Below are 57,671 nucleotides of genomic sequence, written 5' to 3' on the forward strand. Positions count from 1 at the left end.
TGAGATACCCCGTCAGGAAAACGGCACTAAAATAACCGGCTGGCATATACCAGTAAAAGAACACATCTCCGACATTGATGTAGAGAGAATAGAAAGCCACGCCTGAACAAATCAGTGGTAAAAACAAAGTGATGATTACACGATTAACGCAAGGCTTGTCATCATCGCGGGCAAACAAAAGCGCAAGGGAAGAAAACAAAAAAGGAAGAAGCCAGCAGGTCATGATAAACATATCAGCCACCAGACTCATACCTGCCCAGCCAACGGGACTCAGGTTTCCATAAAAAATGACTGCTAATATCGCCAGTCCGCCCCATTGCAAAAACGCATCCGGTCGGTAAAACGAAGACTTTTTACGCGGCAGATAAAATTTCTGCATCCGTAAAAATGCCCTGCGTAAGACTCTGTTGCGTCTCCCCGTAAGAACGACCTTATCGCCTTTACGAAATAACGCTTCCAGTAATAACTGCTCTGCGGGCAGTAGTACCTCATTATTTCTGGTCGCGCCTTCATTAACACGAATCAGGATTTGCTGGTTCTTGTCATACAGGTCTTCCAGATGAATTTTTCCTTTCACAATCAGATTTACGATATCGGCACAAAAACCTTTATCGTCGTAAACCAGCTTCGCATCGAGACGCAACATGCCAGGCGTGTAATCTGGGGGAATGATTTCAGTTTCACTCACATCTACCGGCGTAAATTGTGGCCTGCGCTTCCAGAGATATAACCATCCACACACCAGTAACAGACACGGTAACCAAATGATAAGAGACGATGTTGAGGGCAAAAAAAGATGGCTAAAAATATTCGTCGTGTGTTGTGCCGGGGCATTATCCAGCAAGGCATGAGGCCAACGGTAGAGTGCAGTGAAATCTTCACGGTAAAACGGATCGCGGGATTCAATTCTTCCGTCCTCAAGGATGCGGCCATTTCGATATGTGTCGCCCTCTTCTCCAGTAAAGAGATCGATTTCGCTAAATGGATTACCCGCAATATCAGGCAACTTGAGTGAAAATCGGGTCTTATAGATTTCAAACGGCCAGTTATTACCAGTTACGTTCCAGATAAGCAGGTCAGAATCACCCTCACGCAGTACAGCATTTTCAACCTGGTAATGAATTTGATAATGATAATCGCCTTGTGGCAAGAAACGCTGCTTATCGCCCACGACAATACTCATCAACCCGATATGCCAGTCAAGTTGCCAGGGTTCAGGAATACCATCACGAGTGACGCCAATAATGCGATAGTTTAGCAGCGCCGCATCACCATTAGGCTGCATCCATAATCGAGGCAAATCACGATAAAATCCATGCTTAATCTGCTGATTTCTCGCCTGAAAATGAATGTTCTCTTTAATGTCGAGCACCCCATCAGGTTGCATGGTGGCCTCAACATCAAAGAGCGAGATCCCTTCTTCATGATAAGGAATCTCCATGTTTTTCGCGTAACCCAGCGATGAGTAAAGCAGCCCAGCTATCAACAGCAAAATGCAGCGAAATGTCCCTGCCATAATCTTCCATCCGTGGAACGCAATTTTTTATAAGAAAGGCTTCACATCACCTACGCCTTCACGCACCACGACTGGCGTATCATCGGTGAGGTCGATGACCGTTGTCGGTTTCTGGCCGAGATAACCGCCGTGAATGATCAAATCCACCTGTTTTTCCAGACGGTCTTTAATTTCTTCCGGATCGGATTCGGTAAATTCGCTGCCCGGCAGCATCAACGAAGTGGAAAGCATCGGTTCACCCAGCACCTCAAGTAACGCCTGGGCGATGGGGTTTGACGGCACGCGCATCCCGATGGTTTTGCGTTTTTCCTGCAACAAACGGCGTGGCACTTCCTTCGTCCCCTTAAGGATGAAGGTATAGTTACCTGGCGTGTTGTTTTTCATCAGACGAAACGCGACGTTATCCACAAAGGAATAGGTCGAAAGTTCAGAAAGATCGCGACACATCAGGGTAAAGTTGTGACCGTCCGGCAGCTGGCGAATACGACAAATACGCTCCATGGCGTTTTTATCTTCAATTTTACAGCCGAGCGCATAGCCGGAATCGGTTGGATAGACAATCACCCCGCCTTTACGCACGATCTCCACCGCCTGATTGATCAGACGTTGCTGCGGGTTATCAGGATGAATATAAAAAAACTGACTCATAATTCCCTCTCTGTGGTGTTCTGCGGCTGTTCCCATAGCTGCCAGACGCCTTCAACACCTGCGGGCAGCCAGAGTTTACGACCCAGTTCGATCCACGGGCATGGCTGATGAAAATCAGATCCTTGTGATGCCCATAAATGGTGCTGACGCGCAAGTGTCGCCAGTTGGGTGCGTTCATTGGGCGATTGCTGGCACTGCGCGACTTCCATCGCGTCGCCGTGGTGTTCGGCAAAATGCGCAACCAATCTTTTCAGCCATTTAGCACTAAGATTGTACCGCCCAGGATGAGCTAGTACCGCCTTACCGCCAGAATGATGAATGACATCAATAGCTTGTTCTATTGTACACCACTGTGGCGGAACGTATCCGGTTTTCCCGCGCGCCAGATACTTTTTAAAGACATCCGCCATTGAACTGGCTTTGCCGCACTCCACAAGGAAACGAGCAAAATGACCGCGCGTCACCGCACCGCCCTGCGCCAGCCGTTGCGCGCCTTCCAGCGCACCAGGTATTTGCGCTTTTTCAAGTCTTTCGGCAATTAGCTGCGCCCGCTGATTGCGCCGTTCTGTCTGCTGCGCGAGGAACTCACACATTAGCGGATGAGTAATATCAATATTCAGCCCGACAATATGAATTTCATGATTTTCCCAGACCGTGGAAATTTCCACGCCGGGAATAAGATTCAGCGCCAACCCCGAACGTGAAATTTCCTCTCTTGCTGGCGCGATTGCGGCTGTGGTGTCATGGTCGGTGATCGCCAGGGTGCCGACGCGCATCTCGACTGCACGGTGCACCAATGCTTCTGGCGTCAGACAGCCATCGGAAGCTGTCGTATGGCTGTGCAGGTCGTAAATCACTGCGTAATTCGTGTCGCTCAAGGCGCACTCCCGTTCTGGATAATGTTTTTTGCGCCGACATCATAACGGTTCTGGCAAATATTCTGAAATGAGCTGTTGACAATTAATCATTGAACTAGTTAACTAGTACGAAAGTTCACGCAAAAAGGGTATCGACAATGAAAGCAATTTTCGTACTGAAAGGTTGGTGGCGCACTTCCTGAAACGGGCAGTGTATTCACCATGCGTAAAGCAATCAGATACCCAGCCCGCCTAATCAGCGGGCTTTTTTTTGAACAAAATTAGAGAATAACAATGCAAACACAAAAACCGAATCTCGAATTGCTAACCTGCGAAGGCGCTTATCGCGACAATCCCACCGCGCTTTTTCACCAGTTGTGTGGGGATCGTCCGGCAACGCTGCTGCTGGAATCCGCAGATATCGACAGCAAAGATGATTTAAAAAGCCTGCTGCTGGTAGACAGTGCGCTGCGCATTACAGCATTAGGTGACACTGTCACAATCCAGGCGCTTTCCGGCAATGGCGAAACCCTGCTGACACTACTGGATAACGCCCTGCCTGCGGGGGTGGAAAATGAACAATCACCAAACTGCCGTGTGCTGCGCTTCCCCGCTGTCAGTCCACTGCTGGATGAAGACGCCCGCTTATGCTCCCTTTCGGTTTTTGACGCTTTCCGCTTATTGCAGAATCTGTTGAATGTACCGAAGGAAGAACGGGAAGCGATGTTCTTTGGCGGCCTGTTCTCTTATGACCTGGTCGCGGGGTTTGAAGATTTACCGCAATTGTCAGCGGAAAATAACTGCCCTGATTTCTGTTTTTATCTCGCTGAAACGCTGATGGTGATTGACCATCAGAAAAAAAGCACCCGCATTCAGGCCAGCCTGTTTGCGCCGAATGAAGAAGAAAAACAGCGTCTCACTGCACGCCTGAACGAACTACGTCAGCAACTGACCGAAGCCGCGCCGCCGCTGCCAGTGGTTTCCGTACCGCATATGCGTTGTGAATGTAATCAGAGCGATGAAGAGTTCGGTGGCGTAGTGCGTTCGTTGCAAAAAGCGATTCGCGCCGGAGAAATTTTCCAGGTCGTCCCCTCTCGCCGTTTCTCACTGCCCTGCCCGTCACCGCTGGCAGCCTATTACGTGCTGAAAAAGAGTAACCCCAGCCCGTATATGTTTTTTATGCAGGATGATGATTTCACTCTGTTCGGTGCGTCGCCGGAAAGTTCGCTCAAGTATGACGCCACCAGCCGCCAGATTGAAATCTACCCGATTGCAGGAACACGCCCACGAGGTCGTCGCGCCGATGGTTCACTGGACAGAGACCTCGACAGCCGCATAGAACTGGAGATGCGTACCGACCATAAAGAGCTTTCGGAACATCTGATGCTGGTGGATCTCGCCCGTAATGATCTGGCACGCATTTGCACCCCCGGCAGCCGCTACGTTGCCGACCTCACCAAAGTTGACCGTTACTCTTACGTGATGCATCTCGTCTCCCGCGTTGTCGGTGAATTGCGCCACGATCTTGACGCCCTGCACGCTTATCGCGCCTGTATGAATATGGGCACATTAAGCGGTGCGCCGAAAGTGCGCGCCATGCAGTTAATTGCCGAAGCGGAAGGTCGTCGACGCGGCAGTTACGGCGGCGCGGTAGGTTATTTCACCGCACACGGCGATCTCGACACCTGCATTGTGATCCGCTCGGCACTGGTGGAAAACGGCATCGCCACCGTGCAGGCCGGTGCTGGCGTGGTTCTTGATTCTGTTCCGCAGTCGGAAGCCGACGAAACCCGTAATAAAGCCCGCGCTGTACTGCGCGCTATCGCCACCGCGCATCATGCACAGGAGACTTTCTGATGGCTGACATTCTGCTGCTCGATAATATCGACTCTTTTACTTACAACCTGGCAGATCAGTTGCGCAGCAATGGTCATAACGTGGTGATTTACCGCAACCATATTCCGGCGCAGACCTTAATTGAACGCCTGGCGACGATGAGCAATCCGGTGCTGATGCTTTCTCCTGGCCCCGGTGTGCCGAGCGAAGCGGGTTGTATGCCGGAACTGCTTACTCGTCTGCGCGGCAAGCTGCCGATTATTGGCATTTGCCTCGGTCATCAGGCGATTGTCGAAGCCTATGGGGGTTATGTCGGCCAGGCGGGCGAAATTCTGCACGGTAAAGCGTCGAGCATTGAACATGACGGTCAGGCGATGTTTGCCGGGTTAACAACCCCTCTGCCAGTGGCGCGTTATCACTCGCTGGTTGGCAGTAACATTCCGGCCGGTTTAACCATCAACGCCCATTTTAATGGCATGGTGATGGCGGTTCGTCATGATGCGGATCGCGTCTGTGGATTCCAGTTCCATCCGGAATCCATTCTCACCACCGAGGGCGCTCGCTTGCTGGAACAAACGCTGGCCTGGGCGCAGCAAAAGCTGGAACCCACCAACACGCTGCAACCGATTCTGGAAAAACTGTATCAGGCGCAGACCCTTAGTCAGCAGGAAAGCCACCAGCTTTTTTCAGCGGTGGTGCGTGGCGAACTGAAACCGGAACAACTGGCGGCGGCGCTGGTGAGCATGAAAATTCGCGGCGAGCACCCGAACGAAATCGCCGGAGCAGCAACTGCCCTTCTGGAAAATGCTGCGCCGTTCCCGCGCCCGGATTATCTGTTTGCCGATATTGTCGGCACCGGCGGTGACGGCAGCAACAGTATCAACATTTCTACCGCCAGTGCTTTTGTTGCAGCAGCCTGTGGGCTGAAAGTGGCGAAACACGGCAACCGCAGCGTCTCCAGTAAATCGGGTTCTTCGGATCTGCTGGCGGCGTTCGGTATTAATCTTGATATGAACGCCGATAAATCGCGCCAGGCGCTGGATGAGTTAGGCGTCTGTTTCCTCTTTGCACCGAAATATCACACCGGATTCCGCCACGCGATGCCGGTTCGTCAGCAACTGAAAACCCGCACTCTGTTCAACGTGCTGGGGCCATTGATTAACCCGGCGCATCCGCCGCTGGCGTTAATTGGTGTTTATAGTCCGGAGCTGGTACTGCCGATTGCCGAAACGCTGCGCGTGTTGGGGTATCAACGCGCAGCGGTTGTGCACAGCGGCGGAATGGATGAAGTTTCGTTACACGCACCAACGATTGTTGCCGAGTTGCACGATGGCGAAATTAAAAGCTATCAGTTGACCGCAGAAGATTTTGGCCTGACGCCCTACCACCAGGAACAACTGGCAGGCGGAACGCCGGAAGAAAACCGTGACATTTTAACACGTTTGTTACAAGGTAAAGGCGACGCCGCCCATGAGGCAGCCGTCGCGGCGAATGTCGCCATGTTAATGCGCCTGCATGGCCAGGAAGATCTGCAAGCCAATGCGCAAACCGTTCTTGAGGTACTGCGTAGTGGTTCCGCTTACGACAGAGTCACCGCACTGGCGGCACGAGGGTAAATGATGCAAACCGTTTTAGCGAAAATCGTCGCGGACAAGGCGATTTGGGTAGAAGCCCGTAAACAGCAGCAACCACTTGCCAGTTTTCAGAATGAAATTCAGCCGAGCACGCGACATTTTTATGATGCGCTACAGGGTGCACGTACCGCATTTATTCTGGAATGCAAGAAAGCGTCGCCATCAAAAGGCGTGATCCGTGATGATTTCGATCCGGCACGCATTGCCTCGATTTATAAGCATTACGCTTCGGCAATTTCGGTGCTGACTGATGAGAAATATTTCCAGGGAAGCTTTGATTTCCTCCCCATCGTCAGCCAAATCGCCCCGCAGCCGATTTTATGTAAAGACTTCATTATCGATCCTTACCAGATCTATCTGGCGCGCTATTACCAGGCCGATGCCTGCTTATTAATGCTTTCAGTACTGGATGACGAACAATATCGCCAGCTTGCCGCCGTCGCCCACAGTCTGGAGATGGGTGTGCTGACCGAAGTCAGTAATGAAGAGGAACTGGAGCGCGCCATTGCATTGGGGGCAAAGGTCGTTGGCATCAACAACCGCGATCTGCGTGATTTGTCGATTGATCTCAACCGCACGCGCGAGCTTGCGCCAAAACTGGGGCACAAAGTGACGGTGATCAGCGAATCCGGCATTAATACTTACGCTCAGGTGCGCGAATTAGGCCACTTCGCTAACGGCTTTTTGATTGGCTCGGCGCTGATGGCGCACGACGATCTAAACGCCGCCGTGCGCCGGGTGTTGTTGGGTGAGAATAAAGTGTGTGGCCTGACGCGTGGGCAAGATGCTAAAGCAGCTTATGACGCAGGCGCGATTTACGGTGGGTTGATTTTTGTTGCGACATCACCGCGTTGCGTCAGCGTTGAACAGGCGCAGGAAGTGATGGCTGCGGCACCGTTGCAGTATGTTGGCGTGTTCCGCAATCACGATATTGCCGATGTGGCAGGCAAAGCTAAGGTGTTATCGCTGGTGGCAGTGCAACTGCATGGCAGTGAAGATCAGCAATATATCGACGCACTGCGTGATGCTCTGCCAGCAAACGTTGCCATCTGGAAAGCATTGAGCGTTGGAGAAACCCTGCCCGCGCGCGATTTTCAGCACGTTGATAAATATGTTTTCGATAACGGCCAGGGCGGAAGCGGGCAACGTTTCGACTGGTCACTGTTAAACGGTCAATCGCTTGGCAACGTTCTGCTGGCGGGTGGCTTAGGCGCAGATAACTGCGTGGAAGCGGCACAAACCGGCTGCGCCGGGCTTGATTTTAATTCTGCTGTAGAGTCGCAACCGGGCATCAAAGACGCACGTCTTTTGGCCTCGGTTTTCCAGACACTGCGCGCATATTAAGGAAAGGAACAATGACAACATTACTTAACCCGTATTTTGGTGAGTTTGGCGGCATGTACGTGCCACAAATCCTGATGCCTGCCCTGCGCCAGCTGGAAGAAGCCTTCGTCAGCGCACAAAAAGATCCAGAATTTCAGGCGCAGTTTAATGATCTGCTAAAAAACTATGCCGGACGCCCGACCGCGCTGACTAAATGCCAGAATATTACGGCCGGCACTAACACCACGTTGTACCTGAAGCGTGAAGATTTACTGCACGGCGGCGCACATAAAACAAACCAGGTGCTGGGTCAGGCCTTACTGGCGAAGCGGATGGGTAAAACCGAAATCATCGCCGAAACCGGTGCCGGTCAGCATGGTGTGGCGTCTGCCCTTGCCAGCGCCCTGCTTGGCCTGAAATGTCGAATTTATATGGGTGCCAAAGACGTCGAACGTCAGTCGCCCAACGTTTTTCGTATGCGCTTAATGGGCGCGGAAGTGATTCCGGTACATAGCGGTTCCGCGACGCTGAAAGATGCCTGTAACGAGGCGCTGCGCGACTGGTCAGGCAGTTATGAAACCGCGCACTATATGCTGGGCACCGCAGCTGGCCCGCATCCTTACCCGACCATTGTGCGTGAGTTTCAACGGATGATTGGCGAAGAAACCAAAGCACAGATTCTGGAAAGAGAAGGTCGCCTACCGGACGCCGTTATCGCCTGTGTTGGCGGCGGTTCGAATGCCATCGGGATGTTTGCTGATTTCATCAACGAAACCGACGTTGGCCTGATTGGCGTGGAGCCAGGCGGTCACGGTATCGAAACCGGCGAGCACGGTGCACCATTGAAACATGGTCGTGTGGGCATCTATTTCGGTATGAAAGCGCCGATGATGCAGACAGAAGACGGGCAGATTGAAGAATCTTACTCCATCTCAGCCGGGCTGGATTTCCCGTCTGTCGGCCCGCAACACGCGTATCTCAACAGCACTGGACGCGCTGATTATGTCTCAATTACCGATGATGAAGCACTGGACGCCTTTAAAACGCTGTGCCTGCATGAAGGGATTATTCCGGCGCTGGAATCCTCCCATGCCCTGGCTCATGCGCTGAAAATGATGCGCGAAAACCCGGAAAAAGAGCAGCTGCTGGTGGTTAACCTTTCCGGTCGCGGCGACAAAGACATCTTCACCGTTCACGATATTTTGAAAGCACGAGGGGAAATCTGATGGAACGCTACGAATCTCTGTTTGCCCGTTTGAAGGAGCGCAAAGAAGGCGCATTCGTTCCTTTCGTCACGCTCGGTGATCCGGGCATTGAGCAGTCGCTGAAAATTATCGATACGCTAATTGAAGCCGGTGCTGACGCGCTGGAGTTAGGCATCCCCTTCTCTGACCCGCTGGCAGATGGCCCGACGATTCAAAACGCCACACTGCGTGCTTTTGCGGCGGGTGTGACCCCGGCACAATGTTTTGAAATGCTGGCACTGATTCGCCAGAAACACCCGAATATTCCCATTGGCCTTCTGATGTATGCCAACCTGGTGTTTAACAAAGGTATTGATGAGTTTTATGCCCAGTGCGAGAAAGTCGGCGTCGATTCGGTGCTGGTTGCCGATGTGCCCGTGGAAGAGTCTGCGCCCTTCCGCCAAGCTGCGTTGCGCCATAACGTCGCACCTATATTTATCTGCCCGCCGAATGCCGACGATGATTTGCTGCGTCAGATAGCCTCTTATGGTCGTGGTTACACCTATTTATTGTCGCGTGCGGGCGTGACCGGCGCAGAAAACCGCGCCGCGTTACCCCTCAATCATCTGGTTGCGAAGCTGAAAGAGTACAACGCTGCACCTCCATTGCAGGGATTTGGTATTTCCGCCCCGGATCAGGTAAAAGCAGCGATTGATGCAGGAGCTGCGGGCGCGATTTCTGGTTCGGCCATTGTTAAAATCATCGAGCAACATATTAATGAGCCAGAGAAAATGTTGGTGGCATTGAAAGCTTTTATACAACCGATGAAAGCGGCAACACGCAGTTAATCCCACAGCCGTCAGTTCTGCTGGCGGCATTTTGTATTCCTTTAACGAAGCCAGAAAAATCTTAATTTTATTTATTATTTGCCTTTTTACCGTTTCGCTTAACCCTAACATACGTCAACTTACGTCATTTTTCCGCCCAACAGTAATATAATCAAACAAATTAATCCCGCAACATAACACCAGTAAAATCAATAATTTTTCCTAAGTCACTTATTCCTCAGGCAATTATTAATATATCCAGAACCTTCCTCAAAATATATTTTCCACCCTCCCTCCTTGCCACGCTTAATTTGACTAATTCTTATTAGCGACTAATTTTAATGAGTGTCGGCACACAACACTCATATTAATCAAACAATGCAACGTAACGGGAGAAATAACATGGCCGAACATCGTGGTGGTTCAGGAAATTTCGCCGAAGATCGTGAGAAGGCATCCGACGCAGGTCGTAAAGGTGGTCAGCACAGCGGCGGTAATTTTAAAAACGATCCGCAACGCGCATCCGAAGCGGGTAAAAAAGGCGGTCAACAAAGCGGTGGTAATAAATCAGGAAAATCCTGATCCACCGTTAATTATTAATATCAGCTGATAAAGATAATTGTATCTGCGGGCCGTATGGCTCGCAGTGATTTCACTGGAGAAAAATATGAATATGAAGACCATTGAAGATGTATTTATTCACCTGCTTTCAGACACCTACAGCGCAGAAAAACAGTTAACTCGCGCGCTGGCAAAACTTTCCAGAGCGACATCAAACGAAAAACTAAGTCAGGCTTTTCATGCGCACCTTGAGGAAACTCATGGACAGATAGAACGTATTGATCAAGTCGTAGAATCCGAATCAAATCTTAAAATTAAACGCATGAAGTGCGTAGCAATGGAAGGACTCATTGAAGAAGCTAATGAGGTCATTGAGAGCACAGAAAAAAACGAAGTGCGTGACGCCGCGCTCATTGCAGCTGCACAGAAAGTCGAGCACTATGAGATCGCCAGTTACGGGACCTTAGCGACGCTGGCTGAACAATTAGGTTACCGTAAAGCAGCGAAGCTTCTGAAAGAAACTCTGGAAGAAGAAAAGGCCACTGACATCAAACTGACTGATCTGGCTCTTAATAACGTAAATAAGAAAGCCGAAAATAAAGCCTGAAATATGAACTTCAACTTTCAGTAATTTTATAAAGAGGACATTTTCATGAATCGTATTGAACATTATCATGACTGGCTACGTGACGCCCACGCAATGGAAAAGCAAGCCGAATCTATGCTTGAATCCATGGCCAGCCGTATAGATAATTATCCTGAACTACGCGCTCGTATTGAACAACATCTTAGTGAAACCAAAAACCAGATTGTTCAACTGGAAACTATTCTTGATCGTAATGACATTTCACGTTCAGTCATTAAAGATTCCATGAGTAAAATGGCTGCGCTTGGGCAGTCTATCGGTGGTATTTTTCCTTCTGATGAAATTGTGAAAGGTTCCATTAGCGGCTATGTCTTCGAGCAATTTGAAATCGCCTGCTATACCTCACTATTAGCTGCGGCAAAAAATGCCGGTGATACAGCCTCTATTCCGGTCATCGAAGCGATTTTAAATGAGGAAAAGCAAATGGCCGACTGGCTAATTCAGCATATTCCGCAAACAACTGAGAAATTTTTAATTCGTGCTGAAACTGATGGCGTAGAAGCGAAGAAATAATACCCTTTATACCATGTCCTTATTGACCCCGTAATTACGGGGTCATTTTTGCGGGGAATTAAAAACGATATCCTGCGGAGAACATAAACACCCACGGATCGAGGCGTACACTGTCGTGTTGCTGTGCACCGCCCAGTTTATAATTTGCGGTAGTATCGATATCCATGTACCAGACTGACATGTTAACCAACCAGTCACGGTTAATCAGATAATCCACCCCAACCTGCCCGGCAGCGCCCCAGGAATCTTTCAGACTGAGATCGGAAAGCCCGGCCTCTTTGCCATGATCGTTAAATCCATTATCAAAGAACGTGGTGTAGTTAATACCGGCACCAACGTAAGGACGGAATTTGCTGCTGGCATCACCAAAATACCACTGCGCCATCAGTGTTGGCGGCAGATGATGGACTGTTGCAATATCACCGGTCGCGCGAGTACCGATTTTATGGCGGAAAGGCGTCGCTGCCAGTAATTCAACACCGATATTGTCAGTCGCCATATACGTAAACGTCAGGCCCAACTGAGTGTTATTAGTCACGCTAAATCCCCCCAGACTTCCTAACGTACCACCAGCGCCTTCTGTCGGACGCACAGTCGCAGAACCTGCACGCATAAAAAACTCGCCTGCTTCATGCGCAAAGGCTGTGCCAGAGAGAAGTGTTGTTACTGCCAAAGCCGCCACTGTTAATTTTTTCATATCCGCTCCGTCGTTATGGTTATAAAAACGTGACAAATATACCTACATTGGGGTAACAAATGATCCTACACAGATCACACTACATCCTCTAAATCACCCTTTATTGATCTGGATTAATTTAGAAGTTGCATCACAAATCCTGGTTAATGTGATTTAAATCAATTTTCGAATATTTGCGCTGCGCAAATATTAACGCGCTCGCCACTTGCTCCCGTCTGCACACATAAATGCCAACAATTACCTCCGCTTTACAAAGATATGCTTTTCCATACATGACCTGATGCTGCCACTGAGAGGCTAACCAGGGTACAATTGCCCGCTAATTAACACCTGCATAAAACTCAAGGAGAGTGCATGTCTATCACGGCGCAGTCCGTATACCGTGACACCGGAAATTTCTTCCGTAATCAATTTATGACCATTCTGTTGGTATCGTTGCTTTGTGCATTTATCACAGTGGTGTTAGGACATGTTTTCTCACCCAGTGACGCTCAACTTGCGCAGCTCAATGACGGTGTACCCGTTAGTGGCGGCGGTGGGTTGTTCGACCTGGTACAAAATATGTCCCCGGAACAACAGCAGATTTTGCTGCGTGCGTCCGCTGCTTCTACCTTTTCAGGATTAATCGGTAACGCCATTCTTGCGGGCGGCGTATTATTAATGATCCAGCTAGTGTCCGCCGGTCAGCGGGTCAGCGCATTACGGGCAATTGGCGCGAGCGCTCCGGTATTACCGAAGCTATTCTTGCTAATCCTCCTGACAACATTGATTGTGCAAATAGGCATCATGCTGGTGGTCGTTCCTGGTATCATCATGGCCATCCTGCTGGCGTTGGCTCCCGTGATGCTGGTCCAGGATAAAATGGGCGTTTTCGCCTCCATGCGCAGCAGTATGCGGCTGACATGGGCGAATATGCGTCTGGTGGCACCTGCGGTATTGAGTTGGTTACTGGCAAAAACTCTGTTGTTGCTGTTTGCCTCTTCGTTTGCCGCATTAACCCCAGAAATTGGCGCTGTACTGGCGAACACCTTGAGCAACCTGATTTCAGCCGTATTGCTCATCTATCTGTTCCGTCTGTATATGTTGATTCGCCAATAACCCTAAGCATTTGATTACGGAATCGTAAAATGAAGCAGTTTCTTGATTTTCTACCGCTGGTTGTCTTCTTCGCGTTCTATAAGATTTATGACATCTATGCGGCAACTGCGGCGCTGATCGTCGCCACAGCGATTGCGCTTATTTATAGCTGGGTTCGCTTTCGTAAGGTTGAGAAGATGGCTCTGATCACCTTTGTTCTGGTGGTTGTCTTCGGTGGTCTGACGCTATTCTTCCACAATGATGAGTTTATTAAATGGAAGGTCACCGTAATTTACGCACTGTTTGCCGGTGCTCTGTTGGTTAGCCAATGGGTAATGAAAAAGCCGCTGATTCAACGTATGTTGGGTAAAGAGCTTACCCTGCCGCAGCCAGTATGGTCGAAGTTGAATCTGGCCTGGGCAGTCTTTTTTATCCTTTGCGGGCTGGCAAACATCTATATCGCTTTCTGGCTACCACAAAATATTTGGGTCAACTTCAAAGTGTTCGGTCTGACCGCCCTCACCTTAATCTTCACGCTGTTAAGCGGTATCTATATCTACCGCCACATGCCACAGGAAGATAAATCATAACCAGACTGCCAGTCCTTCGGGGCTGGCGCTGTATCTCCTCTGTTCTCCTCAGGAAAATCATAGTAGCATCGCGCCTGTGATTTTCCTTTTTAGTCGGTTTTACCATGTCAACAACACATAACGTCCCCCAGGGCGATCTGGTTTTACGAACTTTAGCCATGCCTGCCGATACCAATGCCAATGGTGACATCTTTGGTGGTTGGTTAATGTCGCAGATGGATATTGGTGGTGCCATTCTGGCAAAAGAAATTGCACACGGTCGCGTAGTAACCGTGCGGGTTGAAGGAATGACTTTCTTGCGGCCGGTTGCGGTCGGCGATGTAGTGTGCTGCTATGCACGCTGTGTCCAAAAAGGGACAACATCTGTCAGTATTAATATTGAAGTGTGGGTGAAAAAGGTGGCGTCTGAACCACTTGGGCAACGCTATAAAGCGACGGAAGCATTATTTAAGTATGTCGCTGTAGATCCTGAAGGAAAGCCTCGCGCCTTACCCGTTGAGTAATAGTCAAAAGCCTCCGGTCGGAGGCTTTTGACTTTTTACTTACTGAATTTCGGTGGTGCCGTTAATTTTAAACAGAATATTTACCACAATTCCACTTCCTGGCTTACCCGGCTCGTAACGCCATCTGCGCATCGCGTTTTTCACTTCGCGCTCAAACATGTTTGCGGGTTTGGCGGAAAGAATTTGTACGTTATCCACGCGACCATCCGGTGTAACGTCAAATTTAACTTTAACCTGCCCTTCAATGCGCAATGCCTGCGCACGCGCTGGATACTGCGGCTGATTGCGGCTTAATGCGCGTGGTCCTGAAGCCACACTAGTGACTGGTTTGCTGGTTGCAGCCGTTGCAGTGCTGGTGGTCGGGCGCGCTGGTGCCGTATTTTCAAACGGTGATGCCGGACGCGACTCCGCTGGTTTAACATCGCGCTTTGGCTGTTCCTGCACCTTTTTCACTGGCTTCGGTTTTGGCTTAGGTTTTGGCTTCGGCTTTTCAATGACCACCGGCGCTTCTTTTGGCGGTTCAGGTATCGGCTCAGGTTCCGGCTCTACCACCGGCTCCGGCGGCGGCTGAACGGCTTGTGGCGGTTCGAGATCCGCTGGCGCAACCATGGTGACAGAAATCGGCTGCGCGGGCGCAGGTAGTTCAATAACCTGATGTACCGAGGTATAGAGTAGACCCGCCACGACAGCACCGTGAATGCAGACTGAAAGTAACGTCGGCCAGGGGAAGCGGCGAGGTAAATCAAGGGTCATTGAAGTCATAATCATTTCAGTAGAAAAACCAGGCCTCAATTTTAAATGCAAATAGCAATCATATTCAATAACACAAAACGATCAGGATCAGTGAAAACGCAATTTTTGGCGTAATTGACCTGACTTTATCCAGACTCTTAACAAAGACATCATCTTTCCGTTGCAGATCTTCGCCCTTTCAAATAACGTACTTTACAACTTTTCCGAACAAGGAGTTGTGCCCGTGTTGTATGTAATTTACGCTCAAGACAAAGCCGATAGTCTCGAAAAACGTCTTTCCGTTCGTCCGGCACATTTAGCGCGTTTGCAGTTACTGCATGATGAAGGTCGTTTGCTGACTGCGGGACCAATGCCAGCAGTTGATAGCAATGATCCTGGTGCCGCAGGTTTTACAGGTTCGACGGTGATTGCTGAATTTGAATCTCTGGAAGCAGCGCAAGCATGGGCTGATGCCGATCCTTACGTGGCGGCTGGAGTGTATGAACACGTTTCAGTAAAGCCCTTTAAGAAAGTGTTCTGAATAGAGGCTCAACATCTTAGAACACGGTTTTAGCAACCGTGTTCTTGTTTGGCCTTTCCTTGTAGGTATGCCATCGCAGCCGCTATAACAAACAGATAATAACTTTATCTGTATTTCTTTATACGATGTCAGCATATTCAGGAAAAATGCCCCTCCCTGACAAGGTATTGCTCAATCAAATCCTTTGATTACTGCGGATAAAGTCATCTACTATTGTTTAACATATTCACGCGTCGCATGTATGCTCACATTATGTACGCGTAGAGATAATTAAACAAAATTGTGGTTACAGAGGTATCAGTGAGTCACTGGGCTACATTCAAGCAAACAGCAGTAAATTTATGGGTGACCCTGCGGCACGATATTATCGCGCTAGCCGTCTTTTCAAATGGATTGCTTATTTTTAAAACAATCTATGGTATGTCGGTCAATCTGCTCGATATTTTCCATATCCAGGCATTTTCGGAACTTGATCTCTCCTTGCTGGCCAATGCGCCGCTGTTTATGCTCGGCGTCTTTCTTGTTCTGAATTCGATCGGCTTGTTATTTCGAGCAAAACTGGCATGGGCAATCAGTATTATTTTGTTGTTGATTACGCTGATCTACACCTTGCATTTTTATCCCTGGCTGAAATTTAGTATTGGTTTTTGCATCTTTACGCTGGTGATTCTGCTGGTGCTGCGCAAAGACTTCTCACACAGTAGTGCCGCCGCCGGGACAATTTTTGCTTTTATTAGTTTTACGACGTTACTGTTTTACTCCACCTACGGCGCGCTGTATTTAAGTGAGGGTTTCAATCCGCGAATAGAGAGCCTGATGACTGCTTTCTATTTTTCGATAGAAACTATGTCAACCGTGGGCTATGGCGATATCGTTCCCGTGTCTGAATCGGCACGCCTGTTTACTATTTCAGTCATTATTTCCGGCATTACCGTTTTCGCCACCTCCATGACCTCTATTTTTGGTCCTCTTATCCGAGGAGGATTCAATAAACTAGTGAAAGGAAACAAGCATACGATGAATCGTAAAGATCACTTTATTGTTTGCGGTCACTCCATTCTGGCAATCAACACGATTCTGCAACTGAATCAACGCGGACAAAACGTGACTGTTATCAGCAATTTGCCAGAAGATGACATCAAACAACTTGAGCAACGATTAGGCGACAATGCTGATGTTATTCCCGGTGACAGCAATGACAGTTCGGTATTAAAAAAAGCGGGAATCGATCACTGTCGGGCTATTCTGGCGCTCAGTGATAACGATGCAGATAACGCTTTTGTCGTCCTGTCAGCCAAAGATATGAGCAAAGATGTCAAAACGGTGCTGGCCGTCAGCGATAGCAAAAACCTGAATAAAATTAAAATGGTACATCCGGACATCATTCTTTCGCCGCAGCTTTTTGGCAGCGAAATTCTGGCGCGGGTTTTAAATGGTGAAGAGATTAATAATGATATGCTCGTCTCAATGTTGCTGAACTCCGGGCATGGTATTTTCAGCGATGACGATGAAACGAAAACTGACAGTAATGAATCGGCGCAAAAATAGATTTAAAAGGCTGAAGGTAAACTTGCTGGGCACCGCAATGGTGCCCGGAACATTCAGATATTGTAGATCGCAAACAATAACGAGTTACGCTGTTTGTTTAGAATGCACTTCCTGATGCTGTGGATACGCATATTTCGGCGAGACTGCCCCTCAAGCCAACGCGATTTACGCCGGCTAGCCTGACGCTGCATACGCCAGCGTCCCACTTCCGTTCTACTCCGCTTCATGTTAACTACTCTATGCAATAACAGAATGGTCATTATACCCTCGCCCCCGACGCTGACTAGTGCTTTTCCCGCGTTTTTATTTGCCAGATGAATCCATATGCGTAAACTCATAACAATGCGCTTTCAAAAGGATTTCTAATCTATGACAACCGTTTATACGTTGGTGAGTTGGTTGGCCATTCTGGGATACTGGTTGCTCATTGCAGGCGTAACATTACGCATTCTAATGAAACGACGTGCAGTTCCCTCCGCCATGGCCTGGCTGTTAATCATTTATATTCTGCCTCTGGTCGGAATTATTGCCTATCTTGCAGTCGGCGAACTCCACTTAGGTAAACGCCGTGCCGAACGCGCCAGAGCGATGTGGCCTTCTACCGCTAAATGGCTTAACGATCTTAAAGCCTGTAAACATATCTTCGCAGAAGAAAACAGCAGTGTCGCCGGCCCGTTATTCAAGCTTTGCGAGCGTCGTCAGGGGATCGCCGGGGTCAAAGGAAATCAGCTACAACTGATGACCGAGTCTGATGATGTGATGCAGGCGTTAATCCGCGACATCCAGCTCGCCCGGCATAATATTGAGATGGTGTTTTATATCTGGCAACCCGGCGGTATGGCGGATCAGGTGGCTGAGTCACTGATGGCTGCAGCCCGACGCGGTATTCATTGCCGACTGATGCTCGATTCCGCCGGTAGCGTCGCGTTCTTCCGCAGTCCGTGGCCAGAACTGATGCGTAATGCCGGTATCGAAGTGGTCGAGTCCCTAAAAGTTAATCTGATGCGCGTATTTTTACGCCGTATGGATCTGCGCCAGCACCGCAAGATGATCATGATCGATAACTACATTGCCTATACCGGCAGTATGAATATGGTCGATCCGCGCTTCTTCAAACAGGATGCGGGCGTAGGACAATGGATTGACCTGATGGCGCGTATGGAAGGCCCCATCGCCACCGCGATGGGGATTATTTATTCCTGCGACTGGGAGATTGAAACCGGGAAACGTATTCTGCCGCCGCCACCAGATGTCAATATTATGCCATTTGAGCAGGCCAGCGGTCATACGATCCATACCATTGCTTCTGGCCCCGGCTTCCCGGAAGACCTGATTCACCAGGCATTACTGACTGCGGCTTATTCGGCGCGTGAATATTTGATCATGACGACGCCCTACTTCGTGCCCAGCGATGATTTGCTTCACGCAATTTGCACGGCAGCGCAACGTGGTGTTGATGTCAGTATTATCCTGCCACGTAAAAATGACTCAATGCTGGTTGGCTGGGCCAGCCGCGCGTTCTTTACTGAGCTGCTGGCCGCTGGGGTTAAAATTTATCAGTTTGAAGGCGGATTGCTGCATACCAAGAGCGTGCTGGTCGATGGCGAGTTAAGTCTGGTGGGCACCGTTAACCTCGATATGCGTAGTCTTTGGCTGAACTTTGAAATCACGCTGGCGATCGACGATAAAGGTTTTGGTGCTGACCTGGCCGCCGTTCAGGACGATTATATTTCGCGCTCACGTTTACTTGATGCGCGGTTGTGGGCGAAACGACCACTCTGGCAACGCGTTGCCGAGCGACTGTTTTACTTCTTCAGCCCGTTGCTGTAAAACGTGGCCAACAGATGTTAAACGGGTAGTGACTATGGATATGGATTTAAACAATCGCCTGACCGAAGATGAAACACTTGAACAGGCCTATGATATTTTTCTCGAACTGGCCGCAGATAATCTCGATCCGGCTGATGTTCTGCTGTTCAATCTTCAGTTTGAAGAGCGCGGCGGTGCGGAGTTATTCGACCCGGCAGAAGACTGGCAAGAGCATGTTGATTTCGATTTAAACCCGGACTTTTTTGCCGAAGTGGTGATTGGCCTGGCGGACAGTGAAGATGGCGAAATTAACGATATTTTCGCCCGCATTCTGTTATGTCGCGAAAAAGATCACAAACTTTGCCATATTATCTGGCGAGAATAAATAATCGCTTTTGGCGTGATAAAGGGCTGACAGTTGTCAGCCCTTTTTGTTTTAAAGCGGATCGACTTTCAGGCAAGAAACGGCATGTCTGAAACTCCCCTCCAGCACAGGTCGCGTTTTGGCACACTCAGGACCGGCAATCGGGCAGCGGGTACGGAAAACACAACCAGAAGGCGGGTTGATCGGCGACGGTAATTCCCCTTCCAGTAACTGAATAGATTTATTCTTTTCCAGATCCGGGTCAGGAATGGGCACTGCCGACATCAATGCTTTGGTATAAGGATGCAGCGGATTATGGTAGACCTCATCATACGTCCCCAGTTCTACCGCATGTCCGAGATACATCACCAGCACGCGATCGGAAATGTGTTTTACCACGGCCAGATCGTGGGCGATAAAGATTAATGACAATCCCATCTCACGTTGCAACTGCTGGAGCAGGTTGACTACCTGCGCCTGAATTGACACATCCAGCGCCGACACCGGCTCATCGCAGATAATCAGCTTCGGTTCAAGAATAAGTGCACGAGCAATCCCGATACGCTGACACTGCCCGCCGGAGAACTCATGCGGATAACGGTTAATCAGATTGGGTAGCAAGCCGACTTTCATCATCATCGCCTTCACGCGCTCACGAACTTCCTGGCGTGACATTTTCGGATGGTAGGTGCGCAGCGGTTCAGCGATGATCTCACCGATGGTCATACGCGGGTTCAGCGATGCCAGCGGATCCTGAAAAATCATCTGGATATCACTACGAACGGCACGCCATTCATCGGGCTTCATTCCCAACAACTCTTTGCCTAACCAGGCAACACGACCGTCAGTAGCCTTGACCAAACCGATGATGGCACGAGCAAAGGTGGACTTACCGCATCCCGATTCTCCTACCACACCCAATGTTTCCCCTTCATACAAGCGAAGTGTGACACCATCAACCGCTTTCAGTGTTTTTGCGGGTTGCCAGAACCACTGTTTGCCATCTTTGATTTCAAAGTGCACTTTCAGGTCAGCGATTTCGAGGAGGACTTTTCTTCCTTCAGTTACAGCATTCATAACAGTTCCTCCACCGGTTTAAAGCATGCACGCAGACGGCCAGGGGTAAACTCTTCCAGCGGCGGTGCGCTACTACAAATTTCCATCGCATGTGGACAACGTGGCTGGAACGGGCAACCTTTTGGTAATCGCAGCAGGTTTGGCGGATTACCGGGAATGGTCAACATGGTTTCACCTTCCGCATCGAGACGCGGCACCGCATTGAGCAAACCGATAGAATAAGGATGAACGGGTTGATAAAAGACATCGCGCGCATTGCCATATTCCATCGTGCGCCCGGCGTACATCACCAGAACTTTGTCACAGATCCCCGCCACCACACCCAGATCGTGGGTGATCATAATGATGGCGGTATTAAATTCCCGCTTCAGTTCATTCAATAGCGTCATGATTTGCGCCTGTACGGTCACGTCCAGCGCAGTTGTCGGCTCATCGGCAATCAGCAGTTTAGGCCGACACAGCAACGCCATCGCAATCATGACGCGCTGACGCATCCCACCAGAAAATTCATGCGGGAACATCTTCATGCGTTTACGCGCTTCCGGCATTTTTACCGCATCGAGCATCCGCACTGACTCTTCAAACGCCTCAGCCTTGCTCATGCTTTTATGCAGCATCAGCACTTCCATCAACTGCTCACCAACCCGCATATAAGGGTTTAACGAGGTCATCGGATCTTGAAAAATCATCGAGATTTGTTCAGCGCGCAGTTTATTGAGTTCTCGCTCTGGAAGATTGAGGATTTCTCGCCCATTGAAGGTTGCCGATCCGCCAATACGTCCGTTGGCAGCCAGAAGCCCCATTAAGGCAAACGCGGTTTGCGATTTACCCGAACCAGATTCACCAACGATACCCAGCGTTTCCCCGGCACGCAGGGAAAAATTCAAATCGTTAACCGCCGTGACGTCGCCATCCGGGGTACTAAAGGTGACACGCAAATCTTTCACGTTCAGTAGTGCGTCAGCCTGTTGTTGTGCGAGCGGCACAGTTGCAGTTTCAATTACGCTCATGGCTGCACTCCTTAACGATCTTTCGGGTCGAGGGCATCACGCAAGCCATCGCCGATAAAGTTGAAACAAAACAGCGTCACCACAAGGAATCCCGCAGGGAACAGCAATAACCACGGAGAGACTTCCATCGAGTTCGCGCCATCACTCAGCAATGCGCCCCAGCTGCTTAACGGCTCTTGCGTCCCCAGCCCCAGGAAACTTAAGAAGGATTCAAAGAGGATCATGCTGGGCACCAGTAGCGACGCATAGACCACTACAACACCAAGCACATTCGGCACAATGTGGCGAATAACAATGCCCGGCGTAGATACACCGCCAACTTGTGCCGCCTCAATAAACTCTTTGCGCTTCAGACTCAGGGTTTGTCCACGCACAATACGCGCCATATCCAGCCAGGAAACCATGCCAATCGCTACAAAAATCAGCAAAATGTTTTGACCGAAAAAGGTCACCAGCAAAATGACGAAGAACATGAATGGGAAGGAGTTGAGGATTTCCAGCAGACGCATCATTGCCGAATCCACTTTGCCGCCAAGATAACCAGAAAGCGAACCATAAAGTGTCCCCACAACCACTGCGACCAGTGCCGCAGCAACCCCGACCATGAGTGAGATACGTCCACCAATAGCAACGCGTACCAGCAAGTCGCGGCCAGATGAGTCAGTACCAAAGTAGTGACCGGATTCCATATCCGGGGCGCTGGACATCATCGCCCAGTCGGTATCGTCATAGGCAAACTGCGAAAGCATTGGTGCCAGGATAACAAATAACGCGATCAGTACCAGCACTATCAGACTGGCGACCGCCGCACGGTTATGCATAAAACGTCGACGTGCGTCCTGCCACAAGCTGCGCCCTTCGACCTCCAGCTTCTCACTGAAATTTTCCAGCGTCTCGCTGTTTTTCTTACTTAACATCATCGCGAGCTCCAGTATCAGTAACGGATTTTCGGGTCGATAACCGCATATAGCACATCGACAATGGCATTAAACAAAATGGTTAATGCACCAACCAGAATGGTCAGGCTTAACACCAATGAATAGTCACGGTTCAATGCGCCATTAACGAACAATTGCCCGATCCCCGGCAAACCATAAATGGTTTCGATGACCATAGAACCGGTAATAATGCCGACAAATGCGGGTCCCATATAGGAGAGCACGGGTAGCAGAGCAGGTTTTAATGCGTGGCGAAGGATGATCCTGCGCATAGGTAAACCTTTCGCGCGGGCAGTACGAATAAAGTTAGAATGCAAAACTTCAATCATCGAACCACGGGTAATACGCGCAATACTGGCGATATAAGCGAGAGACAATGCCACCATCGGCAATATCATGAATTTCAGCGCCCCGCCATTCCAGCCACCGCCTGGTAGCCAATGCAAAATGATCGCAAATATCATGACTAATAATGGCGCAACCACAAAACTGGGGATAACCACCCCGGTCATTGCCAGCCCCATCACGGTATAGTCCCATTTGGTGTTTTGTTTTAATGCGGCAATAACGCCAGCACTAACACCCAGCACTACTGCAAGTATAAACGCGGCTGCCCCCAATTTTGCAGAAACAGGAAAACTGGATGCTACCAGGTCATTGACCGAATAATCTTTATATTTAAAAGACGGACCGAAATCGCCATGCGCCAGTTGTTTCAGGTAGCTGAAATACTGTGTCATGATCGGATCATTAAGATGATATTTCGCTTCGATATTGGCCATCACTTCTGGCGGTAACGTCCGTTCACCAGTGAACGGACTTCCTGGCGCCAGACGCATCATAAAGAACGAAATAGTAATCAGAATAAATAGCGTCGGAATCGCTTCCAGACAGCGACGTAGAATAAATTTTAACATTGCCGTACCTTCTGGCCAGTGCCTTCTATAATGCGATAAAAATCAGACACCGTGGAGCAAGTTCCCCTGCCCCACGTATTGCCATTAGTGCTTCACAATGTACATATTTCTGGTGTAGGTATTATCCAGCGGATCTTTGCCGGTATACCCCCCAACCCACGGTTTCACCAGACGCGCGTTCACATAGTAATAAACCGGAACAATGGCCGAATCTTTATCCAGCTGCTGTTCTGCTTTGGTGTACAGCGCAGTGCGTTGCGCCTCGTCAGTCGCTTTCAGCGTTTCCGCCATAATGCTGTCAAAGGCCGGGCTCTTATAATGCGCGGTATTCATCGAACTGTTCGACAGCATGGTGTTCAGGAAGGATGTTGGTTCGTTATAGTCAGCACACCAGCCTGCACGAGCCACATCAAAAGTTCCCTGGTGACGGGTATCGAGGAAGGTTTTCCACTCCTGGTTAACCAGTTTGACGTTTACACCAATGTTTTTCTTCCACAGTGAAGAGGCGGCAATCGCCAGCTTTTTATGCAGATCGGACGTGTTATATAGCAGGTTAATGGTCAACGGTTTGTCTGCGGTATAGCCCGCTTCAGCCAGCAGCTTTTTCGCTTCTTCGTTACGTTTTTCCTGACTCCAGCCAAACCATTCCGGTTGAGTTAATTTTGCACCATCTGTGTAAGGAGGAGTGTAACCATAGGCGGGCATATCGCCCTGTGCTTTCACTTTATTAACGATGATATCGCGATCCATACCCAGTTTCAGTGCGGTACGCACACGCACGTCGTTGAATGGCGGTTTCTGATTGTTAATTTCGTAATAGTAGGTGCACAAATACGGATCGACGTGAACCTCGTCCGGGATCTCTTTTTTAAGCTTCTGGAACAGCTCGATCGGCATGTTGTTATAGGTCATATCGATTTCGCCGCTGCGATAGCGGTTAACATCGGTGACTTCAGAAGCAATCGGCAAATAGGTGACTTGGTTAATGACGGTTTTCGCGTTGTTCCAGTAGGTCGGGCTGCGCTCAAGAACGATACGTTCGTTAACGACCCAATCTTTTAAGGTATAGGCACCGTTGGTGACAATATTTCCTGGCTGGGTCCATTTCTCGCCGAATTTCTCAATAGCGGCTTTTGGCACCGGAGAAGTCGATGGGTGAACCAGTAATTTATAGAAATACGGAACAGGCTCACTTAATGTGACTTCTAAAGTGTGGTCATCGACGGCTTTCACGCCGAGATCGGTAATCGGTTTTTTCCCTTCGAGAATTTCATCAATACCGGCGATATGCCCATATTGTAGATAACTGGCATAGGGAGAAGCGGTGTTCGGATCAACAGAACGTTGCCAACTGTATACAAAGTCCTGCGCAGTGACTGGCGTGCCGTCGGACCATTTCGCATCTTTACGCAGATGGAATGTCCAGACTTTGGCATCTTTATTATCCCAGGACTCCGCGACGCCAGGCGCCGGGTGACCATCGAGATCGCTGACCAGCAAGCCTTCAAACAGGTCGCGACTGATATTAGACTCCGGAACCCCTTCAATTTTGTGCGGATCTAATGACTGAACTTCAGAACCATTGTTACGCACCAGCGTTTGTTTTTCTGCAAGCTGAACACCAGCGGGTACATCAGCCGCCAGCGCAACATTCCCTGCCATAAGCGCAGCCAGAACGCCTGCTGCTACTAAACTTCTCTTGGTGATGTTGGTCATTGTTTTTGGACTCCCTCATTATAATTACTGGCTTTAACCAGCATGTGTAATCCCGGGTTGGGACCCTGGACAGATTCGGAGACTTTCTGCTGCCAGGTTGATATATCGTTACGCTTTGCTATCACCGACTTTATTTATTCTGGCGATTCGAACGACCACCTTACGTCGGTTCCTACTGTGTCTCCCCTGTCGAGACACATTTACTATTTAATGCAGCAATTTTTATTGTTAATTATTCTCATTACCAAAAAAATCGCCTGACGGTTGGCCGGAAAGTATCAAATGCGCTTCTTGCCCGCCAATACATTTTGCAAAATTGTTAAGCAATTCTCTTTTACTGACCGCGCCAATATCTAAAGACTTCATCAGATTGCCAATAAAACAATTTAAAAACAATAAGATAAAACCTCGTAAAGCAAGTCTGTTTTTTCTGGTTGCTGTCACGATAGAGAAATATACAATAACTTAACAAAAGGTCATTATTTAGCACATTCCTCTGCCAAATGCAGTGGAATTACTAATATCATTTCAATTATTCTTCAGCAAGACCCAGGATTATGATGTCGCGAAAATAACATGATGAGGAGGATGGCGGGGTAAGGATATTCTTATAACTGGCTGTAATATGAGGAAAAATATTTATCTATTTCGTTTGCTTTTGATAACTGTGCTGGGCAAAAGTAAAAATAATGACGAAAAAACGGAGCACCATGGCTCCGTTTCGTATGAAAGAAATTAATTGAGCAGACCAGGGAAAATCCCTTTGATTCCATTAACTATAAATTCAATCCCTAATGCCATCAGCAGCAGCCCCATAATACGAGTAATCACGTTTATACCGGTCTGGCGCAGAACTCGCACCAGCCAGGGTGCCATGCGGAATAAGCCCCAGCAACATAAAGCAAACAATGCAATTGCCACAAAAAAGCCGAACAGATAACCAATGCTGTGATAACGCGTTCCCCAAACGATAGTTGAACTGATCGCCCCTGGCCCTGCCATCAAAGGCAATGCGAGCGGTACAACGCCGATGCTTTCTCGAATTGCGGTTTCTGATTTCTCTTGTTTGTTCTGTTTATCCTCACCAAGCTTACCGCTGATCATCGACATCGCAATTGTAACCACCAGTATGCCGCCCGCGATGCGGAACGAATCAATCGATATTCCAAAAAGTTGCAGAATCGTGTCGCCGAGAAAAAGCGAGATCCACAAGATAATCGCTACCGACAGGTTGGCAGTCAGATTTGTTTTGTTTCTCGCTGCCGCAGTCTGATAGCTGGTCATACTGATGAACACGGGGATAATCCCAACCGGGTTAACCAGCGCAAATAACCCGATGAAAAATTTAAAGTAAACGGGAAAATCAAAGAGTGTCTGAATCACGGTTAGCTCCGAAGCAAAAGCCGGATAATGTTAGCCATAAGCAAAGGTAAAAAAATACGCGCTGACAATACGCCTTTTGGCAGCATTTTTCACCTCCTAACCGCTTAAAATTACTATCATTCATTATTGTTATCTAGTCGTGCAAAACATGCTAATGTAGCCAACAATAAATACTACAATTTATTAACTATTAGCTTTTATAGCTAAAAGCGGAGCTGAAAGGTGTCAGCTTTGCGGAATTTTGATCTAGATCACGTAATCAGTACCCAGAAGTGAGTAATCTTGCTTACGCCACCTGGAAGTGACGCATTAGAGATTAGTCTCTCTAATGTTTAAACTCTTTTAGTAAATCACAGTGAGTGTGAGCGCGAGTAAGCTTTTGATTTTCATAGGTTAAGCAAATCATCACCACACTGACTATACTCTCGTATTCGAGCAGATGATTTACTAAAAAAGTTTAACATTATCAGGAGAGCATTATGGCTGTTACTAATGTCGCTGAACTTAACGCACTCGTAGAGCGTGTAAAAAAAGCCCAGCGTGAATATGCCAGTTTCACTCAAGAGCAAGTTGATAAAATCTTCCGCGCCGCCGCTCTGGCTGCCGCAGATGCTCGAATCCCACTCGCGAAAATGGCCGTTGCCGAATCCGGCATGGGTATCGTCGAAGATAAAGTAATTAAAAACCACTTTGCTTCTGAATATATCTACAACGCCTATAAAGATGAAAAAACCTGTGGTGTTCTGTCTGAAGACGACACTTTCGGTACTATCACTATCGCTGAACCAATCGGTATTATCTGCGGTATCGTTCCAACGACTAACCCGACTTCAACTGCAATCTTCAAATCGCTGATCAGCCTGAAGACCCGTAACGCTATTATCTTCTCTCCGCACCCGCGTGCAAAAGATGCAACTAACAAAGCTGCTGATATCGTTCTGCAGGCTGCTATCGCTGCTGGTGCACCGAAAGATCTGATTGGCTGGATCGATCAACCTTCTGTTGAACTGTCCAACGCGCTGATGCACCACCCTGACATTAACCTGATCCTCGCGACTGGTGGTCCGGGCATGGTTAAAGCTGCATACAGCTCCGGTAAACCGGCAATCGGTGTAGGTGCTGGTAACACTCCGGTTGTTATCGATGAAACCGCAGATATCAAACGTGCAGTTGCATCCGTATTGATGTCCAAAACCTTCGACAACGGCGTAATCTGTGCTTCTGAACAGTCTGTTGTTGTTGTTGACTCTGTTTATGACGCTGTACGTGAACGTTTCGCTACCCACGGCGGTTACATGCTGCAGGGTAAAGAGCTGAAAGCCGTTCAGGACGTTATCCTGAAAAACGGTGCACTGAACGCAGCTATCGTTGGTCAACCGGCTTATAAAATTGCTGAACTGGCGGGCTTCTCTGTACCAGAAAACACTAAGATTCTGATTGGTGAAGTGACCGTTGTTGATGAAAGCGAACCGTTCGCACATGAAAAACTGTCCCCGACGCTGGCAATGTACCGTGCAAAAGATTTCGAAGACGCGGTAGAGAAAGCAGAGAAACTGGTTGCCATGGGCGGTATCGGTCATACCTCTTGCCTGTACACCGACCAGGATAACCAACCGGCACGCGTTGCCTACTTCGGTCAGAAAATGAAAACTGCCCGTATCCTGATCAACACCCCGGCTTCTCAGGGTGGTATCGGTGACCTGTATAACTTCAAACTCGCACCTTCCCTGACTCTGGGTTGTGGTTCCTGGGGTGGTAACTCCATCTCTGAAAACGTTGGTCCGAAACACTTGATCAACAAGAAAACCGTTGCTAAGCGAGCTGAAAACATGTTGTGGCACAAACTTCCGAAATCTATCTACTTCCGCCGTGGCTCACTGCCAATCGCGCTGGATGAAGTGATTACTGATGGCCACAAACGTGCGCTCATCGTGACTGACCGCTTCCTGTTCAACAACGGTTATGCCGACCAGATTACTTCTGTACTGAAAGCTGCCGGCGTTGAAACTGAAGTCTTCTTTGAAGTTGAAGCTGACCCGACACTGAGCATCGTTCGTAAAGGTGCAGAACTGGCAAACTCCTTCAAGCCAGACGTGATCATCGCGCTGGGTGGTGGTTCCCCGATGGACGCCGCGAAAATCATGTGGGTTATGTACGAGCATCCGGAAACCCACTTTGAAGAACTGGCGCTGCGCTTTATGGATATCCGTAAACGTATCTACAAGTTCCCGAAAATGGGCGTGAAAGCGAAAATGATCGCCGTCACCACCACTTCCGGTACGGGTTCTGAAGTGACTCCGTTTGCGGTTGTAACCGACGATGCAACAGGTCAGAAATATCCGCTGGCAGACTATGCACTGACCCCGGATATGGCGATTGTTGACGCCAACCTGGTTATGGATATGCCGAAGTCCCTGTGTGCTTTCGGTGGTCTGGACGCAGTCACTCACGCCATGGAAGCTTATGTTTCTGTACTGGCATCTGAGTTCTCTGATGGTCAGGCTCTGCAGGCGCTGAAACTGCTCAAAGAATATCTGCCAGCGTCTTACCACGAAGGGGCTAAAAACCCGGTAGCGCGTGAACGTGTTCACAGTGCAGCTACTATCGCCGGTATCGCGTTTGCGAACGCCTTCCTGGGTGTATGTCACTCAATGGCGCACAAACTGGGCTCCCAGTTCCATATTCCGCACGGTCTGGCCAACGCCCTGCTGATTTGTAACGTTATCCGCTACAACGCGAATGACAACCCGACCAAGCAGACTGCATTCAGCCAGTACGATCGTCCACAGGCTCGTCGTCGTTATGCTGAAATCGCAGACCATCTGGGTCTGAGCGCACCGGGTGACCGTACTGCTGCGAAGATCGAGAAACTGCTGGCATGGCTGGAAACGCTGAAAGCAGAACTGGGTATTCCGAAATCTATCCGTGAGGCTGGCGTTCAGGAAGCTGACTTCCTGGCGAACGTAGATAAACTGTCTGAAGATGCATTCGATGACCAGTGCACCGGCGCTAACCCGCGTTACCCGCTGATCTCCGAGCTGAAACAGATTCTGCTGGATACCTACTATGGTCGTGATTACGTAGAAGGAGCACCAGCAGCAAAGGAAGCAGCTCCAGCTAAAGCAGAGAAAAAAGCGAAGAAATCCGCTTAATCAGTAACTCTGTACATCCTCATAAACGGTCCCTTTTGGGGCCGTTTTTTTGTTTTCGCTACACGCTATACAAAGCCAAATAACCCAACTGCATTAGTATGCTCATATATACTGTTATCTAATGCGCACTAACCGCGATAACCTGAAAATGACTCAACATCGTAGATGACGAAGCACTAAATCGTTCTGTTACGTTTTAGCGATGGTTAGGAGCAGAGAAAGAATTATGGTTCGGAAGAAGTTAGTAAAACGAACTGACAGGATAAAGGCCTCGATTCATCCTGTCAGTAAAGAAAATCTTATTAATCGTGTTGATGTCTTTCTTGAATAGCCGTCAAAGAACCGACTTCTAACGCTTCTTTATAGTGTTTACGGCAAACCGAGACGTAACGCTCATTACCACCAATAACCACCTGTTCGCCTTCGTTATAAGGCCTACCCGCTTGATCAAGACGTAGCACCATGCTTGCTTTACGACCACAAAAGCAAATAGTTTTTAATTCGACCAGTTTGTCTGACCATGCCAGTAAGTATTGACTGCCGGTAAATAATTCACCGCGAAAATCTGTACGTAAGCCATAACAAAGTACGGGTATATCGAGTTGATCGACAACCTCCGATAATTCATATACTTGTTGTCTGGTTAAAAACTGGCATTCATCAACCAGTACACAATGAATTGCCTGTTGTTCATGTTCCGCACGAATCTCATCAAATAATGATGAATTTTGGTTAAATAATTTTGCCGGAGATGACAAACCTATACGCGAGCTGACTTTCCCTGCCCCGAAACGATCGTCAATTTCCGCCGTATATACGACAGTCCGCATACCGCGTTCCTGGTAATTGTATGAAGATTGCAGCAATGCCGTAGACTTCCCCGCGTTCATTGCGGAATAGTAGAAATATAGCTGTGCCATCAGCCACAGGCCCTCAATGATATGAAATAAAGTTGGCTGAAGTTTATCATAATTCGCCAGTTTTACAGCGCAACAGTACACGCAGAAGAGCGTATATACATCATTCCTTAAGAAGGATGACATAATCCTTCAGAGCTATCATTGTGTCTGTATTGCTTGTTATAACCGCGTAAATGACTCCTGGTAACTATTCACACTCTTTAACTTGTTGCACAAGTAATAACCCTCTGTTGACCTCCAGGATACGGCAATACGATGTCCCTGCACTTATTGCGACTGTTCTTCTTTTCATCATTCTCTTAATAGCGGATTTTTTGTAAACATGACTAATACCGAAGAGTAAAAGACGTCAGCGCGTGTTAATCCCTACATAAAATGTGACATGAATCAGGAAGTTTTAACCTTAGATGATGCGAAATCATCGGTGCAAATAGGGCTATATGCCGCATCTTTTCTGGCTAATTTTATGAAAAGATATTTATTGGTGGCACAAAATAAAGAACAATTTTGAATTCCTTACATTCCTGGCTATTGCACAACTGAATTTAAGGCTCTATTATTACCTCAACAAACCACCCCAATATAAGTTTGAGATTACTACAATGAGCGAAGCACTTAAAATTCTGAACAACATCCGTACTCTTCGTGCGCAAGCAAGAGAATGTACACTTGAAACGCTGGAAGAAATGCTGGAAAAATTAGAAGTAGTTGTTAACGAGCGTCGCGAAGAAGAAAGTGCGGCTGCTGCTGAAGTTGAAGAACGCACTCGTAAACTGCAACAATATCGTGAAATGCTGATCGCTGACGGTATCGACCCGAACGAACTGCTGAATAGCATGGCTGCTGTTAAATCTGGCACCAAAGCTAAACGCGCACAGCGTCCAGCTAAATATAGCTACGTTGACGAGAACGGCGAAACCAAAACCTGGACTGGTCAGGGTCGTACTCCGGCTGTAATCAAAAAAGCAATGGATGAGCAAGGTAAATCCCTCGACGATTTCCTGATCAAGTAATAATCTTTTTTAGATTACGCTCGCTTAAAATCCCGCCATTGGCGGGATTTTTTATTGTCCGTTTTAAGACTATCCAATAAGAATAAGCTATAAAAAAACGGCATTGATAACTCAATGCCGTTTCGTAGAAAACACCGCTATTGGTGTTACTTCTTAATGCCCATCTCTTCTTCAAGCCAGGCTTTAAATTCAGCACCCAGCGAGTTGTGACGAATACCGTATTCAACGAAAGCCTGCATGTAACCTAATTTATTACCGCAGTCATGGCTCTTCCCTTTCATGTGATAGGCTTCAACCGTTTCTTTTTCGATCAGCATATCAATAGCATCGGTAAGTTGAATTTCATCGCCTGCTCCCGGAGGAGTTTTTGCCAGCAGCGGCCAAATATCGGCGCTAAGTACGTAACGACCAACAATAGCGAGATTAGACGGTGCAACATCTGCTTTCGGTTTTTCTACTACACCGACCATCGGTACACTTTCACCAGGCGCTAAATCCACACCTTTGCAATCCACAACACCGTATGCAGTCACATCAGCAACAGGCTCAACCATGATCTGACTATGGCCAGTTTCATCAAAGCGGCGGATCATCTCTGCGAGGTTATCCTGCGACAAATCGGATTCATATTCATCCAGAATAACGTCAGGCAAAATAACAGCCACAGGTTCATCACCAACTACCGGGTGAGCACACAATACTGCGTGCCCTAAACCTTTCGCCAGCCCCTGACGAACTTGCATAATAGTCACGTGCGGCGGGCAAATAGACTGCACTTCATCAAGCAGCTGACGTTTTACACGTTTTTCCAGCATTGCTTCCAGTTCAAAACTGGTATCAAAGTGGTTTTCAATAGAGTTTTTCGATGAGTGAGTCACCAGCACAATTTCAGTAATACCCGCCGCAATACATTCATTCACGACGTATTGAATTAATGGCTTATCGACAAGCGGTAGCATCTCTTTCGGGATAGCTTTCGTCGCCGGCAACATCCTGGTTCCTAATCCCGCTACGGGGATAACGGCTTTTTTGACTTTCGTGTTAATGGCAGCCATTTAAATTCTCCTGGACTGTTCGTGTATTGAACGTGTTCATATTTCTGTATCACATCCCAGTATATCAGTACCCTGGCGACGCCTGGTTCCGAAAAGGAAGCGAGTTAACATAATTAAGACAATTACTTATACGAATGGCGACGATAGTACCACCAGCAGACATTAGCAGGTAATGCAATTTTATCCCAAATTATCGTTTGCTCAATTCGCAGACAGCATCAAACGTAGCCTTCCACCAGCGCCCCAAATTTGGCATTGCCAGGCATCACATCTCTGACTCAATTGATTCAAATAAGTGTTGCCTAATGTTCCTAACGGAACGCCATTACTGATTTGAATCTGGTGTTCACCCGCATTCAACGTCGCATTCAAGCCTGCGGATACCAGAATGAGATTTTTTAATTCACGATGATAATAGCCGACTAATAGAGGAAATTGACCGGGCAGATTGGCCTGGCGTAGTAAATGGTTTACCTGCTTCAATAACGCGCCTAACTCAGGCAAAGGTTGATTCTGGTGCGCAAGCTGTTCCTGTAATAAGCCATTAAACAACGCACGTAATAACAAGGCTGCAAGGACGCCATTATGTCCAGCACGGGTTACATCAAGGCAATAAAAAGCCAGATCGTTTTCCGAAAGTGCAGCAATATCAAGTACCAGACCAGGTTTATCAACAGCAACGAGTTGGCGATAATTAACCCGACAATGGGAAATCTCCTGCTGAACCGGTGGTTGTAATTCTTGCAATAATTTCGCGGCGGCTGTCGGATTATCGACCATTGCATCCCAATCGCGAAAAAGCCTTTCTTCTTCCTCAACCCTGGAGTTAAACATGCTGGGATACAGGCAAGCAAAAACCATCTCACGCAAGCGATTAAGATCTTTAACTGGTTTCAGCAAAACATCTTCCACACCCAGCCGTAATGCTTTCGCAATATCTGCCATATTTTCCGTAGCAGAAATCACCAGAACCGGGGTTTGGTCTCCCCGGTTGCGTATATGTTCCAGCAGTTTTAAGCCGTTCATTCTTGGCATTGCAATATCACATATCATCAGATCGGGTGTAAAACCTCCCAGTAGCTCAAGGGCATCCACCCCATCAGCCGCCAGTACTGTTGTTGCTCCCAATGAGGAAAACCATGAATCCAGAAGCGAGCGAAAGACTGGCTCATCTTCAACTATGAGAATCTGTTTTCCGACCAATGGCTGCGTCATGTTCTCTCCCCTGACTGGCTTTATTCAATAGTGACATGCTATTGCCATCAGTGCCTGTCAGAATTAACTTAAGTGTAGATAAAAAATCAGGTCAAAACGTTGGTTCGAACCAGCGGTAAAAGTTCATCCATTTTCTTCTCTACCGCTAATTGTCCTGCCGCAATGGCAGCATTTGCACGATGAAAATCCAGAGTGGATATCTGCGGGCATAAAGGTTGAATCAGAATATCAGGCGGATCCCCAGCCATACGGTTTCGTTTAAGACGGTTTTCCAGCACCTGGATAGACGTGGTCATAATCTCTGTTGCGGTTGGCGCAGTCACTGCCCGACGTGCCGTTATACTGCCTAATCGTTCTTTCAGACGCGCATGCCACGGGAGAGGATCGTCGTTCTCGCCATTATCTTCACTGACATTAAATGAAAGGAGATCTTGTTGCATTAAATGAGCATCGTGCTGCAGATCGACCGCAATCACAATATCAGCGCCCATCGCACGCGTGAGGGAAATAGGAATCGGATTAACAACTGCGCCATCAACCAGCCAATAGCCGTTATGAGCGACCGGCGCCATCAGGCCGGGGATGCTGCATGATGCACGAATAGCAAGATGGAGGTCGCCTTCGGTAAACCAGAGTTCTCGCCCCGTGCTTAAATTAGTGGCAACCGCAGCGAAACGGCGTGAACAATTTTCGATCTCTGTTTCCGGCATTATTTCGCGGTACTGGTTGAACACACGCTCACCACGCAACAATCCACCCCGCTGCCAGGAAAGATCCATCAGCCGTAAAACATCCCAATAGCTAAAAGAGGTAACCCACTGTTCAAGCGCGGTCAGGCGATCGCATGCAAAAGCAGCGCCCACCAGCGAACCGATTGAACATCCAGCGACGATATCTATTTCAATGCCCATTTTTTTAAGCGCGTTAATGACGCCAATATGCGACCATCCTCGCGCCGCGCCAGATCCTAGCGCCAGCCCTATTTTTATCTTTCTCATTGTTCCTGAAGGCTTCCCCTGGAATGCAGCCGTAGCCACATCGCTACTGCTCGGTTAACATAGTGCTACGCAGGCGATTAATACGCCGTTATTGTTTCCAGGGAGATTATTTGTGTCTGAGCTTTGTCCCTGTGGTAGTGCTGTCGAGTATAGCCTATGTTGCCACCGTTATGTGTCTGGTGAAAAGGTCGCACCTGATCCAGAACATCTCATGCGTTCGCGTTACTGCGCTTTTGTGATGCAGGACGCAGATTATTTAATTAAGACCTGGCATCCGTCCTGTGGCGCAGCGGCGTTACGTGCCGAATTGATTGCCGGATTTGCGCATACCGAATGGTTAGGGCTGACCGTATTTGAGCGTTCATATCACGAAGGAGATAACGTAGGTTATGTTAGCTTCGTTGCTCGATTTGCCGAACAGGGTAAAACAGGAGCGATAATTGAACGTTCGCGATTTTTGAAAGAAAACGGTCAGTGGTACTATATTGACGGTACACGTCCACAGTTTGGCCGCAACGATCCCTGCCCTTGTGGTTCAGGTAAAAAATTTAAAAAGTGCTGCGGCCAATAATGGTTGACGGTACGGTTTAGCAAACACTCTCAACAAGGTTTTTCCAGCAATGCACTCACTCCAACGAAAAGTTCTGCGTACTATTTGTCCGGATCAAAAAGGTCTGATCGCGCGCATTACGAATATTTGCTACAAGCACGAGTTAAATATCGTGCAGAACAATGAATTTGTTGACCATCGTACCGGACGCTTTTTTATGCGCACGGAACTGGAAGGCATTTTTAATGATTCGACCCTGCTGGCGGATCTCGATAGCGCATTGCCGGAAGGCTCTGTGCGCGAACTAAATCCCGCCGGTCGTCGCCGGATAGTCATTCTGGTCACTAAAGAAGCGCATTGCCTTGGCGATCTGCTGATGAAAGCCAATTACGGTGGACTGGATGTGGAAATCGCGGCAGTCATCGGCAACCACGATACCTTGCGTTCGCTGGTTGAACGTTTTGATATTCCATTTGAACTGGTCAGCCATGAAGGATTAAGTCGCAACGAGCACGATCAAAAGATGGCGGATGCCATTGATGCTTATCAGCCTGATTACGTTGTGCTGGCGAAGTATATGCGCGTATTAACGCCGGAATTTGTGGCGCGCTTCCCGAATAAAATTATCAATATTCACCACTCATTCCTGCCAGCGTTTATTGGGGCACGTCCGTATCATCAGGCCTATGAACGCGGCGTGAAGATAATTGGCGCAACGGCACACTATGTAAATGACAATCTGGATGAAGGTCCAATCATTATGCAGGACGTTATTCATGTGGATCACACTTATACAGCCGAAGATATGATGCGGGCAGGTCGTGACGTCGAGAAAAACGTATTAAGCCGCGCCCTTTACCAGGTTTTGGCGCAACGTGTGTTTGTTTACGGTAACCGGACGATTATTCTTTAATCGCCAGCAAAAAGAACTGGTTGCCTTTAATCCGTTACGGATGAAAATTACGCAACCAGTTCATTTTTCTCAACGTAACGCTTTACAGCGGCGTGTCATTTGGTATGATGCGCCCCGCTTCCCAATGAGGGAGCAGGCCAGTAAAAAGTATTGCCCCGTGGTGGGGTTCCCGAGCGGCCAAAGGGAGCAGACTGTAAATCTGCCGTCATCGACTTCGAAGGTTCGAATCCTTCCCCCACCACCATTATTCACCACAGCGATGTGGTAACTTCGGTGAGATTGTTAATCTTTGCACTCATCGAGGAAGGGTGAGAACCTTCGATTAAGGTTCGACTCGAGCGAAAGCGAGAGAACGTTGCCGCAGGCAACGACCCGAAGGGTGAGGAGCGAAGCGACGAATAATCCTTCCCCCACCACCATCTTCAGCATTACCTACAATTTGATTTTCCCCTGGTGGGGTTCCCGAGCGGCCAAAGGGAGCAGACTGTAAATCTGCCGTCATCGACTTCGAAGGTTCGAATCCTTCCCCCACCACCATTATTCACCACAGCGATGTGGTAACTTCGGTGAGATTGTTAATCTTTGCACTCATCGAGGAAGGGTGAGAACCTTCGATTAAGGTTCGACTCGAGCGAAAGCGAGAGAACGTTGCCGCAGGCAACGGCCCGAAGGGTGAGGAGCGAAGCGACGAATAATCCTTCCCCCACCACCATTACTTCCTGAAAATACTCTTCTAAACCAATTTACTAACCATTTATTTCTTGTTGTCACACAGAATTCGTCATGCCTGTTTTTAGGTCTGCACACTTTTACACAAAACAAAAAACCCCGCCGAAGCAGGGTCTATGTGAACTAAATTTCGCTTAGTGGCGAGCACGCACCAGCTGATATTTCCGTGTCAGATACTCCACCGGTACGCTCCAGATGTGCACCAGACGCGAGAACGGGAACAGCAGGAATAACGTCATCCCCAGCACCAGGTGCAAACGGAAAATAAACGCGACACCATCAAGGTGCTGAGAAGCGCCACCGTGGAAGGTCACTACCGACTGCGCCCAGCCAACCAGTTTCATCATCTCGCTACCGTCCATATGCTGGGCGGAGAACGGAATGGTCAGCAGCCCCAGCGCACACTGGATAACGAGCAGCGACAAGATCAGGATATCCGCTCCGGTAGTCGTTGCACGCACGCGCGGGCTGAACAGGCGGCGTTTTAGCAACAGCACACCGCCAATCAGGCACAGCACGCCGCTGGCACCACCAGCAAACATCGCCATTTTCTGTTTCACTTCAATCGGCAACCACGCTTCATACATCCAGTGCGGCGTCAGCATACCGAAGAAGTGACCGACAAAAATCCCCAGAATTCCGATATGGAACAGGTTAGACGCAAGGTTCATCCCTTTGCGATCCAGCATCTGGCTGGACGCCGCGCGCCAGGTGTACTGCCCGTAGTCATAGCGCAGCCAGCTACCAATCAGGAAGACCGCCCCGGCAATGTACGGGTAGATATCAAAGAAGAACATATTCAGGAATTGCATTAGTGCTGTCCTCCGGTGGTGATATTCAGATATTGCGGCGCGACGGCACCGGCAAAGCGACGCTGATGAGCAGTGATTGCCGAATCACCGCAGCCTTTGTCAGCAAAGAATTTAACCTGCTCTTCTTCCCAGACAGCATCCAGCGCCTGCGGCGTATCATCGCGCGCTTCATCGGCAATTTTTTCCGCCACTTTGTCGCTGTCGATAGCGGTATTCGCCAGTTTCAGCAGCAGATCAAACAGCACTGCATAACGGCTTTCACGCTGTTGCAGACGAGCACTTAGCAACGCCAGAATCGGCGCGATATCTTTCAAACCTTCCACGGCTTCGCTTTGCGGCAGCTGCGCCAGGTACTCCAGATACAGCGGCAGATGATCCGGCAGTTCACGACTGTTTAACTGCAAGCCGTGCTGCTCGTACTGCGCCAGCAAATCCACCATCGCCTGACCACGATCGCGGGATTCGCCGTGCACATGTTCAAACAGTAACAGCGACGTGGCACGACCACGGTCGAACAGTTCGCTGTACTGCGCCTGAGCGTCCAGCGGATCCATCGCAGTTAAATCGCGCAGGAAAATGCCCAGCGCATGGGCATCCTCTTTTGACAGATTTTCCGACGCGGCAATCGCCTCAAACATCTCTTGTTGATGCTGCCATAAGGCAGCATCCGGATATTCAAGGAGACGCGATACAATCACGAGTTCGATCATGGATGCGGCTCCGTTTTACTGGTCACGTCGATGGCATCGATACGACGGCTGTTGAACAGATTGAATTTGGTATCTGAACCGTGGCAGCCGTCACCAAAGGTAAAGCCGCAACCATTTTTCTCCGGGAAGGCTTCCCGCGCCAGTTCACGATGGCTGCTCGGCACCACAAAGCGATCTTCATAGTTTGCAATCGCCAGATAACGGTACATCTCCTGTGCCTGGGCTTCGGTCAGGCCGACCTCTTCCAGCGCACGGGTATCAACTTTACCGTCAACGGTTTCAGCTCGTTTGTAATGACGCATTGCCAGCATACGTTTCAACGCGAGCAGTACCGGTTGGGTATCACCGGCGGTCAGCAGATTCGCCAGGTACTGAACCGGGATACGCAGGCTTTCTACGTCTGGCAAAATGCCGTTGTTGCCCAGTTCGCCCGCGTCTGCCGCAGACTGAATCGGTGACAGAGGCGGCACGTACCAGACCATCGGCAATGTGCGATATTCCGGATGCAGCGGCAGCGCCAGTTTCCAGTCCATCGCCATTTTATACACCGGCGACTGTTGTGCGGCTTCAATAACGCTTAGCGGAATACCGTCTTTAATCGCTTGCTCGATGACTTTCGGATCGTTCGGGTCGAGGAACACTTCCAGCTGACGCTGGTAGAGATCTTTCTCGTTCTCGGTGCTGGCTGCACGTTCAATGGCGTCCGCATCGTACAACAGCACGCCAAGATAACGGATACGACCCACACAGGTTTCTGAGCACACCGTCGGCTGACCGGCTTCAATACGCGGATAGCAGAAGATGCACTTCTCAGATTTACCGCTCTTCCAGTTGAAGTAGATTTTTTTGTACGGGCATCCGGTGATGCACATACGCCAGCCACGGCATTTATCCTGATCGATCAGTACGATGCCATCTTCTTCACGTTTGTAGATAGCCCCGCTCGGACAGGTCGCCACACATGCCGGGTTGAGGCAGTGTTCGCACAGACGCGGCAAATACATCATGAAGGTGTTTTCGAACTGGCTATACATCGCCTTCTGGATGTTGTCGAAGTTCTTGTCTTTCGCCAGTTTGTCAAACTCGCCGCCCAGGTCATCTTCCCAGTTCGGCCCTTTTTCGATTTTCGCCATCCGTTCGCCAGTAATCAGCGAACGCGGACGGGCAATCGGCTGCGATTTGCTGCCTTCCGGCGCGGTATGCAGATTCTGATAATCAAAATCGAACGGCTCGTAATAATCGTCGATCCCCGGCAAATGCGGGTTGGCGAAGATTTTACCCAGCAGCATCGCGCGGTTACCCATACGCGGTTGCAGTTTGCCGTTGATTTTACGGATCCAACCGCCTTTGTATTTTTCCTGGTTTTCCCAGTCGGTCGGGAACCCCTGACCCGGCTTGGTTTCAACGTTGTTGAACCACGCGTACTCAACGCCTTCGCGGCTGGTCCAGACGTTTTTACAGGTAACTGAACAGGTGTGGCAGCCGATGCACTTATCGAGATTCAGCACCATGCCGACTTGTGAACGAATTTTCATTTTACGCTCTCCTGTACCTGGTCATTGCCTTCGCCATCTAACCAGTCAATGTTCTTCATCTTACGCACTACAACAAACTCATCGCGGTTAGAACCTACGGTGCCGTAGTAGTTAAAGCCGTATGCCAGATGGGCATAGCCACCGATCATATGCGTCGGTTTCGGCGTGATACGGGTGACCGAGTTATGAATCCCCCCACGCTGCTGCGTGATTTCCGAACCCGGCAGGTTAACGATACGTTCCTGCGCGTGGTACATCATGGTCATCCCTGCCGGAACACGCTGGCTGACAACCGCACGGGCAGTCAGCGCACCATTGCTGTTGAAGACTTCAATCCAGTCGTTGTCGGCAATACCCAAATCTTTAGCATCGGCTTCGCTCAGCCAGACCACCGGACCACCGCGACCTAAAGTCAGCATCAGCAGGTTGTCGCTGTAAGTGGAATGAATACCCCACTTCTGGTGCGGCGTCAGGAAGTTCAGAGCTTTTTCCGGGTTACCGTTAGATTTCTGTCCCATCACTTCTTTCACCGAACGGGTATCGATCGGCGGACGATAAACCAGCAGGCTTTCACCGAAATCACGCATCCACTGATGATCCTGATACAGCTGCTGACGACCAGAGAGCGTGCGCCACGGAATTAGCTCGTGAACGTTGGTGTAACCGGCGTTGTAAGAAACGTGTTCATCTTCCAGACCAGACCAGGTCGGGCTGGAGATAATTTTGCGCGGCTGTGCCTGAATATCACGGAAGCGGATCTTCTCATCTTCTTTATTCAGCGCCAGATGCGTATGGTCACGACCGGTAAACTCGCTCAGTGCAGCCCAGGCTTTCACGGCTACCTGACCGTTGGTTTCCGGTGCCAGCGTCAGGATCATCTCTGCCGCATCAATTGCGGTGTTGAGCATTGGCTGGCCTTTCGCCGGACCTTCCGCTTTGGTGTAGTTGAGCTTACGCAGCAGATCCATCTCACTCTGGGTGTTCCAGGCAATCCCTTTACCGCCGTTACCGATTTTCTCCATCAGCGGGCCGATAGAGGTAAAGCGTTCGTAAGTGGCCGGATAATCACGCTCAACCACCATAATATGCGGTGCGGTTTTACCTGGGATCAGATCGCATTCGCCTTTTTTCCAGTCTTTCACATCCAGCGGCTGCGCCAGTTCGGCGGCGGAGTCGTGCTGGATTGGCAGCGTAACGATGTCGGTTTCTTTACCCAGATGACCGACGCACACTTCGGAGAATTTCTTCGCGATGGCTTTGTAGATTTCCCAGTCGCTTTTCGCTTCCCAGGCCGGATCGACCGCCGCAGACAACGGATGAATAAACGGATGCATATCCGAAGTATTCATGTCGTCTTTTTCGTACCAGGTCGCAGTCGGCAAAATGATGTCGGAATAGAGACAGGTGCTCGACAGACGGAAGTCCAGCGTCACCACCAGATCCAGCTTGCCTTCCAGACCGTTATCCTGCCAGTCCACTTCTTCCGGCTTCACACCGCCCTGCTGCCCCAGATCTTTACCCTGGATACCGTGTTCCGTCCCCAGCAGGTACTTGAGCATAAACTCATGACCTTTACCGGAAGAGCCCAGCAGGTTAGAACGCCAGATAAACAGGTTACGCGGATGGTTTTTGCCGTTTTCCGGCTGTTCCGCAGCAAAACGGATGGAACCCTCTTTCAGGGATTTCACCGTATAGTCCACCGGATTCATCCCCGCTTTTTCTGCTTCACGAGCGATAGTCAGCGGGTTAGTGCCTAACTGCGGCGCAGAGGGCAGCCAGCCCATACGTTCTGCACGAACGTTGAAGTCGATCAGGTGTCCGGTATAACGGGATTTATCCGCCATCGGCGACAGCAGTTCTTCCGCAGTCACGGTTTCATAACGCCACTGGCTGGAGTGGTTATAGAAATAAGAAGTGCTGTTCATGTGACGCGCCGGACGCTGCCAGTCAAGGGCAAACGCCAGCGGCTGCCAGCCGGTTTGCGGACGCAGTTTTTCCTGACCTACGTAGTGTGCCCAACCGCCACCGCTCTGACCAACGCAGCCGCAGAAAATCAGCATGTTGATCAGACCGCGATAGTTCATATCGAGGTGATACCAGTGGTTCAGACCGGCACCAACAATGATCATTGAACGACCGTGCGTCTTATCAGCGTTGTCGGCAAATTCACGGGCAATGCGAATAATCTGGCTGCGAGAAACGCCGGTGATCTGCTCAGCCCAGGCTGGGGTGTAAGCTTTCACATCGTCATAGCTGGTTGCGCAGTTAACGTCATTCAGGCCACGCTCCAGGCCGTAGTTTGCCAGCGTCAAATCATAAACGGTGGTCACCAGTGCGGTGCTGCCATCAGCCAGTTGCAGGCGTTTTACCGGCAGCTTGTGCAGCAGAATGTTTTCCAGCTCCACTTTGTTGAAGTGTTCCGTGCCGTCGCCGCCAAAGTACGGGAAGCCCACTTCGGCAATCTCATCCTGACTACCCAGCAGACTCAGTTGCAGCTCGGTTTCTTCGCCGGTTTTGCCGTCGCGCTGCTCAAGATTCCATTTGCCCTTCTCGCCCCAACGGAAACCGATCGAACCGTTCGGCGCAACCATTTCACCTTGCGTATTAAAGGCGACGGTTTTCCATTCCGGGTTGTTTTCCTGACCCAGCGAATCAACCAGATCGGCGGCACGCAGCATACGACCCGCAGCGTAATAACCGTCGCGCTCTTCCAGCATTACCAGCATCGGCATGTCGGTGTAGCGACGCACATAATCGGTGAAATACTGGCTTGGGTTATCGAGATGGAATTCACGCAGCATCACGTGACCCATTGCCAGCGCCATTGCTGCGTCGGTGCCCTGTTTCGGTGCCAGCCACAGATCGCACAGTTTGGCGATTTCAGCGTAGTCCGGCGTGACGGCAACGGTTTTGGTGCCTTTGTAACGCACTTCGGTAAAGAAGTGAGCGTCCGGGGTACGGGTCTGCGGAACGTTAGAGCCCCAGGCGATGATATAGCTGGAGTTGTACCAGTCAGCGGATTCCGGTACGTCAGTTTGCTCGCCCCAGGTTTGCGGAGACGCAGGAGGCAGGTCGCAGTACCAGTCGTAGAAGCTTAAGCAAGTACCGCCAATCAGCGAAAGATAGCGAGCACCTGATGCGTAAGAAACCATCGACATTGCCGGAATTGGCGAGAAGCCAGCGACACGATCCGGGCCGTAGTTTTTGATGGTGTAAACGTTAGACGCGGCGATCAGTTCGTTCACTTCCTGCCAGGAAGAACGAACAAAACCACCGCGCCCACGCGCCTGCTTAAAGCTTTTCGCTTTATCGGCGTCTTCGATAATAGAAGCCCATGCCTCAACCGGATCGCTATGCTGCGCCTTCGCTTCACGCCACATTTTCATCAGGCGTTTGCGCATCATCGGGTATTTCAGACGGTTGGCGCTATAGAGATACCAGGAGTAGCTGGCACCGCGCGGGCAGCCGCGAGGTTCATGGTTTGGCAGATCCGGACGAGTACGCGGATAGTCAGTCTGCTGGGTTTCCCAGGTCACCAGACCGTTTTTAACGTAGATTTTCCAGCTGCAGGAGCCGGTGCAGTTTACCCCGTGGGTAGAGCGGACAATTTTGTCATGCTGCCAACGCTGGCGATATCCATCCTCCCAGTCACGGTTGGTATCGAGAAGCTGGCCATGCCCATCGGCAAAGGTATCACCCTTCTGTTTGAAGTAGCGAAACCGGTCCAGGAATTTACTCATCGGTTTTCTCCTGTGGGAGCCTGTCGGCTCTCTGATAAATCGACATTGCTAATGTTTAAAACGAAGGTAACGCTCTGAAACGTCGTGGGAATTGATAACGATCAAGAGTGGTGGGGATGAAAAATAAAGTAAATTCCTAATATACCTCTTTGGGGTAATTAATATTTATTATCCAACTTATTGTAAATTAATGTTTTTTACATCCAATGTCATTTAATCACTTCGGATTTTTATACAGATGGGTATTAAGGAGTATCCCCCATGGATGACATATTAATGGTGCTTAATTGACGCCGTTGAAATAATCATCTCTCTATAAGTATGTTGTAACTAAATGACAAATAAAAAAAGCGCGACATTATGCCGCGCAAAGGATAATCAAATATTACGATTTATTTTTAGAATGCCGACCATATACCGCCCAGGTAATTACTACGCAGGCGATATAGAAAATCAAAAATACTTTCATTGCACCGACTGGCGACCCTGTTAATGCCAGTGAGCTACCGAAGGCTTTCGGGATAAAGAAGCCACCGATAGCGCCAATCGCGGAGATGAAGCCCAGCGCCGCCGCAGTGTCGGTTGCCGCTTCACGCATGGCACGTTCGTCAGAACCGCCTTCTGCTTTCACGCGATCCATCGTCAGTTTACGGAAGATCACGGAAATCATCTGGAAGGTGGAACCACTACCCAGCCCCGCCGTCAGGAACAGCGCCAGGAAGACCGCAAAGAATGCCATGAAGTTTCCGCCTTGCCCGTCAGTCGGTAAGGTGAGGAACAGCAGACCACTGAAAATCGCCATCAGCACGAAGTTCACCAGCGTGACCCGAGTACCGCCGAGACGGTCAGACAATGCTCCCCCCGCAGAACGCGCCAGTGCGCCAATAAACGGTCCGAAGAAGGCGTAGTGCAGGATCTGTACATCCGGAAACTGCGTTTTAGACAGCATGGCAAAACCCGCAGAGAAACCGATGAAGGAACCGAAGGTTGCCAGATACAGCAGGCTCATAATCCACAGATGACCCCGTTTGAGTACTGGCAACTGCTCCTTGATAGAGGCTTTCGAGGTAGCAAGGTCGTTCATGCCAAACCATGCTGCAATGGTGAAGATGGCGAGGAACGGCACCCATACCCAGGACGCGTTAGCCAGATACAGCTCGGTGCCATCCGGCTGTGTTACGCCCTGGCTGCCAAATGCAGCAAAAATTGACAGTGATACCACCAGCGGAGCAACCAGCTGCATGACGCTAACGCCCATGTTGCCCAGACCACCATTCAGCCCCAGTGCACCACCCTGCTTCTGCTTGGGAAAGAAGAAGCTAATGTTTGCCATACTGGAGGCGAAGTTCGCGCCAGCAAAGCCGCACAGCAGAGAAATGATGATGAATACGCTGTATGGCGTAGTGGTATCCTGCACGGCAAAACCCAGCCAGACGCAAGGAATAATGAGAATGCCGGTGCTAAACGCCGTCCAGCGACGACCACCGAAAATTGGAACCATAAAGGAGTATGGCACACGCAATAATGCGCCAGAAACCGAAGGTAGTGCGGTCAAAAGAAACAGCTGATCGGTCGTAAAATTAAAGCCGACTTTCGGTAAATTTACCGCGACGGCACTGAATAACATCCATACACAAAACGCCAGTAGCAGACAGGGAACGGAAATCCACAGATTGCGGCTGGCTATACGCTGGCCGCGCTGTTGCCAGAACGCAGGATCTTCCGGTCGCCAATCAGTAATGACAGCTCCAGTAGCCCTTTCGGGGGCGGATGAGTGACTCATAGACACCTCTGATACTCGTTTCGATGTCTGCCACCTTAGTGTCTGTAGCCAAAGGTAATTTGATGTAAATCAAACGATAAGATAACTTTATCTATCATTGATATTTATGATTACCCATAGTGAGTACGGAGATTTCATAAAAATTATGAGATTTTTCACAGTACTGTAAAATCCCTACCCTTACTGATGTAAATCGACTAACCACACGGCAAATAAGGAGTAACTCTTTCCAGGTATGGGTATACTTCAGCCAATAGCCGAGAATAACGCCATTCCAGAATGTATCGTCACATTCATTAAGGTTATTGCTCATTCAAAGCCTGAAGGAAGAGGTTTACATGCTTAAACGTTGTCTCTCTCCGCTCACCCTGGTTAATCAGGTTGCGCTTATTGTTTTGCTTTCTACCGCTATTGGACTGGCGGGGATGGCGGTTTCTGGCTGGCTGGTACAAGGCGTTCAGGGCAGCGCCCATGCTATTAACAAAGCGGGATCGCTGCGTATGCAAACTTACCGGCTACTGGCGGCAGTACCATTAAGCGAGAAAGACAAGCCCTTAATCAAAGAGATGGAACAAACGGCATTTAGCACCGAATTAACTCGAGCAGCAGAACGAGACGGGCAACTGGCGCAATTACAGGGGTTGCAGGATTACTGGCGCCATGAGCTGATTCCTGCGCTGCTACACGCACAAAGCCGCGAAACGGTGTCGGCTGACGTCAGCCAGTTTGTCGCCGGGCTTGATCAGTTGGTGTCTGGTTTTGACCGCACCACAGAAATGCGCATTGAGACGGTCGTACTGGTTCATCGGGTGATGGCTGTGTTTATGGCACTTCTGCTGGTATTTACCATCATATGGCTGCGGGCACGGCTGCTACAGCCGTGGCGGCAATTGCTGGCGATGGCGAGTGCCGTCAGCCATCGCGATTTTACCCAGCGGGCGAATATCAGCGGGCGCAACGAAATGGCAATGCTCGGAACGGCACTGAACAATATGTCTGCGGAACTGGCGGAGAGTTATGCCGTACTTGAGCATCGGGTACAGGAGAAAACCGCCGGGCTGGAGCATAAAAATCAAATACTCTCGTTTTTGTGGCAGGCTAACCGTCGTTTGCATTCTCGCGCCCCACTGTGTGAACGCCTGTCACCTGTACTCAACGGATTGCAAAATTTAACCCTGCTGCGTGATATCGAACTGCGTGTATATGACACTGAAGATGAAGAGAATCATCAGGAGTTCACCTGCCAGCCGGATATGACCTGCGACGACAAAGGCTGCCAACTCTGCCCACGCGGGGTATTACCCGTTGGTGATCGCGGCACTACCCTGAAATGGCGACTGGCAGATTCCCATATGCAGTACGGCATTTTGCTGGCGACCCTGCCTCAGGGGCGCCATCTGAGCCATGATCAACAGCAACTGGTGGATACGCTGGTTGAACAATTAACCGCCACTCTGGCGTTGGATCGCCATCAGGAACGCCAGCAGCAGTTGATCGTGATGGAAGAGCGTGCCACCATTGCGCGCGAACTACATGATTCTATTGCCCAATCTCTCTCTTGTATGAAGATGCAGGTGAGTTGTTTACAGATGCAAGGCGACGCACTGCCAGAAAGCAGCCGCGAACTGTTAAGCCAGATCCGTAACGAACTGAATGCGTCATGGGCGCAGTTGCGTGAGTTGCTCACCACATTCCGTTTGCAGCTCACAGAACCGGGATTACGCCCGGCACTGGAGGCAAGTTGTGAAGAGTACAGCGCCAAATTTGGCTTCCCGGTGAAGCTGGATTACCAGTTGCCACCGCGTCTGGTGCCCTCGCATCAGGCAATCCATCTGTTGCAAATTGCCCGTGAGGCATTAAGTAACGCCCTCAAACATTCGCAAGCGAGCGAGGTCGTTGTGACGGTGGCGCAAAACGATAATCAGGTCAAACTGACCGTCCAGGATAACGGCTGCGGGGTGCCTGAAAATGCCATCCGCAGCAATCACTACGGCATGATAATTATGCGTGACCGTGCGCAAAGTCTGCGTGGCGACTGTCGCGTCCGCCGTCGTGAATCAGGTGGCACCGAAGTGGTGGTCACTTTTATTCCCGAAAAAACTTTCACAGACGTCCAAGGAGATATCCATGAGTAATCAGGAACCGGCTACTATCCTGCTGATCGACGATCACCCGATGCTGCGAACTGGCGTAAAACAGCTTATCAGCATGGCCCCCGATATCACTGTGGTTGGCGAAGCGAGCAATGGCGAGCAGGGTATTTTACTTGCGGAATCTCTCGATCCTGATCTGATTCTGCTTGATCTGAATATGCCCGGCATGAACGGTCTGGAAACGCTGGATAAACTGCGCGAAAAATCTTTATCCGGCCGCATTGTGGTATTCAGCGTCTCGAACCATGAAGAGGACGTCGTCACCGCGCTGAAACGCGGCGCAGATGGCTATCTGTTAAAAGATATGGAGCCGGAAGATCTGTTAAAAGCGTTGCACCAGGCTGCAGCTGGCGAAATGGTATTAAGCGAGGCGTTAACCCCTGTTCTGGCCGCCAGCCTGCGTGCTAACCGCGCCACGACTGAACGCGACGTCAACCAGTTAACGCCGCGCGAGCGCGATATTCTGAAACTGATTGCTCAGGGCTTACCGAATAAGATGATCGCCCGTCGCCTGGACATCACTGAAAGCACGGTCAAAGTGCACGTGAAGCACATGCTGAAAAAAATGAAGCTTAAATCTCGTGTGGAAGCCGCAGTATGGGTGCATCAGGAACGTATTTTCTGATTATGGTTCCCAGCGCAGTTCGTCCTTTGCCATTTCATCGAAAGGTTCGGCAAGCGTTAGCGTGATCTCATTGGAAGAGACACGCTGTCCCTGGTTATCTTCCACCACCACCGACAAGCGCCATCGATTGGTCGCCTCTTCTCCACTTTGCCAGTCCGGCACGATCAGCGTCCAGCCATCCGCACTATTGGCTGTGGCTCCCGATGTCAGACTTAACATCTGTGTATCCCCTTGCCAGATCAATTGTCGAATACCGTAACGACTGTGGATTTGTAATTTCAGCGGCACCGTTTCACCAGGTTTAAGATCCCAGGGGGGCGTCGCCAGAAATACCGTTAAGGTTTTACGCTGATGATACTCAATGACCGGCAGATTATTCCGCTGCGGATTGTCATAGCGACTGCCGCGCAACGACTGACTCTCAGCAACTTCGCCAGCAGAAAGTTGTTTGTTTAGTGGCACCCCAAAGCGGTAGTTAATATTCAGCCCGAGATTATTTTGGCTTTCTCCACTTTCGCCTTGTTTATGCTGAGCGGTCATAGTAACGAGTGGAACAGGGGTGTAATTAAGCCCCAGACTCATGGCGACAGGATTATGGTAACCCGTGCCAGAATTAAACAGATCGACACGCTGACCAAAATATTGTTCGAGGCTGACACTGGTGTTGAGATGCTGGTAAAACGGCATTCGTATCCGGGCAGTCAGATCATAACCACGCGCCATACGCTGCTCGAGCGAGGCAGTCTGTTCATGCCATGAGGCAAAAGGCTGGTAATAATTTGCCGACAAGCGTAGATATTCTCCCCATGCTTCAGCGCCAAACCCTGCCCGCTGAAGATTTTCATCTAACAAGTTGTCATAAAACGTGTTGTATCCCATCAACCATGTGCCATGCCTCCAGCGTTGACCAATGCCAAGGTTACTTACCAGACCATCGTCCTGCTGGGTGAGCCCAAGTTGGCTCCATGTAAGATAACGCTCGTTATCCTGCAACGGTACAAACCAGCTCCCCCGGCTGCCGGTGAAATGCCCTTCGTTATCCACTTTGACGTCAACACTGGCGTTCCCCCACGGCGAAAGCCACGATTCCACATGTTGATTAACCTGCTGACTGAGCGCATCACGAACTTTTCCCAGCGCAAAGGCTTTTGCCTGTTCGCCTGTATCCTGACCGTTATCAGTCATACTGGTTTCACCAAAATCTTTCACGATTTCGGCGAAGTGTTTTTCACCGTCATGATTTTCCGGTGCCATTCCTAAGTCCGGCAGACCATCCTTATCGTTATCAAAAGGATTTACCGATTGCTGCTCAACGGATGGCTGTGCGCTAGCTATACCGCCTGCCAGCAGCAAGAGTAAATAAAGTGGGGTAACACGAGAGACGATACGGCTCAAAACGTCAGTAATTTCCGGTAAAAATGAACACCCATTACTTTATAGAATAACGATTACTGGTAACTTTTCTCGTACTTTCTCATGCTTTATGGAAAATCCTAAAAATGTGGCAAATTGGTCAGACAGCGTAAAAGCAGTAAGATAGAAGTCGAAAATCTAATTATCTGAATACAGGAGTGAGTAATGCAAAAAATCGTGATCGTTGCCAATGGCGCGCCCTACGGGAGCGAATCCTTATTTAATAGCCTGCGGCTGGCCATTGCGCTACGGGAACAGGAGAGCAACCTGGATCTGCGTCTGTTCCTGATGTCTGATGCGGTAACTGCCGGATTACGCGGACAAAAACCGGGGGAAGGCTACAATATTCAGCAAATGCTGGAGATCCTCACTGCACAAAATGTGCCTGTGAAATTGTGCAAAACCTGCACCGATGGTCGCGGTATCAGCCCACTTCCGCTGATTGATGGAGTTGAAATTGGCACACTGGTCGAACTGGCGCAATGGACGCTGGTTGCCGATAAAGTGCTTACGTTTTAATTGCAGTATGGGGCGCTCAAGGTTACAGAAACGCCCCGCTGTGATAACAGTTTCATCAGGCAAAACCGGGCCGTAAGACACCATCCGGGAAATTCTCCGCCAGCAGTTTTTTCACCGACACCAGTAAATCATTCAGCCCGTCATCCTGCATCCCCAGTTTGTTGAGCTCTTGTTCCAGAGAAAATAAATACTGCGCATTGGTTCCAAGTGGACCACTCGCCGCAGCAATCAACGGAGCAATCACCTGAGCTCGGGTATCGGACTCATATTCAGGATGGCGCGGGTCCATAATAAACACCAGCGCGTTGACTGTGCGCCCGTCATCAAGATCAAGCTGACACCAGGTTGGCAGGTAGCAGCCGGTAATCATCTCCCGCTTCCACAGCAAGGTCAGTTCCTGCTCCAGCGTCTCTTCCGGCAAGCGATACGCCACTCCCGTGGTGCGGCCGCCCTCTTTCAGAGCAAGCATTCTTCCCGGCTGGTGTGCCGTCCCCCTTCCGGCGGTCAGACGCAGACAGAACGCCCGGTGCCACCCAACCAGCGTACCGGTACAGGACTCGATAAACTCCAGCGCCGGATTCCACATCAACGATCCATAACCGAAGATCCACACCGCCCCCTCATCAGGACGACAAGCCAGCGTAGCTGCCAGCGAGGCTGCCCGCTGTTCTGCCGACCATAAGAGTGATTCTTCAATAGTGCCAAATGCCGTTTTACAATCGGCATTCATCAAGAAATCCCGCGTTATCACCTTATACCTCCGCCACTGCATACTTCCCTGCGACAACTTTTTGGTGTCTTCCAGACATTTTTACTGCTCATTTTGGAACCATTACCGGGACAATATGCAATCTGCAGACCACTTGCAAGGCGACGCCGCACGAATAGCTTTAACTCATCACCGGGAGTTATAACTTTTTATGCCATTTATCATCACTTCCTTTAGCATATTCATGTTTCACTGCTGCCCAGGCCACTTTATGCGCTGTCTCCTCCCGACTGGCATCATCACGCCGATCTTCTTTATCTTTATATTGATCCCAGGCGCTGTTGAATGCCTCTTTATAGATATCCTGGGCATGGGACGGTAGAACGTGTTTTACATTTTCCGGCAGATCGCTTTTTGTTTTATACGGCATTGTTGACTCCTTTTTTAAAGGTGAACTTTAAGTGTGGTCAACAATATCCACGCTTGCCAGCATATAAGACTTTTCACGTCAGACTCTTCTTAAGAGGTGCTAATACAAACATTGTCTAAACACGTTGATTATTTTTATACCCCAAAGAGTAAAAAAGCGACAGCGGGGTAAAATTTCGTAAAATGTTACCGATATCCAGACACTTTCTGTTATTTTTTCTGCCTATTTATTACATTTTCGACAAATTCATCTGCAAAGGATAACCATAATGACAAATGCTCACGAGGCGGTAAAAACCCGCCACAAGGAGACCTCGCTTATTTTCCCGGTTCTGGCGCTGGTAGTGCTGTTCCTGTGGGGAAGCAGTCAAACACTACCAGTGGTCATAGGCATCAATCTTCTTGCGCTTATTGGTATTTTAAGCAGCGCCTTTAGTGTTGTCCGTCATGCGGACGTATTAGCCCATCGACTGGGGGAACCTTATGGCTCTCTTATTCTTAGCCTTTCCGTGGTTATTCTTGAAGTCAGTTTGATATCAGCCTTAATGGCGACCGGCGATGCGGCGCCGACGTTAATGCGAGATACACTCTATTCAATCATTATGATTGTTACTGGTGGACTGGTTGGTTTTTCATTACTGTTGGGCGGGCGCAAATTTGCCACCCAATATATGAATCTGTTTGGTATTAAACAGTATTTAATCGCCCTGTTTCCATTGGCAATTATTGTGCTGGTATTCCCGATGGCTCTGCCTGCGGCGAATTTTTCAACTGGTCAGGCGTTGCTGGTGGCATTAATTTCCGCAGCAATGTACGGCGTATTTTTGCTAATTCAGACCAAAACGCATCAGAGTCTGTTTGTCTATGAACATGAAGATGACAGTGATGATGACGATCCGCACCATGGTAAACCGTCTGCCCATAGCAGCCTGTGGCATGCCGTCTGGTTGATTATCCATTTAATTGCGGTGATAGCGGTTACCAAAATGAACGCCAGTCCGCTGGAAACACTGCTCACCAGCATGAATGCTCCGGTGGCCTTTACCGGTTTCCTGGTGGCGCTATTGATTCTTTCGCCGGAAGGCTTAGGGGCGTTAAAAGCGGTATTAAACAACCAGGTCCAGCGCGCGATGAATCTGTTCTTTGGTTCGGTGTTAGCAACCATTTCACTTACCGTACCTGTCGTCACGCTGATCGCCTTTATGACAGGCAATGAATTGCAGTTTGCGCTTGGTGCGCCAGAAATGGTGGTGATGGTAGCCTCTTTGGTGCTGTGCCATATCTCCTTCTCCACCGGACGTACTAACGTACTCAACGGCGCGGCACATCTGGCTCTCTTTGCCGCCTATTTGATGACAATATTTGCCTGACACTGATATCTCCCCCTGGCAGCGGAAGCTGGGGGAGATAATAAAAATACCTGCCCGGTTCCTTTCTTCAGTTATTCTGAACAATTCGTCAGACATAATTGCGAGCCTGCACCACAACATGCAAGAAAGCACTGCAACAGTTGATGAAAAGCTGGAATGTACTCTTCATTACGAACGTTTCAGTGGTGAAGTAAAGAAGGCTTGAGACATAGTATCCACACCAAGCCGGCGTTATCCGGTGAGGCGCAATGTTGCGGGGGCTTTATCCCTGGTGGCATTGGTTGCTGGAAAGAGAAAACCCCCGCACGTTGAGAGGTAAAACCTGACAACAGAACGGGGGCTAATCTTGAACCATCAACAATTCAAGAATAGCCGCAAAATGTTGTCATTACAACAAGGCGGCTATATGACGCTCGCGCAGTTTGCCATGATTTTCTGGCACGACCTGGCAGCACCGATCCTGGCGGGAATTATTACCGCAGCGATTGTCAGCTGGTGGCGTAACCGGAAGTAAGGCGAATACGGGCGTCAGGCTGCCGTGATGGCAATATGCGCCCGAAACCGGCCGCAGGGGTAACAGCCTGTGGCCTTTTTTGTATTTATCTCTTTCAGAAGTAGACACCGTTAACCCAACCTGGGAGCATCAACCAGAGCATTCATGAAACAGTTGCAACAGCTAATAAAAAGCCGGAATGCATACTGCATTACGAACATTCCTGGGGTGAAGTGAAGAACACTTGAGATATAGAATCCACACCAAGCCGGCGTTATCCGGTGAGGCGCAATGTTGCGGGGGCTTTATCCCTGGTGGCATTGGTTGCTGGAAAGAGAAAACCCCCGCACGTTGAGAGGTACAACCTGACAACAGAACGGGGGCTAATCTTGAACCAGAACAATTCAAGGATAGCCGCAAAATGTTGTCATTACAACAAGGCGGCTATATGACGCTCGCGCAGTTTGCCATGACTTTCTGGCACGACCTGGCAGCACCGATCCTGGCGGGAATTATTACCGCAGCGATTGTCAGCTGGTGGCGTAACCGGAAGTAAGGCGAATACGGGCGTCAGGCTGCCGTGATGGCAATATGCGCCCGAAACCGGCCGCAGGGGTAACAGCCTGCGGCCTTTTTTGTATCTGGCACCCATGAAAAAAGTCTTAACGCAGAACGCTAATACTTTATTTTTCAAGCAAAAAAGATTACTTGCTGGTATCCAGTTCTTCGAAACCTTTCACCAGATCATCAATCGCTTTCATCTGCTTGAGGAACGGTTCCAGTTTAGCCAGCGGCAGCGCGGATGGGCCATCACATTTCGCATGTTCCGGATCCGGATGAGCTTCAATAAACAGCCCCGCCAGACCTACCGCCATACCGGCTCGTGCCAGCTCAGCCACCTGAGCACGACGACCGCCGGAAGCTGCGCCAAACGGATCGCGGCATTGCAGTGCGTGGGTCACGTCGAAAATCACCGGCGAGTTACCAGACACTTTCTTCATAATGCTGAAACCCAGCATATCGACAACCAGGTTGTCATAGCCAAAGTTAGCGCCGCGATCGCAAAGAATCACTTTATCGTTGCCGCCTTCTTTGAATTTATCAACGATGTTACCCATCTGACCCGGGCTGACAAACTGCGGTTTTTTGACGTTAATTACCGCACCGGTTTTCGCCATGGCTTCCACCAGGTCAGTCTGACGAGCGAGAAATGCCGGTAACTGGATCACATCCACAACATCAGCAACTGGCTGTGCCTGGCTTGGTTCGTGAACGTCGGTGATAATTTTCACGCCAAAAGTTTGCTTCAATTCCTGGAAGATTTTCATCCCTTCTTCCAGGCCCGGTCCACGATAAGAGTGGATAGAGGAGCGGTTGGCTTTGTCAAAAGAGGCTTTGAACACGTAAGGGATACCCAGTTTCTGGGTCACGGTTACGTAGTGTTCGCAAATGCGCATCGCCAGATCGCGAGATTCCAGCACGTTCATACCGCCAAACAGCACGAACGGCAGGTCATTTGCTACGTTGATGTCGCCAATGCTAACCACTTTTTGTTTCATAGGATCGCCTTAATCTTAAGTAAAATGTCGATTAATTAATGCAGCACAATATGTTTATGCGCGATGTTATTAATTTGCGCACGAATCATTTCGCTGATCGGGTCTTCCGGACACTGTTCAACGAAATAACTTAAATCATTTAACGCAACGTGTTCGCAATCCAGTTGCGCGTAAATCAACCCACGATCGCGAATTTCATACGGATCTTCAGGGTTGAACTGTAATAAGGCCTCGCTGGTGCGTAATGCCAGTTCCATCTGATTTTCTTCCATCAGCGACGCTTTCAGCGTATCCAATAGTTTGCGGATAACCTCAATGTTATCGGCTTCATCCAGGTCTTCATAAAACAGTTCCGCCGACGGGCTGATATTTCCCTTTAACCATACATCCAGCATATGTTCGCTTAACGATTCACCGTTAAAAGGGTTAATCAACCAAATTTCGCCATCCGGACATTCAATGCGCAATATAAGCTGCGTCGGGAAAATCACCGGCATCAGCGGCAAATCGAGACGATTAGCGACCCACACCAAAACGGCGCCTAATGATACCGCACTGCCCTGCCGATTTTTTAACACCTGATCCAACCATAGTGCATCGGAAAGACGATAAACACCGCGTGAGGCTTTAAATCCCCATTCGCCGTAAAACAGCGCGATCAATTTTTCCAGCTGCTCTTCTAAAGGCAGAAGCTGGCTAATTTCTTCCTTCGCCAGATTAACGAGACGCTCCAGTTCGTCGTATACATCTTGCGAGGGAAAATCGCGGCGGATTGCTTCGCAAGCCAGGATCATGCCTTCGCACAGCGGCGCTTTATTAAATTCGAAATCAGCTAACGATCTCATGACTTACCCCAGTAACGGTACTTTTGTGGTGGCGAGTTTAATGATGATGTACAGCACCACCAGCGCCAGCGGGAAGGCAATAATGCGCACCTGCTGACTGTGCACCCGACGATAATCGAGAGCAATAAAACCCAAAACGATATAAATGATAACTCCAAACAGCTTTTCAGTCAGCCATTGTGCCTGCCCGGAAAATGGCAGGATGTGCGCTTTAGCCATTAGCGCCACGCCGCTTAACAATAACACCGTGTCAATAACCGGCGGCGCAATGCGCGTCCAGCGAGCAAATGCCTGAGGATGCTCCTGATAACGTAGCCAGAAACGTAAGGTTAATAGCCCAACAGAAAGCGCAACGCTAATGAGATGAACGCTAAGCAGCGTAGTAAAACTAGTCATCGATAATAGCGACCAAGCGTCACGCGCTCGTTATCACCGTAGTCCCGGCAGGTTTCGACATCACGATAACCCGCCTGAATAAATGCCTGTCGAACCACTTCCCCTTGCTGCCAGCCATGTTCCAGAAGCAGAAATCCGCCAGATATTAGCATGTTACGTGACTTTTGGATGATGTGCACGATATCCGCCATACCGCTGTCTGCCGCCACCAATGCCGACAGCGGCTCAAAGCGGACATCGCCTTGTTGAAGATGGGGATCCTGCTCGTCGATATATGGCGGATTGCTGACAATCATCGCAAACTGCTGCTCGCCAAGCGCACTAAACCAGTCGCTTTGCAGGATATGGATATTTTTAATCGCCAGATGCTGCGCATTACGCTTCGCAAGGGCAACGGCATCCGGCATTCGGTCAACGGCGGTTACCTCGCAATCTGGACGCTCGCTGGCCAGCGCCAGCGCAATTGCCCCGGTGCCCGTACCGAGATCGAGAATACGGCAAGACTGTTCAGGTAACCGAGCCAGTGCCTGCTCCACCAGACATTCCGTGTCAGGACGGGGAATTAAGGTCGCTGGCGAAACAAATAACGGCAACGACCAAAATTCACGCACACCGGTTAAATGAGCAATAGGTTCACCTGCACGACGACGCGCCAGCAGTACGTCGAGTTGCTCACACTGCGCGTCAGTCAGCTGCGTTTCGCCAAAGGCGAGAATAAAAGTACGCCCCTTGCCGGTAACATGCTCCAGCAGGATTTCAGCATCGCGCCGTGGGCTTTCGCTCGCCTGAAGTTGGGTTATTGCGTCACGTAACCAGTGTTGATATTCCATTATTCTTGCTCGGACAACGCCGCCAGTTGGTCAGCCTGATGTTCCTGGATAATCGGTTCAATTAGCATATCCAGCTTACCTTCCATCACTTCATCCAGACGGTAGAGCGTCAGGTTGATACGGTGGTCAGTGACGCGCCCCTGCGGGAAGTTGTAGGTACGATTACGATCGCTGCGATCGCCACTGCCCAGCAGGTTACGACGGGTAGACGCCTCCGCCTGCTGGCGTTTTGCCATTTCTGCTGCGTGGATGCGAGCACCAAGTACAGAAAGTGCTTTAGCTTTGTTTTTATGTTGTGAACGTTCGTCCTGACATTCAACAACAATACCGGTTGGTAAGTGAGTAATACGGATTGCCGAATCGGTGGTGTTAACGTGCTGCCCCCCTGCCCCTGAAGAGCGGAAAGTATCAATGCGCAAATCTGCCGGGTTGATGTCCGGCAGTTCTGCGTCAGGCAGCTCTGGCATTACCGCAACGGTACAAGCAGAAGTATGAATACGACCCTGCGATTCCGTAGCAGGAACACGCTGCACGCGATGACCGCCAGATTCGAATTTCAGGCGACCATACACACCATCGCCACTGATTTTGGCGATGATCTCTTTATAGCCACCATGCTCGCCCTCGCTGGCGCTCATGATTTCCACGCGCCAGCGACGGGCTTCTGCGTAACGGCTGTACATACGGAACAGATCGCCTGCAAATAATGCGGCTTCATCACCACCAGTTCCGGCACGCACTTCGAGAAAGGCGTTGCG

Annotated in this window: 56 protein-coding genes, 2 tRNA genes, 2 other RNA genes and 1 other annotated feature (2 of these 61 cut by a window edge); of the genes, 30 read left to right on the plus strand and 30 right to left on the minus strand. The window is 49.5% G+C overall.

Annotated elements, in window-relative coordinates:
- The 3 genes in view from A7Z06_RS06555 to rnm are tightly spaced (at most 27 nt apart) and all read right to left on the minus strand, a layout consistent with a single transcriptional unit that may run on beyond the window.
- Positions 1–1,516, minus strand: partial view of a DUF2207 domain-containing protein gene (locus A7Z06_RS06555; RefSeq protein WP_105279366.1) — the 5' portion only. 386 nt of this gene lie to the left of the window's left edge; 1,516 of the gene's 1,902 nt are visible here — the first part of the coding sequence; it begins with the start codon at positions 1,514–1,516; its stop codon lies beyond the left edge, outside the window.
- 27 nt (positions 1,517–1,543) lie between these two features.
- The gene (locus A7Z06_RS06560; RefSeq protein WP_001516499.1) at positions 1,544–2,164 is read right to left on the minus strand and encodes an L-threonylcarbamoyladenylate synthase; all 621 of its coding nucleotides are present in this window, start codon (positions 2,162–2,164) and stop codon (positions 1,544–1,546) included.
- Positions 2,161–3,042 carry an RNase RNM gene (gene rnm / locus A7Z06_RS06565; RefSeq protein WP_001285663.1) on the minus strand — a complete coding sequence of 294 codons (882 nt, stop codon included), beginning with the start codon at positions 3,040–3,042 and terminating at the stop codon, positions 2,161–2,163. Before rnm ends, A7Z06_RS06560 begins: the two co-directional genes overlap by 4 nt.
- A 137-nt stretch (positions 3,043–3,179) precedes the next feature.
- Here rnm and trpL point away from each other — a divergent pair, with 137 nt between their 5' ends.
- The 9 genes from trpL to A7Z06_RS06610 all read left to right on the plus strand — a co-directional run bounded on the left by trpL (position 3,180) and on the right by A7Z06_RS06610 (position 11,545).
- A complete protein-coding gene (gene trpL, locus A7Z06_RS06570) occupies positions 3,180–3,224 on the plus strand; it encodes a trp operon leader peptide (RefSeq protein ID WP_001700591.1) in 45 nt (14 codons plus the stop codon).
- Positions 3,201–3,294, plus strand: a sequence feature (Trp leader region). (Overlaps the previous gene by 24 nt.)
- 21 nt (positions 3,295–3,315) lie before the next feature.
- Positions 3,316–4,878 (plus strand): anthranilate synthase component I, encoded by a 1,563-nt coding sequence (gene trpE / locus A7Z06_RS06575; protein WP_001194556.1) that lies wholly within the window; start codon positions 3,316–3,318, stop codon positions 4,876–4,878.
- Positions 4,878–6,473 carry a bifunctional anthranilate synthase glutamate amidotransferase component TrpG/anthranilate phosphoribosyltransferase TrpD gene (trpD, locus tag A7Z06_RS06580; protein WP_105279367.1) on the plus strand — a complete coding sequence of 532 codons (1,596 nt, stop codon included), beginning with the start codon at positions 4,878–4,880 and terminating at the stop codon, positions 6,471–6,473. The genes trpE and trpD overlap by 1 nt, the downstream gene beginning before the upstream one ends.
- Complete coding sequence (gene trpCF, locus A7Z06_RS06585; RefSeq protein ID WP_000983851.1) at positions 6,474–7,835, plus strand: bifunctional indole-3-glycerol-phosphate synthase TrpC/phosphoribosylanthranilate isomerase TrpF; 1,362 nt, start codon at positions 6,474–6,476, stop codon at positions 7,833–7,835.
- Positions 7,836–7,846: 11 nt separating this feature from the next.
- Complete coding sequence (trpB, locus tag A7Z06_RS06590) at positions 7,847–9,040, plus strand: tryptophan synthase subunit beta (RefSeq protein WP_000209511.1); 1,194 nt, start codon at positions 7,847–7,849, stop codon at positions 9,038–9,040.
- A complete protein-coding gene (trpA, locus tag A7Z06_RS06595; RefSeq protein WP_105279368.1) occupies positions 9,040–9,846 on the plus strand; it encodes a tryptophan synthase subunit alpha in 807 nt (268 codons plus the stop codon). Before trpB ends, trpA begins: the two co-directional genes overlap by 1 nt.
- A 381-nt stretch (positions 9,847–10,227) precedes the next feature.
- On the plus strand, positions 10,228–10,407 hold the full coding sequence (locus A7Z06_RS06600) for a general stress protein (RefSeq protein WP_000807651.1): 180 nt from the start codon (positions 10,228–10,230) through the stop codon (positions 10,405–10,407).
- Positions 10,408–10,492: 85 nt separating this feature from the next.
- Positions 10,493–10,993: a YciE/YciF ferroxidase family protein gene (locus A7Z06_RS06605; RefSeq protein WP_001056502.1), complete on the plus strand. Its 501-nt coding sequence runs from the start codon at positions 10,493–10,495 to the stop codon at positions 10,991–10,993.
- A 45-nt stretch (positions 10,994–11,038) separates the two neighbouring features.
- Complete coding sequence (locus A7Z06_RS06610; RefSeq protein WP_001079506.1) at positions 11,039–11,545, plus strand: ferritin-like domain-containing protein; 507 nt, start codon at positions 11,039–11,041, stop codon at positions 11,543–11,545.
- Between the two features lie 58 nt (positions 11,546–11,603).
- Here A7Z06_RS06610 and ompW read toward each other — a convergent pair whose 3' ends face one another.
- A complete protein-coding gene (gene ompW, locus A7Z06_RS06615; RefSeq protein ID WP_000737249.1) occupies positions 11,604–12,242 on the minus strand; it encodes an outer membrane protein OmpW in 639 nt (212 codons plus the stop codon).
- Positions 12,243–12,596: 354 nt separating this feature from the next.
- Between ompW and A7Z06_RS06620 the strand changes: the two genes are divergently transcribed.
- The 3 genes from A7Z06_RS06620 (at position 12,597) to yciA (ending at position 14,412) form a co-directional block, all read left to right on the plus strand.
- Positions 12,597–13,340, plus strand: a complete 744-nt coding sequence (locus tag A7Z06_RS06620; protein WP_000028528.1) for a YciC family protein — start codon at positions 12,597–12,599, stop codon at positions 13,338–13,340.
- Positions 13,341–13,369: 29 nt separating this feature from the next.
- Positions 13,370–13,909 carry a septation protein A gene (locus A7Z06_RS06625; protein ID WP_000808653.1) on the plus strand — a complete coding sequence of 180 codons (540 nt, stop codon included), beginning with the start codon at positions 13,370–13,372 and terminating at the stop codon, positions 13,907–13,909.
- Positions 13,910–14,013: 104 nt separating this feature from the next.
- Entirely contained in the window at positions 14,014–14,412 is a 399-nt protein-coding gene (gene yciA / locus A7Z06_RS06630; protein WP_000108165.1) for an acyl-CoA thioester hydrolase YciA, read from the plus strand.
- A gap of 39 nt (positions 14,413–14,451) precedes the next feature.
- Here yciA and tonB read toward each other — a convergent pair whose 3' ends face one another.
- Complete coding sequence (gene tonB, locus A7Z06_RS06635) at positions 14,452–15,165, minus strand: TonB system transport protein TonB (protein WP_105279386.1); 714 nt, start codon at positions 15,163–15,165, stop codon at positions 14,452–14,454.
- Between the two features lie 223 nt (positions 15,166–15,388).
- Between tonB and A7Z06_RS06640 the strand changes: the two genes are divergently transcribed.
- Both A7Z06_RS06640 and kch read left to right on the plus strand, forming a co-directional pair.
- The gene (locus A7Z06_RS06640; RefSeq protein ID WP_000967595.1) at positions 15,389–15,685 is read left to right on the plus strand and encodes a YciI family protein; all 297 of its coding nucleotides are present in this window, start codon (positions 15,389–15,391) and stop codon (positions 15,683–15,685) included.
- Between the two features lie 300 nt (positions 15,686–15,985).
- Complete coding sequence (gene kch / locus A7Z06_RS06645; RefSeq protein ID WP_010344796.1) at positions 15,986–17,233, plus strand: voltage-gated potassium channel protein; 1,248 nt, start codon at positions 15,986–15,988, stop codon at positions 17,231–17,233.
- A 53-nt stretch (positions 17,234–17,286) separates the two neighbouring features.
- Here the strand turns inward: kch and A7Z06_RS21645 are convergent, their stop codons facing one another.
- A complete protein-coding gene (locus A7Z06_RS21645; RefSeq protein WP_001309467.1) occupies positions 17,287–17,460 on the minus strand; it encodes a YciY family protein in 174 nt (57 codons plus the stop codon).
- Between the two features lie 142 nt (positions 17,461–17,602).
- Here A7Z06_RS21645 and cls point away from each other — a divergent pair, with 142 nt between their 5' ends.
- Both cls and A7Z06_RS06660 read left to right on the plus strand, forming a co-directional pair.
- Positions 17,603–19,063, plus strand: coding sequence for a cardiolipin synthase (gene cls / locus A7Z06_RS06655; RefSeq protein ID WP_000214525.1), 1,461 nt, complete (start codon positions 17,603–17,605; stop codon positions 19,061–19,063).
- 34 nt (positions 19,064–19,097) lie between these two features.
- Positions 19,098–19,427 carry an HI1450 family dsDNA-mimic protein gene (locus A7Z06_RS06660; RefSeq protein WP_000366958.1) on the plus strand — a complete coding sequence of 110 codons (330 nt, stop codon included), beginning with the start codon at positions 19,098–19,100 and terminating at the stop codon, positions 19,425–19,427.
- 51 nt (positions 19,428–19,478) lie between these two features.
- On the opposite strand, the gene oppF is transcribed toward A7Z06_RS06660, so the two are convergent.
- The 7 genes from oppF to ychE all read right to left on the minus strand — a co-directional run bounded on the left by oppF (position 19,479) and on the right by ychE (position 26,447).
- The gene (oppF, locus tag A7Z06_RS06665; protein ID WP_000994883.1) at positions 19,479–20,483 is read right to left on the minus strand and encodes a murein tripeptide/oligopeptide ABC transporter ATP-binding protein OppF; all 1,005 of its coding nucleotides are present in this window, start codon (positions 20,481–20,483) and stop codon (positions 19,479–19,481) included.
- Positions 20,480–21,493, minus strand: coding sequence for a murein tripeptide/oligopeptide ABC transporter ATP-binding protein OppD (gene oppD, locus A7Z06_RS06670; RefSeq protein ID WP_000110959.1), 1,014 nt, complete (start codon positions 21,491–21,493; stop codon positions 20,480–20,482). Before oppD ends, oppF begins: the two co-directional genes overlap by 4 nt.
- Before the next feature lie 11 nt (positions 21,494–21,504).
- Entirely contained in the window at positions 21,505–22,413 is a 909-nt protein-coding gene (oppC, locus tag A7Z06_RS06675; protein WP_000979657.1) for an oligopeptide ABC transporter permease OppC, read from the minus strand.
- Between the two features lie 14 nt (positions 22,414–22,427).
- On the minus strand, positions 22,428–23,348 hold the full coding sequence (gene oppB, locus A7Z06_RS06680) for an oligopeptide ABC transporter permease OppB (protein ID WP_000911117.1): 921 nt from the start codon (positions 23,346–23,348) through the stop codon (positions 22,428–22,430).
- Between the two features lie 84 nt (positions 23,349–23,432).
- The gene (oppA, locus tag A7Z06_RS06685; RefSeq protein WP_000182038.1) at positions 23,433–25,064 is read right to left on the minus strand and encodes an oligopeptide ABC transporter substrate-binding protein OppA; all 1,632 of its coding nucleotides are present in this window, start codon (positions 25,062–25,064) and stop codon (positions 23,433–23,435) included.
- A gap of 228 nt (positions 25,065–25,292) precedes the next feature.
- Complete coding sequence (locus A7Z06_RS21795; protein ID WP_157941585.1) at positions 25,293–25,430, minus strand: hypothetical protein; 138 nt, start codon at positions 25,428–25,430, stop codon at positions 25,293–25,295.
- 369 nt (positions 25,431–25,799) lie between these two features.
- Positions 25,800–26,447 (minus strand): NAAT family transporter YchE, encoded by a 648-nt coding sequence (gene ychE / locus A7Z06_RS06695; protein WP_000616769.1) that lies wholly within the window; start codon positions 26,445–26,447, stop codon positions 25,800–25,802.
- A gap of 479 nt (positions 26,448–26,926) precedes the next feature.
- On the opposite strand from ychE, the gene adhE reads away from it, so the two are divergent.
- Positions 26,927–29,599 carry a bifunctional acetaldehyde-CoA/alcohol dehydrogenase gene (gene adhE / locus A7Z06_RS06700; RefSeq protein WP_000301666.1) on the plus strand — a complete coding sequence of 891 codons (2,673 nt, stop codon included), beginning with the start codon at positions 26,927–26,929 and terminating at the stop codon, positions 29,597–29,599.
- A 302-nt stretch (positions 29,600–29,901) separates the two neighbouring features.
- On the opposite strand, the gene tdk is transcribed toward adhE, so the two are convergent.
- Positions 29,902–30,519 carry a thymidine kinase gene (tdk, locus tag A7Z06_RS06705; protein WP_024165082.1) on the minus strand — a complete coding sequence of 206 codons (618 nt, stop codon included), beginning with the start codon at positions 30,517–30,519 and terminating at the stop codon, positions 29,902–29,904.
- Between the two features lie 602 nt (positions 30,520–31,121).
- Here tdk and hns point away from each other — a divergent pair.
- Positions 31,122–31,532: a histone-like nucleoid-structuring protein H-NS gene (hns, locus tag A7Z06_RS06710; RefSeq protein WP_001287384.1), complete on the plus strand. Its 411-nt coding sequence runs from the start codon at positions 31,122–31,124 to the stop codon at positions 31,530–31,532.
- A 146-nt stretch (positions 31,533–31,678) separates the two neighbouring features.
- Here hns and galU read toward each other — a convergent pair whose 3' ends face one another.
- From galU to rssA, 3 genes are all read right to left on the minus strand, one after another.
- Positions 31,679–32,587, minus strand: a complete 909-nt coding sequence (gene galU / locus A7Z06_RS06715) for a UTP--glucose-1-phosphate uridylyltransferase GalU (protein WP_000718987.1) — start codon at positions 32,585–32,587, stop codon at positions 31,679–31,681.
- Between the two features lie 201 nt (positions 32,588–32,788).
- Positions 32,789–33,802, minus strand: a complete 1,014-nt coding sequence (rssB, locus tag A7Z06_RS06720) for a two-component system response regulator RssB (protein ID WP_000193438.1) — start codon at positions 33,800–33,802, stop codon at positions 32,789–32,791.
- An 86-nt stretch (positions 33,803–33,888) separates the two neighbouring features.
- On the minus strand, positions 33,889–34,800 hold the full coding sequence (gene rssA, locus A7Z06_RS06725) for a patatin-like phospholipase RssA (RefSeq protein ID WP_010344798.1): 912 nt from the start codon (positions 34,798–34,800) through the stop codon (positions 33,889–33,891).
- 112 nt (positions 34,801–34,912) lie between these two features.
- Here rssA and A7Z06_RS06730 point away from each other — a divergent pair, with 112 nt between their 5' ends.
- From A7Z06_RS06730 to A7Z06_RS06755, 6 genes are all read left to right on the plus strand, one after another.
- Complete coding sequence (locus tag A7Z06_RS06730) at positions 34,913–35,371, plus strand: YchJ family protein (protein WP_016158404.1); 459 nt, start codon at positions 34,913–34,915, stop codon at positions 35,369–35,371.
- 49 nt (positions 35,372–35,420) lie between these two features.
- Positions 35,421–36,263: a formyltetrahydrofolate deformylase gene (gene purU, locus A7Z06_RS06735; RefSeq protein ID WP_000555850.1), complete on the plus strand. Its 843-nt coding sequence runs from the start codon at positions 35,421–35,423 to the stop codon at positions 36,261–36,263.
- 159 nt (positions 36,264–36,422) lie between these two features.
- Positions 36,423–36,507, plus strand: a tRNA-Tyr gene (locus A7Z06_RS06740).
- A gap of 43 nt (positions 36,508–36,550) precedes the next feature.
- Positions 36,551–36,682, plus strand: a non-coding RNA gene (locus A7Z06_RS06745) — RtT sRNA.
- 33 nt (positions 36,683–36,715) lie between these two features.
- Positions 36,716–36,800, plus strand: a tRNA-Tyr gene (locus tag A7Z06_RS06750).
- Between the two features lie 43 nt (positions 36,801–36,843).
- Positions 36,844–36,975, plus strand: a non-coding RNA gene (locus tag A7Z06_RS06755) — RtT sRNA.
- A 151-nt stretch (positions 36,976–37,126) separates the two neighbouring features.
- Here the strand turns inward: A7Z06_RS06755 and narI are convergent.
- The 5 genes from narI to narK all read right to left on the minus strand — a co-directional run bounded on the left by narI (position 37,127) and on the right by narK (position 45,572).
- Positions 37,127–37,804, minus strand: a complete 678-nt coding sequence (narI, locus tag A7Z06_RS06760) for a respiratory nitrate reductase subunit gamma (protein ID WP_001160110.1) — start codon at positions 37,802–37,804, stop codon at positions 37,127–37,129.
- Complete coding sequence (narJ, locus tag A7Z06_RS06765) at positions 37,804–38,514, minus strand: nitrate reductase molybdenum cofactor assembly chaperone (RefSeq protein ID WP_000571678.1); 711 nt, start codon at positions 38,512–38,514, stop codon at positions 37,804–37,806. Before narJ ends, narI begins: the two co-directional genes overlap by 1 nt.
- Entirely contained in the window at positions 38,511–40,049 is a 1,539-nt protein-coding gene (gene narH, locus A7Z06_RS06770; protein WP_105279369.1) for a nitrate reductase subunit beta, read from the minus strand. Before narH ends, narJ begins: the two co-directional genes overlap by 4 nt.
- A complete protein-coding gene (locus A7Z06_RS06775) occupies positions 40,046–43,789 on the minus strand; it encodes a nitrate reductase subunit alpha (RefSeq protein WP_000032861.1) in 3,744 nt (1,247 codons plus the stop codon). The genes narH and A7Z06_RS06775 overlap by 4 nt, the downstream gene beginning before the upstream one ends.
- 385 nt (positions 43,790–44,174) lie before the next feature.
- Positions 44,175–45,572: a nitrate transporter NarK gene (narK, locus tag A7Z06_RS06780; RefSeq protein ID WP_000019813.1), complete on the minus strand. Its 1,398-nt coding sequence runs from the start codon at positions 45,570–45,572 to the stop codon at positions 44,175–44,177.
- Between the two features lie 338 nt (positions 45,573–45,910).
- Here narK and narX point away from each other — a divergent pair, with 338 nt between their 5' ends.
- Entirely contained in the window at positions 45,911–47,707 is a 1,797-nt protein-coding gene (gene narX, locus A7Z06_RS06790; protein WP_000918092.1) for a nitrate/nitrite two-component system sensor histidine kinase NarX, read from the plus strand.
- Entirely contained in the window at positions 47,700–48,350 is a 651-nt protein-coding gene (gene narL / locus A7Z06_RS06795; protein ID WP_000070495.1) for a two-component system response regulator NarL, read from the plus strand. Before narX ends, narL begins: the two co-directional genes overlap by 8 nt.
- On the opposite strand, the gene A7Z06_RS06800 is transcribed toward narL, so the two are convergent.
- Positions 48,351–49,745 (minus strand): YchO/YchP family invasin, encoded by a 1,395-nt coding sequence (locus A7Z06_RS06800; protein ID WP_105279370.1) that lies wholly within the window; start codon positions 49,743–49,745, stop codon positions 48,351–48,353.
- A gap of 183 nt (positions 49,746–49,928) precedes the next feature.
- Between A7Z06_RS06800 and ychN the strand changes: the two genes are divergently transcribed.
- Positions 49,929–50,282 (plus strand): DsrE/F sulfur relay family protein YchN, encoded by a 354-nt coding sequence (gene ychN / locus A7Z06_RS06805; protein ID WP_001169665.1) that lies wholly within the window; start codon positions 49,929–49,931, stop codon positions 50,280–50,282.
- A 55-nt stretch (positions 50,283–50,337) separates the two neighbouring features.
- On the opposite strand, the gene chaC is transcribed toward ychN, so the two are convergent.
- The gene (gene chaC, locus A7Z06_RS06810) at positions 50,338–51,033 is read right to left on the minus strand and encodes a glutathione-specific gamma-glutamylcyclotransferase (protein ID WP_010351803.1); all 696 of its coding nucleotides are present in this window, start codon (positions 51,031–51,033) and stop codon (positions 50,338–50,340) included.
- A gap of 157 nt (positions 51,034–51,190) precedes the next feature.
- Entirely contained in the window at positions 51,191–51,421 is a 231-nt protein-coding gene (chaB, locus tag A7Z06_RS06815; RefSeq protein ID WP_001146436.1) for a putative cation transport regulator ChaB, read from the minus strand.
- A 268-nt stretch (positions 51,422–51,689) separates the two neighbouring features.
- Here chaB and chaA point away from each other — a divergent pair, with 268 nt between their 5' ends.
- The 3 genes from chaA (at position 51,690) to A7Z06_RS06840 (ending at position 53,839) form a co-directional block, all read left to right on the plus strand.
- Positions 51,690–52,790 (plus strand): sodium-potassium/proton antiporter ChaA, encoded by a 1,101-nt coding sequence (chaA, locus tag A7Z06_RS06820; RefSeq protein ID WP_000180147.1) that lies wholly within the window; start codon positions 51,690–51,692, stop codon positions 52,788–52,790.
- Between the two features lie 406 nt (positions 52,791–53,196).
- Positions 53,197–53,304 carry a type I toxin-antitoxin system toxin Ldr family protein gene (locus A7Z06_RS06830; RefSeq protein ID WP_000170955.1) on the plus strand — a complete coding sequence of 36 codons (108 nt, stop codon included), beginning with the start codon at positions 53,197–53,199 and terminating at the stop codon, positions 53,302–53,304.
- A 427-nt stretch (positions 53,305–53,731) separates the two neighbouring features.
- Positions 53,732–53,839, plus strand: a complete 108-nt coding sequence (locus A7Z06_RS06840; RefSeq protein ID WP_000170965.1) for a type I toxin-antitoxin system toxin Ldr family protein — start codon at positions 53,732–53,734, stop codon at positions 53,837–53,839.
- Between the two features lie 148 nt (positions 53,840–53,987).
- On the opposite strand, the gene kdsA is transcribed toward A7Z06_RS06840, so the two are convergent.
- The 5 genes in view from kdsA to prfA are tightly spaced (at most 35 nt apart) and all read right to left on the minus strand, a layout consistent with a single transcriptional unit that may run on beyond the window.
- Positions 53,988–54,842, minus strand: a complete 855-nt coding sequence (gene kdsA, locus A7Z06_RS06845; protein WP_000811058.1) for a 3-deoxy-8-phosphooctulonate synthase — start codon at positions 54,840–54,842, stop codon at positions 53,988–53,990.
- Positions 54,843–54,877: 35 nt separating this feature from the next.
- Positions 54,878–55,687, minus strand: coding sequence for an invasion regulator SirB1 (sirB1, locus tag A7Z06_RS06850; protein ID WP_001257033.1), 810 nt, complete (start codon positions 55,685–55,687; stop codon positions 54,878–54,880).
- Between the two features lie 3 nt (positions 55,688–55,690).
- On the minus strand, positions 55,691–56,083 hold the full coding sequence (gene sirB2 / locus A7Z06_RS06855) for an invasion regulator SirB2 (protein WP_000200410.1): 393 nt from the start codon (positions 56,081–56,083) through the stop codon (positions 55,691–55,693).
- Positions 56,080–56,913: a peptide chain release factor N(5)-glutamine methyltransferase gene (prmC, locus tag A7Z06_RS06860; RefSeq protein ID WP_000456438.1), complete on the minus strand. Its 834-nt coding sequence runs from the start codon at positions 56,911–56,913 to the stop codon at positions 56,080–56,082. The genes sirB2 and prmC overlap by 4 nt, the downstream gene beginning before the upstream one ends.
- Positions 56,913–57,671, minus strand: partial view of a peptide chain release factor 1 gene (prfA, locus tag A7Z06_RS06865; protein ID WP_000804726.1) — the 3' portion only. The gene runs 324 nt beyond the window's last position; the window shows 759 of its 1,083 coding nt (coding positions 325–1,083); the start codon falls outside the window, past its right edge; it ends in the stop codon at positions 56,913–56,915. The genes prmC and prfA overlap by 1 nt, the downstream gene beginning before the upstream one ends.

Source organism: Escherichia sp. MOD1-EC6819, from assembly GCF_002965765.1.
GTDB lineage: Bacteria > Pseudomonadota > Gammaproteobacteria > Enterobacterales > Enterobacteriaceae > Escherichia > Escherichia ruysiae.

Coding starts and splice junctions, on each gene's coding strand:
- oppB (WP_000911117.1), bottom strand. CDS start 23,348: ATGTTAAAATTTATTCTACGTCGCTGTCTGGAAGCGATTCCGACGCTA.
- A7Z06_RS06605 (WP_001056502.1), top strand. CDS start 10,493: ATGAATATGAAGACCATTGAAGATGTATTTATTCACCTGCTTTCAGAC.
- A7Z06_RS06830 (WP_000170955.1), top strand. CDS start 53,197: ATGACGCTCGCGCAGTTTGCCATGATTTTCTGGCACGACCTGGCAGCA.
- A7Z06_RS06660 (WP_000366958.1), top strand. CDS start 19,098: ATGGATATGGATTTAAACAATCGCCTGACCGAAGATGAAACACTTGAA.
- oppC (WP_000979657.1), bottom strand. CDS start 22,413: ATGATGTTAAGTAAGAAAAACAGCGAGACGCTGGAAAATTTCAGTGAG.
- adhE (WP_000301666.1), top strand. CDS start 26,927: ATGGCTGTTACTAATGTCGCTGAACTTAACGCACTCGTAGAGCGTGTA.
- narK (WP_000019813.1), bottom strand. CDS start 45,572: ATGAGTCACTCATCCGCCCCCGAAAGGGCTACTGGAGCTGTCATTACT.
- ychN (WP_001169665.1), top strand. CDS start 49,929: ATGCAAAAAATCGTGATCGTTGCCAATGGCGCGCCCTACGGGAGCGAA.
- purU (WP_000555850.1), top strand. CDS start 35,421: ATGCACTCACTCCAACGAAAAGTTCTGCGTACTATTTGTCCGGATCAA.
- trpA (WP_105279368.1), top strand. CDS start 9,040: ATGGAACGCTACGAATCTCTGTTTGCCCGTTTGAAGGAGCGCAAAGAA.
- oppA (WP_000182038.1), bottom strand. CDS start 25,064: ATGACCAACATCACCAAGAGAAGTTTAGTAGCAGCAGGCGTTCTGGCT.
- chaB (WP_001146436.1), bottom strand. CDS start 51,421: ATGCCGTATAAAACAAAAAGCGATCTGCCGGAAAATGTAAAACACGTT.
- cls (WP_000214525.1), top strand. CDS start 17,603: ATGACAACCGTTTATACGTTGGTGAGTTGGTTGGCCATTCTGGGATAC.
- A7Z06_RS06600 (WP_000807651.1), top strand. CDS start 10,228: ATGGCCGAACATCGTGGTGGTTCAGGAAATTTCGCCGAAGATCGTGAG.
- A7Z06_RS06775 (WP_000032861.1), bottom strand. CDS start 43,789: ATGAGTAAATTCCTGGACCGGTTTCGCTACTTCAAACAGAAGGGTGAT.
- yciA (WP_000108165.1), top strand. CDS start 14,014: ATGTCAACAACACATAACGTCCCCCAGGGCGATCTGGTTTTACGAACT.
- trpCF (WP_000983851.1), top strand. CDS start 6,474: ATGATGCAAACCGTTTTAGCGAAAATCGTCGCGGACAAGGCGATTTGG.
- tdk (WP_024165082.1), bottom strand. CDS start 30,519: ATGGCACAGCTATATTTCTACTATTCCGCAATGAACGCGGGGAAGTCT.
- A7Z06_RS21645 (WP_001309467.1), bottom strand. CDS start 17,460: ATGAAGCGGAGTAGAACGGAAGTGGGACGCTGGCGTATGCAGCGTCAG.
- A7Z06_RS06610 (WP_001079506.1), top strand. CDS start 11,039: ATGAATCGTATTGAACATTATCATGACTGGCTACGTGACGCCCACGCA.
- narI (WP_001160110.1), bottom strand. CDS start 37,804: ATGCAATTCCTGAATATGTTCTTCTTTGATATCTACCCGTACATTGCC.
- trpD (WP_105279367.1), top strand. CDS start 4,878: ATGGCTGACATTCTGCTGCTCGATAATATCGACTCTTTTACTTACAAC.
- A7Z06_RS21795 (WP_157941585.1), bottom strand. CDS start 25,430: ATGAAGTCTTTAGATATTGGCGCGGTCAGTAAAAGAGAATTGCTTAAC.
- narJ (WP_000571678.1), bottom strand. CDS start 38,514: ATGATCGAACTCGTGATTGTATCGCGTCTCCTTGAATATCCGGATGCT.
- trpE (WP_001194556.1), top strand. CDS start 3,316: ATGCAAACACAAAAACCGAATCTCGAATTGCTAACCTGCGAAGGCGCT.
- kdsA (WP_000811058.1), bottom strand. CDS start 54,842: ATGAAACAAAAAGTGGTTAGCATTGGCGACATCAACGTAGCAAATGAC.
- narL (WP_000070495.1), top strand. CDS start 47,700: ATGAGTAATCAGGAACCGGCTACTATCCTGCTGATCGACGATCACCCG.
- narX (WP_000918092.1), top strand. CDS start 45,911: ATGCTTAAACGTTGTCTCTCTCCGCTCACCCTGGTTAATCAGGTTGCG.
- tonB (WP_105279386.1), bottom strand. CDS start 15,165: ATGACCCTTGATTTACCTCGCCGCTTCCCCTGGCCGACGTTACTTTCA.
- hns (WP_001287384.1), top strand. CDS start 31,122: ATGAGCGAAGCACTTAAAATTCTGAACAACATCCGTACTCTTCGTGCG.
- trpB (WP_000209511.1), top strand. CDS start 7,847: ATGACAACATTACTTAACCCGTATTTTGGTGAGTTTGGCGGCATGTAC.
- chaA (WP_000180147.1), top strand. CDS start 51,690: ATGACAAATGCTCACGAGGCGGTAAAAACCCGCCACAAGGAGACCTCG.
- ompW (WP_000737249.1), bottom strand. CDS start 12,242: ATGAAAAAATTAACAGTGGCGGCTTTGGCAGTAACAACACTTCTCTCT.
- A7Z06_RS06625 (WP_000808653.1), top strand. CDS start 13,370: ATGAAGCAGTTTCTTGATTTTCTACCGCTGGTTGTCTTCTTCGCGTTC.
- sirB2 (WP_000200410.1), bottom strand. CDS start 56,083: ATGACTAGTTTTACTACGCTGCTTAGCGTTCATCTCATTAGCGTTGCG.
- A7Z06_RS06840 (WP_000170965.1), top strand. CDS start 53,732: ATGACGCTCGCGCAGTTTGCCATGACTTTCTGGCACGACCTGGCAGCA.
- oppF (WP_000994883.1), bottom strand. CDS start 20,483: ATGAATGCTGTAACTGAAGGAAGAAAAGTCCTCCTCGAAATCGCTGAC.
- rssB (WP_000193438.1), bottom strand. CDS start 33,802: ATGACGCAGCCATTGGTCGGAAAACAGATTCTCATAGTTGAAGATGAG.
- rssA (WP_010344798.1), bottom strand. CDS start 34,800: ATGAGAAAGATAAAAATAGGGCTGGCGCTAGGATCTGGCGCGGCGCGA.
- galU (WP_000718987.1), bottom strand. CDS start 32,587: ATGGCTGCCATTAACACGAAAGTCAAAAAAGCCGTTATCCCCGTAGCG.
- narH (WP_105279369.1), bottom strand. CDS start 40,049: ATGAAAATTCGTTCACAAGTCGGCATGGTGCTGAATCTCGATAAGTGC.
- A7Z06_RS06560 (WP_001516499.1), bottom strand. CDS start 2,164: ATGAGTCAGTTTTTTTATATTCATCCTGATAACCCGCAGCAACGTCTG.
- oppD (WP_000110959.1), bottom strand. CDS start 21,493: ATGAGCGTAATTGAAACTGCAACTGTGCCGCTCGCACAACAACAGGCT.
- A7Z06_RS06620 (WP_000028528.1), top strand. CDS start 12,597: ATGTCTATCACGGCGCAGTCCGTATACCGTGACACCGGAAATTTCTTC.
- prmC (WP_000456438.1), bottom strand. CDS start 56,913: ATGGAATATCAACACTGGTTACGTGACGCAATAACCCAACTTCAGGCG.
- sirB1 (WP_001257033.1), bottom strand. CDS start 55,687: ATGAGATCGTTAGCTGATTTCGAATTTAATAAAGCGCCGCTGTGCGAA.